This window comes from Ruegeria sp. S263 (assembly GCF_056780525.1).
Genome location: NZ_CM165558.1, coordinates 1,814,897 through 1,872,567, shown reverse-complemented (window position 1 = coordinate 1,872,567; position 57,671 = coordinate 1,814,897). Strand labels below are relative to the sequence as shown.

Here is a 57,671-nt window from a genome sequence, read left to right as displayed (position 1 = left end):
GATCAACCGCAGCCGTAGCGATGCCGCGGTCGGCGGCTTTCACTAAGCCGCCCGCCTGCGGATCGTTGGCCAGCACCAGACACGGTCGCGCAGGGTGATCACCAGTCATGCTGTCGACCAGCGACACCATGTTGGAACCGCCACCCGAAATTAAGATCGCGACGCGCTTGTAGCTCACAGCAGGTGGCCCGAATAAGATACGCCGGGCACGTCTGTGACGCTGCCGATCCGGGCAACGGTCTCACCTGCCTCGGCCAACAAAGTGGTCAGTTCATCTGCTTGCGCGGCGTCGCAAACGACGATCATGCCGATACCGCAGTTGAAGGTCTTTAGCATTTCAGCCTCGGCGATGCCGCCAACGTCAGCCATCCAGCGGAAAACGGGCGGCAAGTCCCACGCATTCAGATCAATCTGCACACCCAACTCATCAGGCAGTACGCGCGGCAGGTTTTCAGTCAGGCCGCCACCAGTGATGTGCGCCAGCGCGTGAACGCCCCCTGCCCGGATCGCTTGCAACGCCTGTTTGACATACAGACGCGTCGGCGTCAGTAGCGCCTCGCCCAGCGAACCTTCGCTGAACGGCGAGGCGGCATCCCAGCCCAGCCCCGAGAGTTCAACCAGTTTGCGCACCAGCGAATAGCCGTTGGAATGCACCCCGTTCGAGGCCAACCCTAGCAGCACATCACCCTGTTGCACGTCTGCGGGCAGATGCGCGCCACGCTCCATCGCGCCGACCGAGAAACCGGCCAGGTCGAAATCGCCTTCGGGGTACATGCCAGGCATTTCAGCGGTCTCACCCCCGATCAGGGCGCAACCAGACTGTACACAGCCCTCAGCGATGCCTTCGATGATCCGCGCGGCGGTATCTGTGTCCAGCTTGCCGGTGGCGAAATAGTCGAGGAAGAACAGCGGCTCGGCGCCCTGACAGATCAGGTCGTTGACGCACATGGCCACCAGGTCAATGCCCACCCCGTCAACTACGCCGGTATCAATGGCGATGCGCAGCTTGGTACCTACACCATCGGTCGCGCCCACCAGAATCGGGTCGCTATAACCTGCGTCCTTGAGGTCGAACAGCGCGCCAAATCCGCCCAGACCGCTCATCACGCCCGAGCGGTTCGTCCGCTTGGCCGCAGGCTTGATCCGGTCGACCAGAGCGTTCCCCGCATCAATGTCAACGCCTGCATCAGCATAGGTGATTCCGTTCTTGCCCGCTGTCATGGCCAACCCCTTATGAATGGTTCACGCGCGGGTTAGTCGATTGTTGGACATGTTGCAACGGTCAGGCTTGACGCGGCTGTTCACCGTGGTACGCAAGGCGCTTAGGCGGGCCTGTAGCTCAATTGGTTAGAGCAGAGCGCTCATAACGCTTTGGTTGGGGGTTCGAGTCCCTCCGGGCCTACCAAAAACCGCTTCAACGCAAGCCCACATACTGACAGGCTGTGTAGAATTCGTCACAGGGTTCAAACCACCCGAAATAAATCACGCCTGCAATTACGACACCAATAAAAATAAGCAACTTATTCAAAATTTTACCCTCACCATTTACCAAGGCGCGCAAATCAGAAATTTCGACTTTCGGTCAATGTGAATACACCGACGCGAAACACGCGCGACCGGACCTTTGACCTGAATCCCCGACAGACGGCCTACAAAAGCATAAACGCTCTCTACCCTTCCTTCGGGTTCATCCTAGCACATTTTGGCAATTGTCAAAAAACCTGCGTCCAAAGCGGACCAGTTGCCCCGAGTCATCGACCGATGATTATGTCCGCGCACAACCCGCCCAGCCTTTCGCTTTTGCCCAAGCGTAATACCCCGCCATGCGCGCGCGCGATGTCCGAGACGATCGCAAGGCCAAGGCCGACACCGCTACCTTGATTCTGATTCCGAGCGGGATCAAGGCGAGAAAACGGTTTGACGGCCTCGGTGCGCTGATCCTGTGGAATACCTGGACCGTCATCCTCGACCCGAAGACGGATCGTCTTGGGTGTCATCGACAGACTGACTTCAGCCCGGTTTCCGTACCTGACCGCGTTTCCGATCAAGTTCTCAACGGCCCGGCGAATGGCAGTGGGACGCAGCAAGGCCGTACCCTCGCCCTCGACCGAGACCAGGCTGGCCTCGTGACCTGCGCGACGTGCATCCTCGACAATCTGCCTCAGCAAAATCTCGGGCTGAACGGTTTCCGGCGGGCCCTCTGCGGCCCCGCGCGAAAAGTCCAGAAATGCGTCCAACAGCAACTGCATTTCATCCACATCCTGTTGCAGCGGCGCGGCCTCATCCTCGGGCAGCATGGACAGGCCCAGTTTCAGTCGCGTCAACGGGGTTCTGAGATCGTGACTGACCCCCGACAACATCAGTGTGCGCTGTTCCATCTGGCGTTCAATTCGCGCGCGCATGTCCAAAAACGCACTGCCCGCTGCGCGGACTTCAATTGCCCCTCCGGGTGAATAAGGCACAACCCTGCCCCGGCCAAATGCCTGCGCTGCATTCGCCAGTCGAGTGATCGGCCGAAGTTGATTGCGCATGTACAAAAAGGAAATCGAAGTCATGATCACCGCGAAGAAAACCATGGTCACGATCAACTGGTGCGGCGCGGTTGGGGACAAGCGACGGCGATCCAGTGTCAGCTCAAGCAAGCCTAGATGGGTCCGCATATACAGCCGCGCCTGATCGCCCGTTGGCAGAGCGACTGCCACAAGATCCAGCAATTGTTCGTGCAGATCGGCTTCTACCTGTGGCGCGATGAAGTCATACCATCTGCGGTATCCAATATCGGGCCCTTCATTGATCCCTAAAAATCGGGCCTTCATTTCCAATGAGGCAATGTCCTGTCGAATCGCGGCAATGGCCTGATGCTGCGTTTCGGCGTCTGCCATCGTGTCTGTAATCAGGTCGACCTCACGTGCAGCCGCGCTGGTCATTTGCGCGGTCACATCCTCAAGGTGTTTTTGAATGAACGCGACGCCGACCACCAACAGAAGAACGATCACCGGAAGAACCAGGATCAGAACCGCACGCGCATAGAGACTGCGCGGCATATAGGATTTGAGCCACCGACTGGACATGCGCTAAACCTAACGGGCTGATCCGACAAGAGAAAGAGTACAGAATGCAGGCTCCCGACGATTTCAACCCGCGCCCAGGTATGGCTGTCGAGTTACAGACGGGCCTAAGGCGCATTCTGGCCCCCAATCCATCGCCAATGACATATCGGGGCACCAACACATATCTATTGGGTGAAAAGGACTGCGCCGTCATTGATCCCGGCCCACTGAATGAGGATCATCTTCAGGCGATTCTGGATGCTTTGCAGCCCGGCCAGCGGATCAGCCATATTATTGTAACGCACACGCATCTTGATCACTCGCCCCTTGCCGCACCATTGGCCGCCCGCACAGGTGCCCCGATTTTGGCATTTGGCGGCCCCGAATCTGGCCGCAGCGCAGTTATGTCCGAATTGGCGGAACAGGGCCTCGCAGGCGGCGGCGAAGGCATCGACACCGATTTCCGTCCGGATATCGAGGTTTCAGACGGCGAAGTTATCCAAGGCGACGGCTGGCAACTCGACGTCATTCACACCCCCGGTCATCTGGGCAACCATATCGCGCTGGGTTGGTCGGATGTCTGTTTTACCGCAGATCACGTCATGGGTTGGGCCAGCTCTCTTGTGTCACCACCAGATGGTGATCTGACTGATTTCATGAACGCCTGCTACCGCCTGCGCGAACGTGACTGGAGCAGTTTTCATGCCGGTCACGGAGCACCAATTCAGAATCCAACCGAGCGTCTGGACTGGCTGATCAATCACCGGCTTGAACGCGAAGCCCAGATTCTGACCGCACTGGAGGAAAAGCCCGGCACCGCACGCGACCTGGCCGAAAGGATATACACAGAAACCCCTGCGGCCCTTCTACCCGCCGCCGAGCGCAATGTTTTTGCACATCTTGTCGATTTATGCGGAAAATCAAAGGCTTCACCAAAAGGCCAGCTTTCCGTGAATGCGCTTTTTGAAAGGTTGGGCTAACCAAAGAACTTTTTTCAGCTCTTATGACGATCTTGTCTTGTCGGCCAAAAACGAGGTTGCTATACGGCCCTCAGTTCCGGCGTAGCTCAGCGGTAGAGCAGTTGACTGTTAATCAATTGGTCGTAGGTTCGATCCCTACCGCCGGAGCCAAATTCCCCTTCAGATTTCAGAAGAATGGTTCGGCGAATTTCCCTGCGCCGTGGACAGTCAACCTTCGTCAAAAAAACTTCGCGCACCCCTCTGGACGCCGCAGAGTCGTATTGATATACGGCGCGGACCGTTCCGGCGTAGCTCAGCGGTAGAGCAGTTGACTGTTAATCAATTGGTCGTAGGTTCGATCCCTACCGCCGGAGCCATTTTCCCTTATTTTAAATACTTAGCCCGTAAGGGCATCCGAAAAGTCCGCACGAAGGTTGCGCTTAAGCACCTTGCCCGTAGCGTTCAGTGGCAGCGCGTCCACAAAGACAACCTTGTCAGGAATCTGCCATTTGGCAATTTTGCCGTCGAAGTATGACAGCAGTTCGTCCTCCGACGGGTCCTGCCCCTCGGCCTTTACCGCAACCAATAGAGGGCGCTCGTCCCACTTGGGGTGCGGAACACCGATCACAGCGGCCGTCGCAAGCTTGGGATGGGCAACGGCGATATTCTCCAACTCAACTGAACTGATCCATTCGCCACCAGATTTAATGATATCCTTGGATCGGTCACGGATGGTCATGTACCCGTCGGCATCCAAAGTCGCCACATCACCAGTGGCGAACCAGCCATCCTGCAGCAGGTTCTGATCCTGCAGTTCAAAATAGCTGTCCAGCACCCAATACCCGCGAACCAGCAAATCACCCTGAGTTTCACCATCGCGGGGCAGTTCATTGCCGTCATCGTCAACGATTTTCAGTTCGACGCCATAGCACGGCCGGCCCTGACTCTCGCGCAGCTTGTGCTGCTGTTCAATCGGCAGATCAGCGTGTTTCGCCATGGGTTGATTCGCCGTACCCAACGGGCTCATCTCGCTCATGCCCCAGGCGTGAACAGTGTCTACATCATAGGTGTCACGGAATGTTTCGATCATCGAGGGTGGGCAGGCCGCGCCGCCGATAACCGTTCGCTCCAGACTGGTAAGTTTACTGCCCGACTTTCCAGCATGGGCCAGCAAACCCTGCCAGATCGTCGGAACACCCATCGCCAGTGTAACGCCATAGGTGTCAATCAAGTTCACCAACGCCTCACCATGCAGATCAGGCCCAGGCAGAACCATGCGCGAGCCTGACATCGCGCAGGCATAAGGCGACCCCCACGCATTCACATGGAACATCGGCACCACCGGCATCACAACGTCCACGGCGGAGTACCCGATGACATCCCGCGTATTCGAACCGAAGCTATGCAACACGGTCGAACGGTGGGAATACAACACGCCCTTCGGATTTCCCGTTGTGCCGGATGTGTAACACAGGCTGGACGCAGTGTTTTCGTCAAAGCTGGGCCATTGGAACCCTTCATCACCTGTTTCGATCAGCTCATCATAGAACTGAACACCGGGAACCCGCGCGATCGCGTCATCGTTCTTTGGCCCCATCAGCACGAAATGCTGAACTTCGGTCAGATGTTCTTTGATCGCCGCAACCAGCGGAATAAAGGTCGCGTCAAAGAACAGAACCCGGTCTTTCGCGTGGTTGATGATGTAGGTGAGCTGTTCGGGAAACAGTCTGGGGTTGATCGTGTGACACACAAAGCCTGCACCAGAAGTTCCATAATATATTTCCAGGTGCCGCCGATTGTTCCACGCCAGTGTCCCGATACGCGCTTGCGGTTCGAGGTCCAGTTTGGTCAAGGCTGACGCCAGCTTTCGCGCATTCACCGCCACTTGTGACCAAGTGCTTTCGGTCACGGACCCGTCGGTCTCAACCGAGATGATCTCGGTCTGACCATGATAGCGATCCGCGTGTTCAATCAGTGACGAGATCAGCAGCGGCTGCGTCATCATTTGTCCCAGCATGGACATCCTCCCTGTAGTTGCACCATTTCTTTGCGACAGTGCATTTGTTCCGCCCCCTGCAACGACCAGCAGGGCATCTGTTCGGGGACCCACCCTGCCAAGCATTTAATTTGCTGACAATAATAGAATGCAGCATTCCGCTGCGGCAAAAAGAAGTTTTTTCCTCAGTCCCGATGGCGCATCACATACGCCACCAACGCGGCGGTCGAACCATCCTTTTCAGACGCCGATTCCTCACCTTCCACGATCGGGCCAAGCGATGTTGCCAGTTCCTTACCTAGTTCGACACCCCATTGGTCAAACGAGTTAATTCCCAACAGCACACCTTCGACAAATACACGATGTTCATACAGCGCGATTATCTGCCCCAAAACAAACGGCGTAAGTTTTGGGTATATCAATGTGGTTGAAGGTCGGTTTCCGGAAAAGACCCGGTGGCGGGCCTGACGTTCCAGCTCGGCGCCTTCCAACCCCTTCGCGGCCATGCGTTGCCGTGCTTCGGGCAGCGAACGCCCTCGCATCAACGCCTCGGATTGAGCCAAACAATTCGCCAACAATAGACGGTGGTGATGCGAAAGCTCCGGCTCGTGCCCTTCGGCTGCAACCATGAATTCGCAGGGGATCACGTCGGTGCCTTGATGGATCAATTGATAGAAAGCGTGCTGCCCATTGGTTCCAGGCTCGCCCCAAACGACTGGTCCGGAAGGAACCGCCAATGCAGCGCCATCCATCGCCACGGATTTTCCGTTCGACTCCATCTCGAGTTGCTGAAAATACGCGGCCAACCGCAACAACCGCTGATCATAAGGCAGAACCGCACGGCTGGCATGGCCAAGAACCTGCCGGTGCCAGATACCGACGAGAGCCAGCATGACAGGCATGTTTTCACCCCAGTCAGCCGCTCGGAAATGCACATCCATGGCCTGACCGCCCCGCAAGAAGGCATCAAAAGCATTCGATCCGACGGCGATCATCACGGGCAAACCAACCGGCCCCCAGACCGAGTACCTTCCGCCGACCCAATCCGCAAAGCCGAATACCCTGTTTTCGGGAATGCCAAAGGCTTGCGTCTTGTCCAAAGCGGTGGACACCGCCGCGAATTGTGTCGCCGGGTCGCCCCCACCTTCGGTCATCCACGCCCGAGCCGTTCGCGCATTGGTCATGGTCTCAATGGTTGTGAAGGTTTTCGAGGCGACAATGACCAGCGTCCGCGTCGGATCCAGTTGTCTCAACGTATCGGCGATATGCGCGCCGTCCACGTTCGACACATAATGCAACCTTGGCCCATCGTGATACGGGGACAAAGCATGAGTGGCCATAACCGGACCCAGATCGGACCCACCGATTCCGATATTCACCACATCCGTAAAGCTGCCCCCTGCCCCGATGACGGCACCGCCGCGCACCTCTTCGGCAAAGACCCGCATACGTTGAAGCGTGTCCAAAACGTCAGGCATGACATCCAGACCATCAACTTCTACCGGGCCACCGTCCAAATTGCGAAGAGCCGTGTGCAGCACCGCGCGGCCTTCGGTTTCGTTGATCTTGGTACCGCTGAACATCGCCTCGCGACGGTCGGCCAAATCTGCCTCATCGCATAACTGAATTAGGGCATCGCGGATCGTCGTATCCAACTGGGTCTTCGAGTAATCAAACAGCAAGTCCCCGGTCGAAGCCGAGAAAATGCGCGCCCTGTCGGCCGAATGTTCGAACAAGTCCAAAATCGCGCGGTCCTGCGCGCCGGCTGCCAGAGTTCTGAGGTTATCCAGTTTCATTGTCGTCACTCCGCCCAGTGAACCGTCATCCCACTTAGCACCGCTGCGATCGGTGCCTCTTCCGGATGCAAGGTAAGTGCTTGTTTCAACGCCTCGCGCTTTGCAGCCCCGAAGATCACCAGATGTTTGGACAAGGCCCCGTCCAGAACCGGTGCCGTCAGGGTTATGCGCGCCTCTGGCTGGACTTCGGTCCGGGCGATGGCCAGCGGCGGCGCGTGCCTATCAAGGGCCTCTTCCAATCCCTGCATTCCAGGAAAAAGTGACGCCGTATGCATGTCCTCTCCCATCCCCAGAACAAGAACCGACAGGGGAAGGACCGGAGTGATCAGGCTTTCGACTTCCGGCAGTACTGTCTCGGGGTCCTTGCCGTCCAGATACAGCGGAACATATTGCGCCGCTGATGCGCGATTTGTCAGCAGACGCTCGCGGATCAGTTTTTCGTTGGATCGGTCGCTACTGCCTGGCACGCAACGCTCATCCGTCGGTAAAATCCGCACTCTGTCCCATTCCAGATCAGCGGCACACAACCCGTCAAAAATCGGCCCCGGAGTAGTGCCGCCGGGAACCGCCAGCGAAATCATGTCGTGATGCAGCAACGCGGCTTCCAGATCTCCGGCCAAGACGTTGGCGACGTCGATGGCCAGCATGTCCCTGTCGGCGTATTCCTGTATTTTCATGGGTTTATCCCTTGCCACCGGCGACCATCCCGTTTCATCAGCAGTTCGGCGTCGCCCGGGCCGGTACTGCCACTTTCATATGGTTTCGGCACGTCCCCACGCGACTGCCAACCCGCAATAATAGGGTCGGTCCACGCCCATGCGGCCTCGACTTCGTCGCCGCGCATGAACAGGGTCTGATTGCCGCGGATCACATCCATCACCAGCCGTTCATATGCGTCCGGCGGCTCTTGGTTTTCAGGCCCCAGCGCCTCGGCAAAGCTCATGTCCAAGGGCACGTCGACCAGACGCATGCCCCCCTGCCCAGGCTCCTTGATCGTCACCTTCAGGGTGATCCCTTCGTTCGGCTGCAGTCGAATCGACAGGACATTCGCGTGACGGCCAGCCTGTTCACCAAAGATCGAGTGCGGCGCATCCTTAAACATAACATTGATGACCGACGAGCGCGCCACCAACCGTTTGCCCGTTCGCAAATAAAACGGTGTACCAGCCCATCGCCAGTTGCTGACATGCGCCCGCAGCGCCACGTAACTTTCAGTGGTCGATCGTGGATTGCCCGCGATCTGACGATAGCTTGGCCCGCCCCCTTCAAACTGACCGCGCACGATATGGTGCGGTTCAACCGGGTCCAAGGCGCGGATAACCTTGAGTTTTTCATCTCGCACGGCGTCTGGGTCGAATTTCGCCGGCGGTTCCATCGCGATCAGGCACAAAAGCTGCATCAGGTGGTTCTGCATCATGTCGCGCATCGCACCGGCGCGCTCATAATACTCTTCCCGCCCATCTATACCTACGGATTCGGCCACGGTGATCTGAATGTGATCTACGTACTGGCTGTTCCAGAGAGGCTCAAACAACATGTTTCCGAACCGTACTGCCATCAAGTTCTGAACCGTTTCTTTGCCCAGATAATGGTCGATCCGGTAGATTTGCTTTTCCCTGAAATGCGCAGCCAAGGTCGCGTTCAACACCTTCGCGCTGTCCAAATCGTGACCAAACGGTTTTTCAACGACAATTCGGGTCTGTTCGGTCGCAAGATCATGTGACTGAATTCGCTCGGCCAACGAACCGAACAGCCTTGGCCCAACGGAAAAATAGAAGGCGCGCACCATGTCGGGCTGAAGCTTGGCCGCCAATGTCGACCACCCTTCGTCGGAACCACCATCTAGTGCAACGTAATCGACGCAATGAAGAAATGCCGCCAGCGCCGCCGCATCCTTGCACTGGACCGAGGCATGCGTTTTCAGCGATTCGGCCACAACTTGCCGAAAGGTTGCGCCGTCGTGCTTTGTTCTGGCGGCGCCAATAATCTGCACCCCATCGGCCCATTGACCAGCACAAAACCGACGGAACAGCGCCGGAAGGATCTTGCGCTGCGCCAGATCACCGGTTCCGCCAAAAATGACCAGATCAAAGGGGTCGACGGGTATGACACGAGAAACCATGTGTTTTCCTTACCTTGCCCCTAAGGCCATGTCCAATGTTAGCGCAACCATATTTGCGGCAATCTGCGTCTTCACAACTCTGTCAGTTCGGTTCTGCCCACTTAACGAACACAGGCCAAGGCGCTAAGTCTTTCACACGAGCTCAAAGAACCGGAAACCGGAATGAAAGACAACGCCCCTCAAAGCGCCAATATTGGCAAATTTCAGAACAAATTGGTGACAGCAGACGGGCAAACCCGTGCATCCGTGGCGTTGAAGGATCCTCAGACGCTTTGGTTCAATACTGGCACGCTGTGCAATATCGAATGCACCAACTGCTATATCGCAAGCAGCCCGACCAACAACGCGCTGGTTTACATAACCGCAGATGAGGTTTGCGCATATCTGGACCAGATCGAAGAACGCGCGTGGCCGGTACGTGAAATAGGCTTCACCGGCGGTGAACCTTTCATGAATCCCCAAATGATCGGGATGACGCGCGCCGCGCTTGAACGTGGGTTCGAGGTGCTGATCCTCACCAACGCAATGCAGCCCATGATGCGTCCCAAGGTCCGCGAAGGCTTGTTGGACCTGCAACGTGACTTCGGCGACAAGCTGACTTTGCGGATTTCTGTCGATCACTTCCGCCCTGACCTTCACGACGAAGAGCGTGGGCAAGGCAGCTTTGACAAGACCGTCGAAGGTATGAAATGGCTACGCGACAACGGGTTTCAAATGGCAGTGGCCGGGCGTTCGGTTTGGGGGGATACCGACGCAGAAAGCCGTGCAGGATATGCCGCATTATATGAGGCCCATGGTTTTGACATCGACGCGCAGGACCCCGCGCGGACCGTTCTGTTCCCCGAGATGGACGAAACCATCGAAGTGCCTGAGATCACAACCGCTTGCTGGGGCATTCTGGATAAATCACCCGAGGCGGTCATGTGCTCAAACGCAAGGATGGTCGTGAAACGCAAGGGCTCTGACAAACCCGCCGTGCTTGCCTGCACCCTGCTGGCCTACGAACCAGAGTTCGAGATGGGAGAAACATTGGCCGAGGCCGAAGCTGATGTGCACCTGAACCACCCGCACTGCGCCAAGTTCTGCGTATTGGGCGGCGCAAGCTGTTCGGGCTGATCAGTTCAACTCGGGCGATTTCCAGTATTTGGTTCCCGACGCCCCTGCCGAAACGCGCCACCCCTTCTTGCTAAGGACAAAGAAGGAACGGCCATCGGTAAACCTGAGTGTCTCGTCAGTGCGTTCTTCACCGTACATGGCGTCCGATTGGGCCGTAGCGTCGTATCCATAGTCAATGAACTTGTCCAAATCCGCCTGCGTTTCAAACAGGATAACGAACTTGGTTTCAAACCCACCGATTCCAATCGCGGCACCGACCCCTCCGGTTCCCATGTTCATATAGGTGTGCTGTCCGGTCTCTTTCGACACGGCCACACCACGCCCGTATCCGGCGGACACCGGGAATACCGTCACCTTTCTGGAATCAAAAACCGCGTATCCGGCGCTGACATCGTAAAGCGCCTGAGCCTCGGGGTTCTCTGCCATAAGCTGGGTAAGAACCTCGTTTGCCATGACGTCAAGTTTCGCGCGTGTCTCTTCCGGGGTGGCTTCGTTCGACATCAGATCGGCAGTGGAGTCGATGGTGTCATCCACGGCGCTCACGCCCTTTTCGACTGTGTTCCCAACCGACTCGGCCCCACGCCCAATGGCGTTTGCAGTGTCTTCAGCACCCTTCTTGATTTTATCCAGGACGCCTTCGGCAGCGACGGGACCGCCAAGCATTGTGACGGCAAAAGCGAGATACAGAATTCGAGACATTGTGACTTTCCATATGGCAAACGGTTTGCATGCCACTCTACTCAATAAAACCGCGTTGAGAATGCCTGTTCAGTTTATCCTGAATTCACCGACCATGTTGCGCCATTCTCCGGGGGCAATCATTTTCCGGTGCGTGTACCTCACCGAATGCAGCGGTCCTTCAATCTCGCGCTGCCAGAATTCGATGAAATCAAACAGTTTCGGGTGGTCCGGGGCAAGATCGTAATCCTGCCAGATGAACGTATTCAGAACGTGGATATAGTCGGGCATGTGATAGAAGAATTCCGCCGTCGTCAGCCCATATCCCTTGAGCATTAATTCAGTTTCGCTTTGCTCCATGCAGACCTCCAATTTCTTGCAAGGTCTCGTTAGGGTAACATGGAAACCCTCAAACTATTGAATAACAATATGTTACTCCGGTGTTACTGTGGTTTTTTGCCGGAAATGCTCAGCTGGCTTGCACCTTATGTGCCGGGTCTGATAAGATGCACACACAAGATATAGACCCAAGCCAAAGATCGGGCAGTTTACGTGAGCGATACGCCAGAAACCCCAGAAAACATGGATGAAACCCCGCCTGAGCGTCCCGTTTATGACGGTCCGACGGTGTCCATCGAATCCGAGATGCGCACGTCCTATCTGGACTATGCCATGTCGGTCATCGTGTCCCGTGCGATCCCTGATCTGCGCGATGGCTTGAAACCGGTGCATCGGCGGATTCTGTACGCCATGCACGAAACCGGGAACACGCATGACAAAGCGTATCGTAAATCGGCGCGTCCCGTTGGTGATGTGATGGGTAAGTACCACCCGCACGGCGACAGCGCGATCTATGACGCGCTGGTGCGGATGGCACAGGATTTCTCGATGTCGCTGCCGCTGCTGGACGGTCAGGGCAACTTTGGTTCGATGGACGGCGATAACCCGGCGGCCATGCGTTATACCGAAGTGCGGATGGACAAGCCTGCCGCATCCCTGCTGGCCGATATCGAAAAAGAAACGGTCGATTTTCAGGACAACTATGACGGCAAGGACAAAGAGCCGACTGTCCTGCCCGCGCGGTTCCCGAACATGCTGGTCAATGGGGCCGGTGGTATCGCCGTGGGCATGGCCACGAACATCCCGCCACACAATCTGGGCGAAGTGGTCGATGCTACGCTTGCACTGATCGACGATCCGGACCTGACCTCTGAACAGTTGATCGAATACGTCCCCGGCCCTGATTTCCCGACCGGCGGTGTGATGCTAGGCCGGTCAGGTGCGCGCAAAGCCTATCTGGAAGGTCGCGGTAGTGTCATCATCCGCGCCAAAACGCGGACCGAGGAAATTCGAAAAGACCGCTATGCCATCATCGTGGACGAGATCCCCTATCAGGTGAACAAGGCGTCGATGATCGAAAAGATCGCCGAGGCCGTGCGGGAAAAACGCATCGAAGGCGTGGCGCACGTACAGGACGAATCTGACCGCAACGGCGTACGGGTTGTTGTGGAACTGAAACGCGATGCAACGCCCGAAGTGGTTCTGAACCAGCTCTACCGTTTCTCGCCGATGCAAACGTCCTTCGGCTGCAACATGCTGGCGTTGAATGGTGGTCGGCCTGAACAGTTGACTCTGCGCCGGTTCCTGACCTCGTTCATCGACTTCCGCGAAGATGTTGTCGCTCGCCGCACGGCCTATGATCTGCGCAAGGCGCGCGAACGCAGCCACATCCTGTGTGGCCTGGCTGTGGCCGTTTCAAACGTGGACGAAGTGGTTGCCACCATCCGGTCGTCAGCAGATGCCGCCGAGGCGCGCGAAAAGCTGATGACCCGCCGTTGGCCTGCGGCCGAGATCGAAGGCTATCTACGCCTGATCGACGATCCACTGTCCAAGATGAACGACGATGGCACCTATAACCTGACTGAGGTACAGGCCCGTGCGATTCTGGAGCTGCGCCTGCAACGCCTGACCCAATTGGGCGTCAAAGAAGTCACGGATGAGTTGGAGCAACTGGCTGCCAAGATCAAGGAATACCTTGATATTCTGTCCTCGCGCGAACGCATCATGTCGATCATCGGCGATGAGTTGCGCGAAGTGCGTGATCAGTTCGCCGTTCCGCGCCGCACCGAGATCGTCGACTGGTCCGGCGACATGGAAGACGAGGACCTGATTGAGCGCGAAGACATGGTCGTGACCGTAACCTCGGGCGGCTATATCAAGCGAACGCCGCTGGCTGATTTCCGCGCACAAAAGCGTGGCGGCAAGGGCCTGTCAGGGATGCAGACCAAGGAAGAGGACGTCGTTACCAACCTCTTCGTTGCGAACACACATACGCAACTACTGTTCTTCACCACCGAGGGGATGGTCTACAAGCTCAAGACCTGGCGCTTGCCGCAGTCCAGCCGCACCGGAAAGGGCAAGGCGATCGTCAACATCCTGCCGATCCCCACGGGCGTGTCTATTGCCGCAATCATGCCAGTGGATGTGCCGGACGACGAATGGGAAAACCTGCAAATCGTCTTCGCCACCAGCGCAGGCGACGTGCGACGAAACCGCCTGTCAGATTTCACCAATGTGCGCCGCAACGGCAAGATTGCGATGAAACTCCCCGAAGATGTTGAACTGGTGAATGCACGCATCTGTTCCGAAGATGAAGATGTGATGCTGGTCACCAATTCTGGCCGTGCGATCCGCTTCCGCACCACTGACGTGCGCGTCTTCAACTCGCGCGAGTCGACCGGGGTGCGCGGTATCAAGCTGACCAATGGCGACCGCGTTGTGTCGATGTCTGTCATCCGCCATTTCGAGGCCGGACCGGACGAGCGCGCGGCCTACCTCAAGATGCGCCGTGCCGTTGCGGGCATCGCCGATGACGGCGAAACGGACGAGGATGAAGCCGCACCCGGCACGATCACGCAGGAACGCTATGCCGAGATGTCGGCAGCCGAGAACCTAATCCTAACGATCACCTCGGGGGGCGCGGGTAAGCTGAGTTCCAGCCACGATTACCCCGTGCGCGGGCGCGGCGGCATGGGCGTCGCGGCAATGGACAAGGCCATGCGCGGCGGTGAACTGGTGGCGTCGTTCCCGGTTGAAATCGACGACCAGATCATGCTGGCCACTTCCAAAGGCCAATCGATCCGTGTGCCGGTTGAGGGCATTTCCTTCCGCTCGCGTAGCGCGGGCGGTGTACGTGTGTTCAACACCGGCAAGGGCGAAGAAGTCGTCAGCGTCGCCTGGATCGCCGATCAGGGCGACGAGGACGAAGACGAATAAACCAGCCCCAAAAGAATTTGTAAGACCCCGTAGGCCAGCCTGCGGGGTTTTTTATCAAACGTCGCGCTCTGCTTGACCGGTTTCAAAGGACCACAGTCACTACACAGGTTTCAGCGCATTCCGGATAGACGAACACCCCTCTCCATCCGTACCTGGGACACTCTATTGACCGGGGGATGGAATTCACGTGCCTACGCGTTCAAGCGGGCATGTTACAGGCAGTAAATCTCGCCAAATTTGTCTTCCAGATACGCCATCAAAGGCTCTGGCCCCGGCTCAACCCCGCTTGCACGGGTAATGATGTCCCGCGGGGCATAAAGCCCGCCATATTGCTGTAGATTTTCGCGCAGCCACCCCGTTGCGCCCGAGGTATCGCCCTGCGCCAGTTGCGTATCCAGATCAGGCAGCGCCGCGCGCAGGGTCTGGTAAAGGCAACCGGCATAGACATTACCCAGTGCATAAGTCGGGAAATAGCCAAACAGCCCCACCGACCAGTGCACATCCTGCAGACAACCATTAGACGGCTTGTCGACCGCATAGCCGAAATCGGCCTTGAACCGGTCATTCCACGCAGCTTCCAGATCGCTGACCTGCAAGTCCCCGGCCATCAGGGCGCGCTCCAGATCAAAGCGCAACATGATGTGCAGGTTATATTGCACCTCATCCGCCTCGGTCCGGATGTACCCGTTATGGACACCGTTGACGGTGGCGTAGAAGGCGTCGGCGTCGCTGATCCCGAAATCGCCAAAGGCTGCTGTCATCTGAGCGAACAACCAACCGGTAAAGGCGCGGGATCGGCCCAATTGGTTTTCGTAAATCCGGCTTTGGCTTTCATGCACACCCATCGACACCCCACTGCCCAGCGGGGTCAACACATAGGCTTGGTCGATGCCTTGTTCATAGGCGGCGTGGCCGACCTCGTGAATGGTCGAGTAGAAACAGTTGAACGGGTCGGTTTCACTGGTACGGGTGGTGATACGCACATCCAGTCCACTACCCGAGCTGAATGGGTGCACAGCCTTGTCCACACGACCTGTGTTCAGGTCATAGCCAAAGGTGGTCGCCAGCTTCTGCGACAGGCGCATCTGGGTCAGTTCGTCAAATGTGCCAGTCAGGCTCTGCGGCACAGGGCGGTCCAGTACAGCGGCGCGTAAGGCCACCAGACGTGGACGCATCTGGTCGAATATATCGGCAATCTGGGTGCCGGTTGTGTAGGGCTCGTAATCCTCGACCATGGCGTCATAGACGTCACCGCCTTGGGCCAGCGCCGCACCCTCTTCACGTTTCAGGGCGACGACCTCTTGCAGCACAGGCAGAAACGCCGCTACGTCCTCATCCGCTCGTGCCTGCGCCCATGTGCCCTGGGCCGACGAAGTCACGCGGGCGATGGCCTTGGCCAGATCGGCGGGCACTTTGACCGTGCGCTTAAAAGACCGGCGAATTTCGCGGATCTGTGCCTTGCCGACCTCATCCTGCGGGTCGGCCTGATCCAGCCACTCGGCCACGCGTGGGTCGGATCGGCGGGCGTGCAGAACGGATTCGATCGCAGCCATTTCCTCGGCCCGTTGCGGGGCCGCCCCGCGCGGCATCACCGTTTCCTGATCCCAGCCCAGCCGCCCGGCAATCTGCCCCAGCGCCGAGGTTTCGCGTTGAAAGGCCATCAGGTCATCAAAGGCGGTCATGTCAAACTCCTCGGATCGAGGCTGCGATTGGGTAGGCGGTCAGGAAGCGCGCGCGCAGGATCAGTGTCCAGACGACAACGGCCATGAACTGATGGAAGATCGCGATCTGCCACGGCGCGGCATAGACCACGGTAACGATGCCGATCACCACTTGCAGCGCCAGCGCCGCAAAGGCGGCATTAAAGGCGAAACGCGTCTGCGGATGCGCACTGGTGCCACCCCGTCGCCAGATGATGACGCTGAAGATCAGTAGCAGATAGCCCGCGCAACGGTGAATAAACTGCACCAATCCGGGGCTTTCGAAGAAGTTACGCCACATCGGCTCCAGCATCGTGGCATCGGGCGGCAAAAACTGCCCACCGATCAGAGGCCAGTCGGTATAGGACCGCCCCGCGTCGATCCCCGCGACCAAAGCGCCAATCAGGATTTGCAGGAACGCAAAGTGCATTAGGCCAGTCGATAACGAGAACAATTTCGCCTCTTTCGCGCGGCGGGCCTGCATCAGGTCACGTTCTTCGCGGCCTAGCTCAAAGATGTACCACGCAAGAAACCCGAGGATCACAAAAGCCAGCCCCAGATGCACAGCCAGACGATAGCTGGCGACGGCGGTCATACCCTCGCCCTGCGTTACGCCCGAGGCGACCATCCACCAGCCCACGGCGCCCTGAACCCCGCCCAAAGCACCGGGTATAAGCAGCTTACCCGTCCAACCAGTTGGAATTTTCCGCGCCATAAGGAAGCCAAAGAACCCGATTGCCCAGACCAGACCAATCACGCGGCCCAGTTGGCGATGGCCCCATTCCCACCAGTAGATCGTTTTGAAATCGTCCAATTCCATCCACTGGTTCTGGATGCGCCACTGGTCGATTTCCTTGTATTTGTCGAACTCGGACTGCCAGTCGGCTTCGGACATCGGCGGGATTGCCCCGGTGAAGGGCCGCCACTCGGTGATCGACAAGCCGCTGTCGGTCAGGCGCGTCAGACCGCCCACGGCGATCATGATCACAACCAGCGCAAACAGCATCATCAGCCAAGCCCGGATCGCCTTGCGTGCACCGCCACGCCCACGGTCGATCATACCGGGCTGAATTGCCTCTTGTTTCTGGTCGCCCGAGACCTCTTCGAAGATGCTGCGCTTGCCGCTCATGCTGTCCTCATGTCCTTGTTTCGTCGCACGCTAGGGTGAAGCGGAAGATAGGTCCAGCCTCAGCCCTTGTCCTTCCAGCGGACCATCTGCCGCATGATCCCGTGCAGCATCTGCACATCCGCCCGCGTCAGCCGCATCCGAGACCAAAGGTTGCGCAGGTTGGTCTTCATGCCTTCGGCCTTTTCGGGGGGATAGAAAAAGCCCGCCTCGTCCAGCCGGTCCTCATAATGTTCGACCAGCTTTTCGACCTCGATCCCCGTGGCCCAGTCACCCTTGCCCAGATCGGTGGCCTCATGCACCACATCGGCACTTTGGCGCATCCACTCATATGCAGTCAGCAACACACATTGCCCAAGGTTGAGCGAGGCATATTCGGGGTTCACCGAGACCGAGATGATGGCGTTGGCCTTGGCAATATCCTCATTCTCAAGCCCGGCGCGTTCGGGGCCGAACAGCACGGCAACCTTTTCGCCCGCCGCGACCTTTTCAGCGGCGATCTGCATCGCGCGCTCGGGGCTGTAGACCGGCTTGGTCAGCCCCCGTTGGCGCGCCGTGGTGGCGAAGACAAACGTGCTGTCCGCCAACGACCCAGCCAGATCGTCAAACAACAGCGCCTCATCCAGCAACCGCCCAGCCCCGCTGGACATGGCAACGGCCTTGGGGTTCGGCCAGCCATCGCGCGGCGCCACAATCCGCATTCGGTCCAGCCCGAAATTCCACATCGCGCGCGCGGCGGCGCCGATGTTTTCCCCCATCTGAGGGCGCACAAGCACAAAAGAAGGCTGAGGTTGATCGCTGGGCATACCTTACTCCGAAAGTTCCGCCTGCTCTAATCGCCCCGCCTGATTAGGGCAAGCCGCCGCTGCTTCTTCTGTTCCCAAATACCCGCTCGGCAGGCTAAAAAGTTTGCTTCCCCCGCTCAATCCGCTAAACCGCGCCGAGAACTGAAAACTGAAGGACGCGCCATGGATACCCCCGAGCAGCCGCAGATTTACCTGATTACGCCTCCGACCATTGCGCTTAGTACCTTCCCCGACCAATTGGGCCGCGTGCTGGACAGCACAGAAATCGCCTGCATCCGGTTGGCCTTGGCGGGCAGCGACGAAGACACCATCGCCCGCGCGGCTGATGCCTGCCGCGAGGTTGCCCACGCGCGTGATGTCGCCATCGTCATCTCAAACCATGTCCTGCTGGCGCAACGGCTGGGTTTGGACGGGGTACATCTGGATGATGGTGCCCGATCAGTTCGGGCTACGCGCAAAGAACTGGGCGCGGATGCCATCGTCGGCAGCTTTTGCGCGGCCTCCAGCCATGACGGCATGACCGCAGGCGAAAACGGAGCGGATTACGTGGCTTTTGGCCCAGTCGGCTCGTCAGCTTTGGGTGATGGCAGCATCGCTGAAAAGGACCTGTTCCAATGGTGGTCCGAGATGATCGAGGTTCCGGTCGTGGCCGAAGGCGGCCTGACCCCAGACCTGATCCGCGACCTTGCTCCCCATACCGATTTCTTTGGCATAGGCGACGAAATTTGGTCGCAAGACGATCCGGTTGCTGCGCTAAAAACGCTCACCGACGCGATGTGAGCGTTAACCCTTGCACCTGCTGTGACGCTGCGGCATGACACGGGCATGACCCAGACTAGTGACATCCTGTGTATCGGCTCGGTCCTGTGGGACGTGATCGGACGCTCGGCCAGCGCCATGCGGCAGGGATCAGACGTACCGGGGCGGATTACACGCCTGCCTGGCGGCGTGGCGATGAATATCGCCATGACGCTGGTGCGGTTCGGCATGACGCCCACCTTGCTGACTGCCATTGGCCGTGACCCCGAAGGGGATGAGCTGGTTAATGCCTGCGCCCGGCTGGGCATGGTCACGGATCACATCTATCGCTCACTGGACTTGCCGACCGATCGTTACATGGCTGTCGAAGGGGCAAACGGGCTGATCGCAGCCATCGCCGACGCGCACTCGCTCGAGGCTGCGGGGGCCAAAATTCTGCGCCCCCTGATGCACGGGCCATTGGGCTACGAGAACACTCCGTTCGAAGGCCCGATCGCGCTGGACGGCAACCTGACACTGACCCTGCTGGAAGAAATCGCCCAAAGCCCAGCCTTCGCCAAAGCCGACCTGCGCGTAGCTCCCGCCTCACCCGGCAAGGCCGAGCGCCTGCTGCCCTTCCTCAAACACGCTCGCGCCACGTTATACGTGAACCTTGAGGAAGCTGGCATTCTGTGCCAACGCGAGTTCGCCGATTCCGAAAGCGCCGCCAAAGGTCTGCTAGACCGGGGCGCGTTGCGGGTGTTGGTCACAGATGGCGGTAACTCTGCCACTGTCGGCACCTCGGATGAAATCCTGACCCAGACACCCCCGTCCGTTCTGGTCACCCGTGTGACCGGCGCAGGCGATACTTTCATGGCGGCGCATATCGCGTCCGAGGCCGCCGGGGCCGCCCCCGACGCTGCCCTGACCCGCGCCCTGCACGCCGCCGCCACTTACGTTTCCGGAGAAACCCCACTGTGATCGACATCCAATACTCGGCCGAAGTGCGCGCCGCCAAAGACGCGGGCCACCCCATTGTTGCGCTGGAAAGCACCATCATCACCCACGGCATGCCCTACCCGCAGAATATCGAGGTCGCAGCGCAGGTCGAACAAGATATCCGTGACGCAGGCGCAGTACCCGCCACCATGGCGGTGATCAAAGGCAAGCTGCATGTGGGGCTCGAGGCCGACCAGCTAAAGGCACTGGGACAGGCGCAGGGCGTCGCCAAAATCTCACGCGCCGACATGGCCGCTTGCATCGCCACCGGTGGAACCGGCGCCACCACCGTTGCCGCCACGATGATCGCCGCGCAATATGCCGGGATCGAGGTCTTTGCCACCGGCGGCATTGGCGGCGTGCATCAAGGGGCGGAGACTTCGTTTGACATCTCGGCAGACCTGCATGAGTTGGCGCAAACCCGCGTGACCGTGGTGGCAGCAGGGGCCAAAGCGATCCTTGATCTGGCCAAAACGCTCGAGGTGTTGGAAACGCTGGGCGTGCCCGTGATCGCCTATGGCCAGGACGAATTCCCCGCCTTCTGGTCGGCGCAATCTCCCTACGCAGCGCCATTGCGCATGGACAGCGCAGCAGAAATCGCCAAGGCCCACGCCACCCGTCGCGCCCTTGGCCTGCCCGGCGGCCAGTTGGTCGCCAACCCGATCCCCGCCGCTGATCAAATCCCGGCGCTGGAACTGGCCCCGATCATCGCTTCGGCTCAGGCTGATGCCGACGCACACAGGATCACCGGCAAAGACGTTACTCCCTACCTACTGCAGCGCATTTATGAACAGACCGAGGGGCGGTCGCTGACCGCGAACATCGCATTGGTCAGAAATAACGCAAAATTGGCCGCCGGCATCGCCCGTGCCCTGTCCGAGTGAGCAAAGCTATTGTACCAAAGCCCCGGACTGCTTAACTAAATTGGCAAACACGCAGGACCGTAATGAACACGCCCTTTGACGAAGAACCTCACCGCCGACCGGGTCTGTTTTCCCGGCTGCGCGCGTCATTTCTGACGGGCATCGTTGTCATCGCTCCGGTCTGGCTGACCATCTGGCTGATCTGGTCCGTGGTGGGCTGGATCGACAGCGCGGTCCTGCCGCTGATCCCGCAGAAATTCCAACCCTCGGAATATGTGGGGGTGAACCTGCGCGGCGTGGGCGTGGTGATCTTCCTGATCTTCACCGTGCTTGTCGGCTGGATTGCCAAAGGAATTCTTGGCCGCTCGCTGATCCACTTTGCCGAAAGCCTCGTAAACCGGATGCCGGTGGTGCGCTCGGTTTATTCGGGGATCAAGCAAATATCGGAAACGGTGTTTGCCCAGACGGAACGGTCCTTTGAAAAAGCCTGCCTGATCCAATATCCCCGCCGGGGTATCTGGGCGATCGGATTTGTCTCGACCACTGCGCGGGGTGAGGTCAGCGACCGCGCTGAAACCGGTGGCAACCTGTTGAGTGTTTTTGTGCCAACCACACCCAACCCGACCTCTGGATTTCTGCTGTTCTTCCCGGAAGAGGACGTGATCCTGCTGGACATGTCGATCGAGGACGCGGCCAAACTGGTGATTTCGGCAGGTCTTGTTTATCCAAACGAAAAAGACCCGTCGCAGCCGCCCGAGTGATCAGCCGAACATTTCGGGTAGATTGACCGTGCTGCGCGTGCCAAGGTCGGATTTGTGCTCCGCCAGAAACCGATCCATGGCTCTGCGCCCTGCATCCTTGAGCTTGTGCAACACGACCGGGTTTGGCACGGTCTTGGTGGCCACCGACAAATCATTCATAAGATCATCATCTGCGATCATGTGAACCAGAACGCGGCTCATCTCTCCGGCCTTTAGTTTTCCATCCGCCAATAAGCGCTGAACAAAGCTGATCGCGCGCAGTTCTCGAAACAGGGAGGAATTGAAACTGATCTCATTGATACGGTTCTGAATCTGCTGCGGCGTCCGCGGTATCTCGTCCCGTTCCAGCGGGTTTATATTCACGATCACCACGTCGTCAGGCAGATCGCCATTGAACAACGGATAAAGCGCCGGATTGCCGGTATATCCACCGTCCCAATAAGCTTCGGTTCTGCCGGACTTGGGATCAAAAATCTCGACCGCCTGAAACAGGTTCGGCAAACAGGCCGAGGCCAAAATGGCACCGGTCGAAACCTCTTGCCCGGTAAAAACCCGTATCTTTCCGCTGCGCACACAGGTTGCACAGACAAAAAGCTGCGGCCCGTCATCTGCGCAAATCTCGTCAAAATTGAACCGATCCACCACGGGCTCAAGCGGATTGCGATAAAAGGGACCATACGCATAAGGCGAGATCAATCTCGACCATGCATCGCCCACGGAAAACGGTAGCGAATATTCCATGGCCTGTGCGATCTGCGCGGGCTCCAACGACTGCATCCAGTTGGCAAGGCGCATGTCACCAACCGCACCCATCCGGGACCAAAGACCATTCAGATTTTCCCGCGCCCCCGCGCGGCCATCGTGCACCATGCCCGATTTGAACGCCGCCCCATTCAACGCCCCGGCCGAGGTTCCAGTGATCGCCGCGACCTCGATATCCTCTTCATCAAGAATTCGATCCAACACACCCCAGGTAAACGCCCCATGTGCGCCACCGCCTTGCAAAGCCAGATTGATCCTCTTCACGACCCACCCCTTCTTCTGTTTAGAAATACTTCGGGGGTGTGGGGGCAGCGCCCCCACGTAATCTCACAAAGCGGTCCAACCGCCATCCACGGAAATCGTCGTCCCCGTGATCTGCGCCGCCGCGTCCGAGCACAAAAACACCGTCGTGCCCCCCAGTTGCTCAACCGTTGCAAATTCTTTCGACGGTTGCCGCTCCAGCAGGACGTTCTTCACGACGTCCTCACGGCTCATGTTGTATTCCTTCATCGTGTTCGGAATCTGAGCGTCCACCAAAGGCGTCAGCACATAGCCCGGACAAATCGCGTTGCAGGTGATTGGTTCCTGCGCGGTCTCAAGCGCAATTGTCTTCGTCATCCCCACGACCCCGTGTTTGGCAGCGACATACGCCGCCTTATAAGGAGAGGCGGTCAGCCCATGCGCCGACGCGATATTAACCACACGACCCCATCCTGCCTTTCGCATCATCGGCAAAGCGGCGGCAGTCGTGTGAAAGGCCGAGCTCATGTTGATCGCAATGATTGCATCCCACTTGTCGACCGGAAACAGGTCGATCGGCGAGACATGCTGAATACCCGCGTTATTAACAAGGATATCGCAAGCCCCGGCCTGTTCGATCAGGGCGCGGCATTCGTCCCCCTTGGACATATCTGCCTTGATATAGCGCGCGTTGGTGCCAGTCTCCTGAGAGACTTCCGCAGCAAGGGCGTGGTCTTCGTCAAGGTCGGTAAAGGAATTCAGAACCACATCTGCGCCGGCCTTGGCCAATTCACGGGCAACCCCCAATCCGATCCCTGAGTTCGACCCCGTTACGATTGCAGTTTTTCCCTTAAGGCTCATGGCCGCTCTCCCTTAGAATCCGTATCGGCGACACAGTGCCATGCTGCACGTGCAAAGAAAACGAAGAATGACCTCGCGGAACGGATTGACAAAAACTCGGCCAAAAAAAACGCCCGCACGAAGCGGGCGTTAAGTTATTGAGGCAGGTTTCATACAGGCAAGAAACCTATCGAGCAGTGCACCCTTTATAAGCAATTCCACGCCTTCGTCCAAGCTAAAAGTTTGAAAAGAAGAAAAATCATCGGTACGATGAATCCCAACAAAATAAGGCCAGAGCAGGATTGTTTCCAAAATGAGCCCCGATTTTCTACGACCCGCACGCCCAGTGATCACGGGAATCACTTTCCTTTTGGGGGCCGCAATCGCCAGCGCAGAATCGGCGCATGGCATAGCTATGTACGGAGAGCCCGCCCTACCACCGGATTTTGTGTCTCTGCCCTACGCAAACCCCGACGCGCCCAAAGGCGGAAAAGTCGTTTTCGGAAATACGGGCGGCTATAACAGTTTGAACCCGTTTGTGCAAAAAGGGACCTCCCCATGGCAGTTGCGGTTTTGGACGCATGAAAGCCTGATGGGGCGATCTTGGGACGAACCTTTCACACTTTACGGCCTGTTAGCCGAATCAGTTGAGACGGCGCCGGACCGGTCTTGGGTCGAATTTACACTACGCGAAGGGGCACAATTTTCGGACGGCACACCCGTCACCGTTGATGATGTCATCTGGTCGTATGAGATTTTGGGAACCGAAGGGCATCTGCGGTATCGCGGTCTTTGGAGCAAGATCGACAGCATCGAAGCAACCGGCCCGCGCACCGTGCGGATCACATTCAACGAGCCCGACCGCGAACTGGCCTTGATCGCCGGTCTGCGCCCGATCCTGCAAAAGGCACAGTGGGACGGTAAGGATTTTGCCAATGCCACGCTGCACGATATTCCCGTCGGCACCGGCCCGTATGTGATCGACAGCTATGAGCCGGGACGATACGTCAACCTGCGGCGTAACCCCAATTACTGGGGAAGCGATGTTCCCTTCCGTCGGGGTACGATAAATCTTGATGAGATGCGGATCGAATTCTACGGGGACGGCACCGTTCTGTTTGAGGCTTTCAAAGCTGGTGAACTGACCGCCGTGCGCGAGTTCAACGCAGACAAGTGGGAAACACAGTACAACTTCCCAGCCGTTCAGCGCGGCGATGTAGTAAAAACCGAAATCCCTCATGGTAAGCCATCGGGCATGACCGGATATGTCATGAACACCCGCAAAGCGCCGTTCGAAGACTGGCGCGTTCGCGAAGCCCTGACGCTGGCCTTCAATTTCGAGTTCATCAACGACACGATCACCGGCGGGGCGCAGCCCAGGATCACGTCCTATTTCTCGGGCTCCGTTCTCGCCATGCAACCTGCCGCAGCAACAGGCCGCGTGGAAGAGCTGCTTCAACCCTACGCGGCAGACCTGCCGCCCGGAACGCTTGAGGGATACGTCCTGCCGGAAGGTGACGGCTCGGCCCGCAACCGGTCAAACATCCGTAAAGCGACCAAGCTGCTGTCTGAAGCAGGCTGGACCATTCAGGACGGCGTCCTTCGCAACGCAAACGGTGATGCGTTCACGCTGAACGTGTTGCTGCAACAGGGCGACAGCGAAGGCGAGACCGCCATCGAGATCTATAGCCGTGCGCTGGAACGTCTGGGAATTCAAGTATCAACAGAACAGGTAGACAGCGCGCAATTCACCGGGCGTACCTCAGATCTGGATTTTGACATGACGTTTTTCCGACGCGCCCTCTCGTTATCGCCGGGCAACGAACAACGGCTGTATTGGGGGAGTGAAAATGCCGATACGCCCGGCACCCGCAACCTGATGGGCGTGGCCTCACCTGCTGTGGACGGATTAATTGATGCCATGCTTGCGTCAGAAAGCCATGAGGACTTCGTTGCCGCCACCCGCGCCTTGGACCGCGTGTTGACAGCCGGACGATACGTCATTCCGATCTGGAATTTCGACGTCGGGCGGATCGCGCACGCCAAAGAACTGAAGCAACCGGAAACCCTGCCAATTTACGGCGACGGGCCCGAGTATATGCCGCAGGTCTGGTGGTTCGAAGAGTAACGCAAACGCACGGACCAGACCCGATTTCAGGCGGAATTCAATTGCGTTCGGCTTTTCGGCGAAAAACGGCACACGCGCCAATAGGCCCAACATCTTGCGTCACAAATTGGGACGGCTGCTACAGATTGGTACGGATACTAATTTGAGTTAATAAACAAAAACTTCGCACAAAAAGCTTTACGCAATGCATCCATGCGTTGTAGCCTTGCAGCATTATAGCGCTTTGCGCGACCTGATTATTGCTTTGAATTTCGGAACATAGCCTTTTCTCAGCCTCGCAGCGTGCGCCTTTTACGGACCAGCCCCCACTCACTCCAAACTTGGGTCCGTATGCCCGTTGCGGATTGCCTGCAACGGGCATTTTGATCCTTGCAGCAGATCGGAAATGGGTGCGACATTTTGTCATGCGCTGACGACCCATGCCCCTTCGTACCCTGTTTATGGCCGAGCAGCTTTGAAACCTGGAAACCGGAAAGCTTGCAGATGTTGAACTGGAATGACCTGACGCAAGACTGGGACGCAATGTATTCGCGCGCCAAACGGCGCTTTCCAAACCTGCGCGACAAGGACAAGCCGCTGTTCAGCAAGGATCGCAAAGGATTTGAGGCTTACCTTGCAGAACGTCACCACCTGACAGTGAACGAAGCCCACGAAGAGCTTGAGGACTTTCTGTTCACGGAAGGCCTGAACCGAGAATTCAGCCGGTCGTTAACTAAGTGACGTCACCCAAAGGATCGTCGCGTCTTCGTCGCTGACAGACACCACGTTGTGCCCCATGCTGCCGTCGTAATAGGCGCTGTCGCCGCGGCGCATTTCCACAGGTTCATAAAACTCGGTGTAAAGACGTACAACGCCTGTAAGCACGTAAAGAAATTCTTCCCCGTCGTGGCGAACCCAACCCTCGAACTCGTCCATCGACCGCGCCCGCACACGCGCCCGATAGGGCAGCATCTGCTTTTTCGTCAGCGTTTCGGCCAGCAACTCGTGCTCGTATGTCGTCGTGGGATGGGCTGTGCCCTCTCCCATCCGGGTGACGGCCATACGGCCAATCACCTGTTCCCGCTGTGGCGGGGTGAAGAGCTGGGGCACTGAAATCTCAAGCCCGGTCGCCAGCTTTTTCAGCGCATCATAGGTCGGAGACATCTGGCCATTTTCGATTTTGCTGAGTGTCGAACGCGCCAACCCTGCCTGAGTTGCCGCTTGTTCCAACGTCCATTTGCGCGCCTTGCGCAGCTCGCGCACGCGGGCGCCAAGGTCCAGCGGCTCAACCTCCGCGGGCTCGCCCGAGTCTCGGGCCAATCGGATCAGGGATGTCTGTTCGTGCGTACTCATGTGCAATTCTATAGGGCTAGGTTGACCTGCTTGCAACGGAACAGACGTCGCGTTAGCCAGTCGCTATGCTTTCTGTCTTCGATCAAGGCCCTGCTTTGGCCTGTCCATCCCCGTTCAATCTGGCGGCGCATGTATTGCGTCAGGCCAATCGGCTGGCCGACAAAACCGCCCTGTCAGTTGTCGGGTCGACCAAGGCGGAACACTGGTCATACGCACAGTTGAAACGCGCCATTCTTGGCACCGGAACTGGTTTGCTGCAGTCCGGCTTAAACCCCGGAGACATCGCTTTGATGAGGCTGGGCAACACGGTCGACTTCCCCATCGCCTATCTGGGTGCGATATCGGTGGGGATCGTACCTGTGCCGACCTCGTCCCAATTGACCGAACCCGAAACCGCAAAGATCATCCAAGACCTAAAGCCAGCAGCCGTTCTGCGTGACCTGACCGTGGCCTGCGCCAACCATCCTGTGCAGATCACTTTGCCCGATCTGACCGCCATGCGGGACCTGTCCCCAGCCACATTCCAGATGGGCGATCCCGAGAGGATGGCTTACGTCGTCTATACCTCGGGCACCTCTGGGAAACCTCGGGCTGTCGCACACGCCCATCGCGCAATCTGGGCCCGGCAGATGATGGTGGATGGGTGGTACGGTCTACGCGAAAATGACCGCCTGTGCCACGCCGGAGCGTTCAACTGGACCTACACATTAGGCACGGGTTTGATGGACCCGTGGACGATCGGCGCGACAGCGTTGATCCCCGAGCCCGGAACCGATCTGTCCACCCTTCCTGCGCTTCTGCGTGACCACCAAGCCACTATTTTCGCGGCCGCACCGGGTGTCTTTCGAAAAATCGTCGGAACGACCGATCAGCTAACCTTGCCGCACCTACGGCATGGGCTCTGCGCAGGTGAGAAGCTGTCGCCCACGCTTCATACACAATGGAAACGCGCCACAGGGACCGAACTGTTTGAGGCCTATGGCATGTCCGAATGCTCGACCTTCATCTCGTCCAGCCCCGAACACCCCGCGCGGGGTGAGGCCTTGGGCCAACCGCAGCCCGGCCGGCGCGTGGCCATCCTTGGGCCAGATGGTCCAGTCCCGCAAGGAACCGAGGGCACCATCGCCATCCACCGCTCGGATCCTGGCCTGATGCTAACCTATCTGAATGCCCCGGACGAAGCGCAGGCGCGGATGCAGGGCGATTGGTTTCTGACCGGCGATCAGGGCGCGATGGCTGTGGATGGGCAGATAACTTATCTGGGCCGCGACGACGATATGATGAACGCGGGCGGGTACCGCGTGTCCCCTGTCGAGGTTGAGGCCGTGCTGTCACAATACCCCGGCATCACGCAGGCAGGTGCCGCCGCCGTCGAGGTGAAACAGGACACATTCCTGATAGCAGCCTTCTATACAGGCCCGGAAAAGCTGGACGAAGATGCCCTGCGCACCTATGTGGAAGCAAATCTGGCGCGCTACAAGCAACCGCGCGCCTTTATCCACCTGCCCGAGCTGCCGACTGGCGGCAATGGCAAACTCCTGCGCCGGGCGCTTCCGGCCTATTTCAAGGCGACCACCGAATGACCCAGACCGTCAAGCTTGACATCATGTCCGACCCGATCTGCCCGTGGTGCTATATCGGCAAGACCCATCTGGACAAGGCGCTGGCCGCGATCCCAGATCACCCCTTTGTCATCGAATGGCACCCTTTCCAACTGAATCCAGACATGCCGGACGAGGGCATGGGCCGCCGCGAATATCTGGAACGCAAGTTTGGCGGCAAAGAAGGTGCTGTCCGTGCCTACGCCCCGGTTGTTGAGCACGCTGAAAACGCTGGCCTGAAAATCGACTTTGAAGGGATGAAGCGCACTCCCAACACGCTGGACGCCCACCGCCTGATCCACTGGGCCGGGATCGAAGGGAAACAAAACGCGGCGGTCGACGCACTGTTCGACGCCTATTTCGTTCAGACACGCGACATCGGAGATCACGAGGTTCTGGCGGACATCGCCGACGGTATCGGTATGGACGCTGCGATCGTGCTGAAACTGCTGAAATCAGATGCTGATCGTCAGGACATCAGTGACCGCGACACGCATTCGCGCCAGATGGGAGTGAACTCGGTCCCGACCTTCATCGTCGCCAACCAGCACGCGGTTCCCGGCGCCCAACCTCCTGAAATGTGGGAGCGCGTGATCGGTGAAATCATGTCTCAACTTGAGGCTTCCCCTGCAAATTAGCACAGCCCTCTGTGCACATTTAGTCTCTGGTGCCACCTGACCTACCGTGATAGCGCGATCAGGTCAGGAGGGCACAATGGCCGGTCGTATGTCACGAGGAGAGTTCGTCGCACTTGTCGCGATGATGTTCGCAACAATAGCGTTCTCGATCGATTCCATGCTGCCCGCCCTGCCCGAAATCGGCGCGCAGCTCAGCCCGGATGACATCAACCAAGCGCAGTTGATCCTGACCTCATTCGTTCTGGGGATGGGGATCGGGACATTCTTTACCGGTCCGTTGTCTGATGCATTCGGGCGTAAACCAGTCATCTACGTCGGCTCTGCACTGTATATCCTGTCGGCGGCGGTGGCATGGTCCAGTTCCTCGCTTGAGATGCTGCTGATCGCGCGGATTTTTCAGGGTATCGGCTGTTCTGCCCCGCGCGTTGTCGCGATGGCAATTATCCGGGATTTGTATTCCGGCCGCGAAATGGCCCGTATTGTCTCGATCGCGATGATGATCTTTACGCTGGTTCCAGCCATCGCGCCAATGATGGGCGCCGGAATTATCGCACTGACCGGATGGCGCGGAATTTTCGCGTCTTTCGTGCTGTTTTCACTGATCACAATCGTCTGGATGGGGCTGCGCCTGCCGGAATCTCTGGCTGCTGAAAACCGACGTCCTTTGCGTCTGCCGCTGATGCTGGACGCGGCGCGCCAGATGTTTGCACATCCAACGGTAAGGGTTTCGATTATGGTGCAGACCCTGTGCCTTGGGATGCTATTCACCATGCTGACCATGGTGCAGCCGATCTATGACGTTATCCACGACAGCGCCGAAAGCTTTCCCTTCTGGTTCGGTTTCGTGGCGCTTATGTCCGGCTCTGCGAGCCTGCTGAACGCAGCCCTTGTCATCCGTCTGGGAATGCGCCGGATCGTGACGTGGGTTCTGGGTGCGCAGATCGTTTTCACGACTTCGGTCATCGTTCTGAACAGCATGGACCTGTCACCGACCCTGTCATTCGCCGTATTCGTTAGCTGGCAAACCGCCGTATTCTTTATGGCGGGCATGACCATGGGCAACCTCAACGCCATCGCGATGGAACCTATGGGCCATATCGCTGGCATGGCGGCCTCGGTCATCGGAGCGATCTCAACGGTTCTTGCCGCGGCGATCGCTGCACCCATTGGCCTGCTGTTCGACGGATCAATCGCACCTTTGGCAACCGGGATACTGACGATGAGCACACTGGGTTTTGGCCTAATGCTGCACATGGGTCGGATCGAAAACAGATTGCCAGCCTGATCTGTGCACCCCCGGTGAATCAGGTTAACCTCCGCTCAACCCGAGTGGAGATTTTCAATGAGCGACTATTACGATCTGGGAACCCATACCTGCACGGTCACCACCGCCTCGGCCAAAGCGCAGCTATGGTTCGACCGCGGGTTGGTCTGGACCTACGGTTATAACCACGATGAGGCCGTAGCCTGTTTCCAGCGAGCGGTCGAAGCCGATCCGAATTGCGCAATGGCACATTGGGGCGTCGCCTATGCCGCCGGTCCCAACTATAATGTGCCGTGGAATCTGTTGGATGACCGCGGCAAGAAGAAGGCGCTGACATTGGCATTTGACGCGACGCAACGGGCGCTTGCTTTGGTCGATGGCTGTACCCCAGTCGAGCAGGCACTGATCCACGCCCTGCCCACGCGTTATCCGCAGGACGACCCAACAGATGATATGCACCAATGGGACTATGACTTTGCAGACGCTATGCGCGCGGCGTTTGCTGAACGACCCGACCATCTGGACCTGCGTACCATCTATGTTGAATCGCTCCTGAACCTCACGCCTTGGCAGATGTGGGACCTGAAGTCGGGGAAACCAGCTGAGGGTGCTGCGACGCTTGAAGCCCAAAAAGCGCTGGAAGATGCGATGGCGAACGATCCAGCAGCCATCTCTCATCCCGGTCTTCTCCATCTATATGTGCACCTGATGGAGATGTCGCCAACCCCCGAAAAAGCGTTGAAAGCAGGGGATGTTCTGCGAACATTGGTGCCTGATGCGGGCCATTTGGTGCATATGCCCACCCATATCGACGTATTGTGCGGTCACTATCAAAACGTCGTTCATTGGAACGAAAAGGCGATCGAGGCAGACCTTAAGTATTACGAGCGCGAGGGCGCTTTCAACGTGTACACAGGCTATCGCCAGCACGATTATCACTTTGTCATCTACGGCGCGTTGTTCCAGGGTCAGATCGAGCCGGCCCTGCGCGCCAATCAGGGCATGTGGGACACTACACCCGAAGAGATGCTGCGCATCGAAAGCCCGCCAATGGCGGACTACTTCGAAAGCTATATGTCCATGGGCCCTCACATCCTGATCCGTTTTGGCCGCTGGGAAGAAGCCAAGGCGCTTGAGCCACCAGAAGACACCGACCTGTTCCTGACCCTGACCGCGACGACCTACTATGCCCGCGCTATCGCTTTTGCGGCGACGGGACATGTGGCCGAAGCCGAGGCCGAGGAACAGCTTTTTCTTGCTGCCAAGGCCCGCGTCCCCGACACCCGGCTGATGCACAACAACCGTGTTACTGACCTGCTGGAGATCGCGCAGGAGATGCTGAGGGGCGAGATTGAGTACCGCAAGAGTAATTACGATGTGGCCTATGCCCATCTGCGACGCTCGGTCGAGTTGGACGACAACCTGCCTTATGATGAGCCGTGGGGCTGGATGCAGCCGACCCGTCACGCATTGGGCGCGTTGTTGTTCGAACAGGGCCAAACTGCCGAAGCTGAAGCTGTTTATCGCGAAGATTTGGGACTGGGCGGCACTCTTAGCCGCGCCTCGATCCATCCAGACAATGTCTGGAGCCTTAAGGGGTTGCACGATTGCCTGAAAGCGCGTGGCGAGGTCGACGAGATCAAGCAAATCAGCCAAAGACTGGATCTGGCACTTGCCCGCGCCGACCGTGCCGTCGGCGCATCCTGCTTTTGCGCGCAGGCGGCGATGAAGGCCGCTGAATGAAGCCCCTTCTGCTTGTTGCCGCCTTTACCTGCGGCCCGGCGCTGGCGGATCGCCAGACCTTTCCCCCTGTGGATGAGGCTGACCAAGACCCAAGCCTTTTGGCGTTTCGGGCCGAGTTGTTGACCAAGGTCAAAGCGCGTGACGCTGACGCGGTCATAGCGGCGGCCTGTCCTGACATTTACCTTAGCCACGGCGGGAATGGCGGCCCCGAAGAGTTCCGAGAGCTTTTGGCCCCCGATCCGGCCACCTTGCCTGAACAAGGAGGCGAGACCTATTGGTCCGATCTTGAAAACACCTTGTTACAGCCCGGCTATTTCGACGAAGACGGTGAGTTCTGGATGCCGCATCAGTGGCAGATCACCCTGCCCGCCACGTTAGACCCTTATATGGCTTACTTCGTCAATGCTGCGGACGTGACTCTGCGCCAGTCTCCAAACCGGGGCGCGCCGATTCTGGATCTGATCAGCCATGAGGTCGTCATAGTCCGGGACTATTCCGAGATTGACGAATACCAGCAGGTTTTGCTGACCGATGGCGGCCAGGGCTACATGCACAGCATGTTCCTGTGGCCGATGGTCGGGTATCGGGCCGCATTCGCCAAGTCAGAGGGCGGTCAATGGCAGTTATGCACCTTCGTCGCCGGTGACTAAGGTGTCACCGGACCGAGCAATGTGATTTAGGTTTTGGCCTTTTTTCTCGGCCATAACCTTTTCGGCCAGGTCCCGCGCAATAGAGAAGGCACCTTTGATCTTATCGTTGTCCTTCTTCCAGTCACGCCGCACGACGATCTTGTTGTCTTTAACCTTAGCCAACCCGCGCTGGTTCTGGATGAATTCGACCAATCCCTGAGGTGACGCGAATTTGTCATTGTGGAACTGGATCGTCGCGCCCTTTGGCCCGCCATCCAGTTTCGCAATACCCGCGCGTTTGCACATGGTTTTGATGCGGACGACCAGCATCAATGTGTTCACCTCTTTCGGCAATTTTCCAAATCGGTCAATCAGTTCCGCCGCGAATCCTTCCAGTTCAACCTTTGTCGACAGCGATGACAGGCGACGATAGAGGCCCAGACGAACATCCAGATCGGGCACGTAGTCCTCGGGGATCAGAACCGGCACGCCTAGATTGATCTGCGGGGCCCATTGGTCATCGCTGTCTGACAGCCCCTCCATCTCACCGGCTTTGATCTTGGCAATCGCTTCTTCCAGCATCGACTGGTAGAGTTCATAGCCCACATCGCGCATTTGCCCCGATTGTTCTTCGCCCAGTAGGTTACCCGCGCCACGAATGTCCAAGTCTTGGCTAGCCAGCGTGAACCCCGCCCCCAGTGTATCCAACGAGCCCAGAACGCGCAGACGTTTCTCGGCCGTGGCAGTCAGCTTCTGGCGCGGCTTGGTGGTTAGATAGGCATAGGCGCGGGTTTTTGAGCGCCCCACCCGACCACGGATTTGGTACAATTGGGCCAGACCGAACATATCCGCCCGATGCACAACCATCGTGTTCGCGGTTGGGATATCCAGCCCACTTTCTACAATCGTTGTGGCCAGCAGAACGTCGTATTTGCCGTCGTAAAAGGCGTTCATGCGATCGTCGAGTTCACCCGCCGCCATCTGACCGTGGGCCACCACATAGGTCAGTTCGGGCAGTTGTTCCTTCAGGAACTCCTCGATCTCGGGCAGGTCCGAAATGCGCGGGACCACGTAAAAGCTCTGGCCACCGCGATAATGTTCACGCAGCAGGGCCTCGCGGATCGTGACCGCGTCAAACTCGCTGACATAGGTGCGGATCGCCAGACGGTCGATGGGCGGCGTGCCGATGATCGACAGGTCGCGCACGCCAGTTAGCGAAAGTTGCAGGGTGCGCGGGATCGGCGTGGCGGTCAGGGTCAGGACGTGGATGTCGCTGCGCAGCTGTTTCAGGCGTTCTTTGTGGCCGACGCCGAAATGCTGTTCCTCGTCGATGATCAGCAGGCCCAGATTGTTGAACCGGATGCCCTTGGCCAACAGCGCGTGGGTGCCGATCACGATATCGACCGTGCCGCGCGCCAAGCCGTCTCGTGTTTGCTGCGCCTCTTTCGCTGAGACAAAGCGCGATAACTGTCGCACCTCCAGCGGGAATCCCCGAAACCGCTCCTTGAAGCTGGCCGCATGCTGGCGGGCCAGCAGGGTGGTTGGCGCGATCACCGCCACCTGCACGCCCGACATGGCGGCGACAAAGGCCGCGCGCATGGCAACCTCGGTCTTACCAAAGCCCACATCGCCGCAGATCAGGCGATCCATCGGCGCGCCCGAATGCATATCCTCCATCACCTCAGAAATCGCGCGCAACTGATCGTCGGTTTCCTGATAAGGGAAACGGGCGCTGAATTCCTCCCACGCATGGGGCGGAGGGTCCATGATGGGGGCTTTGCGCAAGGCCCGTTCGGCTGCGATGCGGATCAGCTTGTCCGCCATTTCGCGGATACGCTCTTTTAGCTTGGCCTTTTTCGCCTGCCACGCGCCGCCGCCCAGACGGTCTAGCAGACCTTCGTCATGGCCGTATTTGGACAGCAACTCTATATTTTCGACCGGCAGGTACAGTTTTGATTGCTCGGCATATTCCAGCAGCAGGCATTCATGAGCGGCACCGGCGGCAGTGACGACCTCCATCCCCATATAACGACCGATGCCGTGATCCACATGCACCACAAGATCGCCGGGCGTCAGGGATTGGGTCTCAGTCAGGAAGTTCTCGGCCTTGCGGCGTTTCTTGGGCTGACGGATCAGGCGATCACCCAGCACGTCCTGTTCGGCAATCACCGTCAGGTCGGGGGTCTCGAACCCATGCTCCAGCGCCCAGACGGCCAGATGCAGGCCGCGTTTGCCAACGCGGGTGCCATCGGTGACGGGGATCACCTCGGCCAGCCCTTCATCCTCGATCAGCCCGGTCAGACGTTCGCGCGCGCCTTCGGAATAAGACGCGATCAGCACCGGGCCTTTGGCCATTTTGTCGGTGATATGCGCAGCTAGGGCACCAAACAGGCTGATGCTTTCCTGCTGCCGTTCGGGTGCAAAGTTTCGACCGATCCGTCCGCCTGCGTCGATCACGCCCGGTCCGCTGGCTTGTGGCAGGGGGCCGAACTGCAGAACCCGCCGGTCGCCAATCGCCTGTTCCCACGAAGCATCGTCCAGATACAACAATCCGGGTGGCGTCGGCTTATACACCGTATCCATGCGCGTTCGGTTTTCCAAAGCCAAGCGCCGGGTTTCATACTGATCGGCAATCGTATCCCACCGCGCAAGACGCGCGGGCGTCACCTGATCATCCAGCGAGATCGTTGCCCCCGGCAGGTAATCGAAAAGTGTCTCCAGCCTTTCGTGAAAGAACGGAAGCCAATGTTCGACACCTTGATGTTTGCGCCCCGCACTGACGGCCTCGTACAAAGGATCATCGGTCCCCGCCGCGCCAAATTCGATGCGGTAGTTTTGGCGAAACCGAGTAATGGCGGCCTCGTCCAGAATAACCTCGCACACCGGGGCCAATTCCACGACCTCAAGCTTTTCGGTCGTTCGTTGTGAGACAGGATCAAACCGGCGCGCACCGTCCAGAACATCGCCGAACAGGTCCAGCCGCACGGGACCGGACTCACCGGGCGGGAAAATGTCTATGATGCCGCCGCGAACCGCATAATCTCCGGGCTCCATCACGGTGGGACTTTGGGCAAATCCCATGCGGACCAGAAACGCGCGCAGGGCCTGTTCATCGACACGATGATTCACGCGTGCGGTAAAGGCAGCTTGTCTTAGCACGTCCCGCGCTGGAACGCGCTGTGTTGCCGCGTTCAGGGTTGTCAGCAAAACGAAACGTTCTGGCATCTGATGGACCAGAGCTGCCAATGTCGCGACCCGCGCCGCCGCAATATCCGCATTCGGCGACACCCGATCGTATGGCAGGCAATCCCAGCCGGGAAACACAAAGACGGGAACGTCCGGTGCGAAGAAAGCCAGCGCCGCGCGCATCGCTTCCATCCGCTTGTCATCACGCGCGACATGACAGACCGGACCGCCGCTCCGGGTCATTTCGTTCAGAACAAGCTGTGCGTCAAACCCTTCGGGGGCGCCGCCAACCGTCACATGGTTCGGAGCCGTCATCGCCTTGCCTTTCCGAATTCTCTATCCCAGAACGCCGATGGAAAAGTTCTGATACATACCCCAAAGCGATGTGATCAAGATCGAAATTATTCCAACGATCTGCGTATAGATTCTGCATCGCGTGAGAATTTTTGACACGACATCCATGCCCGGTTCGGTCCGTTGTAACTTGCGCGCAGCGGAAATGTTGATCAGCATCACCACACAAAGCGGAAACAAAAGCAGAAAGACCGCCTGAGCGAACTCAACTCCGTAGAAAAACCCAAGTATCGCCAGCCCGGTAAAGAAAAAGCAACTTAACGCCAAAATGACCAGCCCGGACACATCCACGATGTATAAAAGCCGGTTCTTGTTGATCCTGACGACGTCCAACAGGTCTTCTTCAGCCTGCCCACCGATGCGGCGTGCGCGAACGACCAGGTCATAAGGAACCCCCATGGCCCAGTGGCTGGCCGACGACCATAGAACGGCCAAACCGATCCAATACCAAAGGTTGGAAAAGCTGCGCATGTCGATGAGTTCAAAAATCGAAGAGTATAAGTCCACGCGTCAGCCCTTTGTTCACTGTCCTTAGGGACCCTCTTCGCATAGGCGCGTCCATCGTTACCCTTGAGACTACGCGGAATTCATGCCACCCAATGCGAGAATATTCAAGGAGAGCGCGACATGAAACCGACCATCGCCCCTTTTCCATTGGCTCGTTTCCGTAGAGCGCGGCAATCTCAGGCCATTCGGGGTCTTGTGCGCGAAAACACACTGACCACAGATGACCTGATCTGGCCGGTATTTGTGCGCGACGGCGAAGGGATAGAAGAACCGGTTCCTTCTATGCCTGGTGTTGTACGGCGGTCCGTCGATCTGATTGCGAAGGCTGCAGTCGAAGCACAAGCACTTGGAATACCTGTGATCTGCATCTTTCCTTACACTGACCCCAGTCTGAAAACCGAAGACTGTGCCGAGGCGTGGAATCCCGACAACCTGTCGAACCGCGCCATTCGCGCCATCAAGTCCGCAGCTCCGGATATTGCAGTGATGACGGATGTGGCATTGGACCCCTACAACATCAACGGTCATGACGGATATGTCGTCGATGGCGAGATTGTGAACGATCAGACGGTTGAGGCGCTGGTGAAGATGACGCTGGCCCAGGCCGACGCGGGTGCTGACATCATCGGGCCATCTGACATGATGGACGGCCGGATCGGGGAAATGCGCCGCGCGCTGGAATCCGCAGGCCACCAGAATGTGATGATTCTGAGCTACGCCGCCAAATACGCCAGCGCCTTCTATGGTCCGTTCCGAGATGCAGTTGGCGCGTCTGGTGCGCTGACGGGTGACAAGAAGACCTACCAGATGGACCCGGCCAATTCGAACGAGGCCATGCGCCTGATCGAACGTGATCTGACGGAAGGAGCCGACATGGTCATGATCAAGCCGGGCATGCCCTATCTGGACATCTGCCGACGCGTCAAAGACACGTTCGGCGCCCCCACTTATGCCTATCAGGTGTCCGGTGAATACGCGATGATTCAGGCCGCTACGCAGAACGGCTGGATCGATGGGGAAAAGGTCATGCTGGAAAGCCTTCTCGCGTTCAAGCGCGCGGGATGTGACGGCATCCTGACCTACTTTGCCCCAGAGGTCGCCCGGCACCTTCAGGGCTAAGACCTCAAACTGTCGCGATAATTCGCCTATTGTGATCGGGGGTGATGCAGCTTTCCCGTGACACGTGGACTCAATAGGCGTATCCTCGCCCATAAGATCGGGAACACCCGACAACTCAGGCAGTCATACAGAGAAAAAACATGAGCAGTTCCAATCCCATTCGACTAAGTCGTCGTGGCTTTGCCTTTGGCATGGCCGGGCTGACCCTAACCGCAGCTTGCGGCAACGGTGTCGGCAACTCGAACGCGGCAACGATCGACGCGCGCGTCGATGCCACGCTGACCGAAATGTATTCACGCTATCCGAACACGGTGGAAATCGCAGAAAAAGCCAACGGCATGCTGGTCATGCCCTTGATAACCGAAGCCGGGTTCGTTTTTGGCGGCGGTTATGGCCGTGGCGCATTGCGGATCAATGGCGCAACCGTGGACTACTATTCTGCCGTAAAAGGCACCGCTGGATTGCAGGTCGGGGCACAGCAATACGCCCACGTCCTGTTCTTCATGACACAGGACGCGCTGAATGACTTCCGTCGTTCCAGCGGATGGACGGCTGGCGCGGATATCGGCTACGTGGTCAGCGATCAGGGCGACTCTCTTTCGACCAACACAACAACGTTGCGCTCCCCGGTACTGGCCGCCGTTTTCGGTCAGGCGGGTCTGCAGATCGGCGCAACCGTCGATGGCACGAAATACACTCGGATCATCCCGTAACACAGCACTAACCCTCTCAGTGCTTAACCCCTACCATGGACGTATCTCTGTGGCAGGGGTTTTTCTTTGCGACGTTGCGCAAAGATACACAATCTTCCGGCGTTCCTCTTTCGGTTGGGATGGGCTTCTACTAATCTGACGCCAAACGGAGATAGATAAGAAAATGGGCCTCAGATGGGATTAGTATTTCGTTGGCTGGTGCGCCTCGCCACGGGCCTCGTTCTTCTTAGTCTGGCCGCCGTCATTCTGGTCTACTTTCTGGCCAGCCAATCCCTGCCCGAATACGATCAAACCGTTGAGGTACGCGGGCTGACTGCGCCCGTGGAAATCGTGCGCGATACCGCCAATGTGCCGCATATTCTGGGCGAGACTGACCCGGATGTCTTCTTCGGGCTTGGGTACGCACATGCGCAGGACCGTCTGTGGCAAATGACCGTCCTGCGACGCACCGCCCAAGGGCGCTTGTCCGAAGTGTTCGGCGCGCGCACGGTTTCAATCGACAAGTTGCTGCGACGGCTTGACCTTTACGGCCTTGCCCATCGCTCGGTCGATGTGCAGGACGACTATACCAAGGCTGCGCTGCGCGCTTACGCGACCGGTGTCAACGCGCGGCTGGACGAAATCAACGAGATGGCGCTTGGGCGTGGCGCGCCCGAAATGTTCCTGTTCAATGCGCCTGTTTCCCCTTGGCAACCCGGTGACAGCCTCGCTGTGATCAAATTGATGAGCCTTCAGTTGTCCGGCCATCTTGAGGACGAAGTGCTGAGGGCGCGCACCTCGCTCATGCTGAACACCCCGGCGCGGCTGGCCGATATCCTGCCCGATGTACCGGGTGCCGGAATTGCGGCCCTGCCCGAATATGCCGCCTTGTTCCCGGGTTTGCCCCGATATGCAGCCGGATCGCCGATGCCAGACAGTCCGCTTTCGCCATTCCCGAAACGTGGATTAGCCGGGGCATCAAACGCCTGGACTGCCGCACCATCACGATCGGCCATTGGTGGGACGCTGCTAGCGAACGACCCGCATCTGGGTTTCACTGCACCCGGAGTTTGGTATCTGGCCCGGCTGGAACTTGAAAAAGGTGGCGTCATCGGCGCAACAATTCCGGGCATTCCTTCGGTCATGGCGGGGCGCAGTGATCGGCTGGGATGGGGGCTGACCTCATCTTATCTGGATGATCAGGACGTTCATATTGAACAGCTCAACCCCGACAATCCCGAAGAATATCTGACCCCGGACGGGTACAAGTCATTCCGAACCCGCCCGTCAATCATCGAGATCAAGGATGAGGCGCCCATCACACTGACCCTCCGATGGACGGAGAATGGACCCCTTCTGCCCGGCAGCCACTACGATCTGGGAACCATAACACCGCAGGGCCACGTTGCATCGCTGTCCTGGACGGCCCTAAGTGCGCAAGACACGTCAATGACCGCGTCGATGGCCTTGATGAATTCTGATACCGTGCCGCAGGCGATTGACGCAGCCGAACTGTTCATCTCCCCATCTCAGAACCTGTCGCTGGTGGATAAGGACACGATCGGCATGAAGCTGATCGGGGCCATGCCCAAGCGCGACCTGCGCAATCAAAGCCGTGGACGCATCCCCACCCCCGGATGGCTGACCGAGAACCGCTGGCAGGGCCGCCTGCCCTATGCGGACAACCCCGAGTTTGTGGCCCCTGCCGGTGGCATACTGGGCAACACAAACAACAAGGTCATAGACCGCCCCTTCCCCGAGCATGTTTCATATGAATGGGGTGACACGCAGCGCATTCACCGCTGGGAACGCCTAATGCAATCGCGCGAGGTTCACACGCGTGACAGCTTTATCGAGGCGCAACTGGACACCGTCAGCTTTACCGCCCGCTCGCTGCTGCCCTTGATTGGCGCGGACCTGTGGTTCACCGGAGCATCGGCCCCAGAAGGCACGCCCGAGCGTCAGCGCCAGATCGCGCTGGGATTGCTGGCCGAGTGGAATGGCGAGATGAACGAACATCTGCCCGAACCTCTGATCTATGCCGCTTGGCTGCATGCGCTGCAAATCCGCCTGATCTCGGACGAGCTTGGCCCGTTGGCTGCCAAATACAAACATGTTGAGCCGCTGTTCATAGAACGTGTTTACCGCGATATCGACGGCGCGGCAGTATGGTGTGACGTACGTCAAAGTGCGCCCACGGAAACCTGCACCGACATGGCGCGGCTGGCGCTGGACGACGCGCTGATCTGGATTTCCGAGAAATATGGCGGGTCGCTGGAATCCCTGCGCTGGGGCGATGCTCATCAGGCGACCCATGATCACCCGGTGCTGGGCTCGGTCCCGGTTCTGCGGTTCTTCGTCAATATCCGCCAATCCACCAGCGGCGGCGACAATACATTGCTGCGTGGGCGCACTTCGGGCGAAGGGCCGGACCCGTTTCAGAACGTGCACGGCGCGGGTTATCGGGGCGTCTATGATTTCGCGGACCCTGACAGTTCGGTCTTCATTACGGCCACCGGTCAATCGGGCCATTTCCTGTCGCGCTACTATGACGATCAGGCGCAACTTTGGCGGCGTGGGGAGTATATTCCGATGTCGCTGGATCTTGATCTGGCCCGTGCAGCGGCCGTTGGCGTGACGAATTTGATCCCGCGCTGATTTCGTCTGTTCGGCAAGACCTTGCCCCTTTTTCACGGTTGCGTGGACGCAGCCCCTTGTTTTGGCTTACGATCCCAGTGGTCATTGATTGGAACCGGGGGGTATTCATGGCCAGTATTCGGGACACGTTGAACAACCTCGCGCGGGATTACGCAATCGCGTGGAGCTCTGGCGATCCCGAAGCGGTCGCCGGTTTTTTTGCACCGGATGGAACAATCACAGTCAATCGTGGTGATCCGTTTGTCGGACGCTCGGCAATCGCGGATATGGCGCGCGGGTTCTTTGACGAGTTTGTCGACCTAGAAGTTCGATGCGATATGCTGAGATGGGCCGGAACCCACGCAATCTTTGTCTGGACACTGGAAGGGCACCACGCCGAAACCCGCAATCACGTCATCACCCGGGGTTGGGAAGAATGGGACATGACGGCTGACAACAAGGTTCAGTCTTCGCTGTGGTGGTACGACGCCGAAGACTATCAGCGGCAGATCGACGGGGTCTGACCCAGCCTACCCCTTGGTAATCTGGTACGAACGTGGGATGCCCTGCGTGATCCCGAACCAGTCCGAGTTTTGCGTGCGTTCCTGATGCGCATCAAACGACGTTTGATCCCGAAACACCTCGTTGACATTAAACCGACCCGGGGTTTCCGCGTCTTCGGTGACTTCGAAGGACAAGCACCCCGGTTTCGCCCGTGTCAGCGCAATATGCTTGGGCAATGCGGCGCGTACTTGCTCAAGACGATCTATCGGTACGTCGATATGACCAGTCAAAAAGACCTTGCTTTCGGACACTGTGCCCCCCGTCAACTCAAAGCGCCGAAAACTGAGCGGCCTGCTTGTCGGTCCAGAGAACCGTGATCTGGAACCCGTCCTCTGTCTGCTTTTCGGATCGGACGACGTCCTGACGGAATAGCCACGCGCGCTTGTCGCCTTCGGCAAATCCAAGGGTCAACGTGCTTTCGTGCCGTACGCCCTGCAGTTTGACCGCGATATCGGCCAGTAGCGGCTCTATCCCCTCACCCGTCACTGCGGAAATCGCAAAGATCGCAGGATCGCGATCCGAACGCGCTACGGCGGCTTCGCGATCCTCGTCGCTCAATAGGTCGATCTTGTTCCAAACCTCAAGCCGCGGACGTTCATCATCAACCCCAAGCGAGCTCAGGATCGTTTCGACATCCCGCGCCTGTTCGTCGGTTTCGTCATGGCTGATATCGCGCACATGAACAATGATATCGGCGCCCAGAACCTCTTCCAGCGTGGCGCGGAAGGCCGCGACCAGCTCGGTCGGCAGGTTCGAGATAAACCCAACTGTATCCGACAGGATCACCTCGGGGCCATCAGGCAGTTCAACCCGGCGCATAGTCGGGTCCAACGTGGCGAACAACATGTCCTTGGCCATCACCTCTGCCCCAGTTAGCCGGTTGAACAGCGTCGACTTGCCTGCGTTCGTGTAGCCCACTAGCGCAACGATGGGATATGGCACCTTAGCGCGCGCCGCACGGTGCAGGGTGCGGGTCTTGACCACCTTCTGCAATTGGCGACGCAAACGAACAAGCTGTTCGTCAATGGCGCGTCGGTCGGCTTCGATCTGTGTTTCACCCGGACCGCCGACAAATCCCAGCCCGCCCCGCTGCCGTTCAAGGTGGGTCCACGCCCGAACAAGGCGCGTCCGCTGATAGCTAAGCGCAGCCATTTCGACTTGCAGAACACCCTCGCGGGTCCGCGCACGATCGCTGAAAATCTCAAGGATCAGCCCCGTCCGATCAAGGATTTTGACCTTCCAGGCTTTTTCAAGGTTGCGCTGCTGAACAGGGGTAACCGGCCCGTCAATCAGAACCAGTTCGATTTTGTTATCGTGCAGCCGTTCTGCCAGTTCTTCAATCTTGCCGCTGCCGAACAGCAACCCGGGCTGGGCGCGTTGCAGGCGCACGATTTCCGAGCCGACCACGTCAAGGTCGGGCAAAGCGGCAGCCAGTGCCACCGCCTCTTCCAGCGCCGGTTCAGGAACACGGCGCTGTTCATCTGACTTGATTTCCGGATGCAGCACCCAAGCGCGGGTGCGCGTCCTATCGTGTTCCATCAAGAGGCGTCTTCGCCCTCATACAGGCTGATCGGCTGCGACGGCATGATGGTCGAAATCGCGTGCTTGTAGACCAACTGCGACTGTCCGTCGCGGCGCAACAACACGCAGAAGTTATCGAACCAGGTAATCACACCCTGCAATTTCACACCGTTGATCAGGAAAATTGTGACCGGGACCTTTGCTTTCCGTACATTATTCAGGAACGCGTCCTGCAGATTCTGTCTGTCCGAAGCCATATTTTTATAATCTCGCCATTGTTCTTGCTACGCGCTGCGGACCAACGCGCTCCCTCCGGCAGAGTATGGAGTGTCGTTAACCGAGTTTCCAGATGAAAAATAAGACATTCTGCGGGTGTGGATTCTTAGCCCCGCCAAAGTGTTGGCGTTATCAGCGCTACAATCGCCAGTGTTTCAAGCCGACCAATGACCATTGCGGCGCACATTGTCAGCTTGGCGCCTTCCGACAAGTCCACCAGCCGCAGCGGAACATCCGTGGCCAGTTCGATCAACGGCCCGGTCGTACTAAGCGCGGCAACCGTCAGAACCATCGCCTGTTCAAACCCAGCCCCGGTCGCGGCCAGCAGCAAGTTGAAGGCCGCAGCGGTCAGCGCAAACATCATCAAAAAGATCCAAGCGATGAAGGCACCATCGCTTTGGATGCGTCTGTTGCCGCCACCCACCCCACTTACCGAGGACGGATAGATCAGTCGATCAATTTCGCGCGCACCGTTGAGGTACAGGGCAAACACGCGCAACAGTTTGACGCCACCTGCCGTTGTCGCAACGCCCCCGCCAATCAAGGCCAACCCCATCAGGATCAGGCCGGGTGTTCCCAATCCGGACAATTGCTGCGCGTCGTTCCAGTTGGCACTTTCGAATCCTGCAGTCGTGAGAAAGGACAAGGCCGTGAATGTCATGCCCCAGATAACGTTCAACGCCTGCAGCGGTTCCATCGTGTTGCCAATTTCATTCACACCCGCCCACACACGAATGAACAGCAGTATCGCGACCGAAAGGACAATCATCAGCCCGATCCGGAACTCCGGGTCTTTGTCCAGCCGAGAATACCCTGTCATGGCTGTATCGGTCGAAAACGTCAGACGGGAAAGCGCGAAGAAGAGAAACAGAAACAAAATCGCCTCGCCGGTAATTCCCGCCTGCGCGCCCTCAAGCCCCCCCACAGGCGAAATGCCGGACGTTGCCATGGTAGACATGGCATGGCAGATCGCGGTCAAACCCTGCTCACCCGCGATCAGCAGAAGCAACCAGATCACTGCCGTCAGACCTGCGTAGACGGGCGTCAGAGTACGCGCGACACGTATCAAACGACCACGCGGATCGACCTTTTCACTCTGCGCCACGCCCGAGACCGGGCGTCCCGGCTGCCCTCGGGCCGTTACTTCGAACCCACCCAGTGACAAGGGTGCCAGAATAGCTGCGGCAGAAATCCACATCAGCAAGCCACCCATCCATCCCACTTGCGCCCGCCATAGATGTAGCGGCGCGGTCAATCGGTCAGGGTCGGGAAAAATGTCCGCTCCGGTCGTCGTCAATGCGCTGACCATGTCGAAATACGCATTCAGGAACGTGGTGTTCCCCAAAGCATCATGCAGCGGGATCGCCAGAAAGATCGGCAGGATTGTAAAACAGGCCAGCAACACAGCCAACTGCCCCAATGTGCCGCGCCGTGGAACCCGGTTGGATGATGCAAGCGCAACGGTTGCAACGACAAACAACCCCAACAACCCCGAATAGAAGAAAGACCGGGACGTGTCGTGGTCATCCAGCGCGAGCGCATAGATCGCGGGGACCCACATCGACAAAGCAGCGATGCCCCAGATGAGCAGGAACAACGGCAATCGCCGCACCAGCCCGATCCTGTGTGCCTGCGCCCGCTCCATCAGAAGAAATCAATCGAGACCTGTAGCAACCGTTCGACCTCGGGCACGTCCTTGGCCATGGCAAAGATGGCGACCACGTCTTTTTCCTCGATCCGCAAGCTGCCGGTTGGCCGAAACAATTCTTCCCCTTTGCGAACCGCGCCAACAAGGACACCTTCGGGAAAGTCGATATCGCGCAACCGCTGCCCCGCCATAGGTGAGGTGGACAGAACCTCAGCCTCGATCACTTCGGCCTCGGCATCGCCGATGGAATAAACCTGCCGAACACGTCCATGGCGAATGTGACGCAGGATCGAGCTGACCGTGGTCGCGCGTGGGTTGATATAGGCATCAATTCCCAAAGGTCCCATCAAAGCGACCATGCTGGGGTCATTGATCAGCGCAATCGCCAGTGCACAGCCTTCGGCCTTGGCGCGCACGGCAGCCAGCATGTTGGCACGGTCGTCGTCAGTGACGGCCAGCATCGCGTCTGCACGTTCAATCCCGGCCTCGCGCAGCAAAGCGGCATCAAGCCCGTCGCCATTCAGAACAATCGTACGCTCCAGCGCCTCGGCCGCGAGTTCGGCGCAATTGCGGTCCCGTTCGATGATTTTGGCACGTACGCGGCTTTCGCGTTCTTCCAGCGTGCGGGCAACTTCGAGCCCGACATTCCCGCCGCCGACGATGACGACGCGATCCTGTTTCTTTTGCGCCTTTCCGAACACTTCCATCGTGCGGTCCACGTCTTTGACATTGGCAAAGACATAGCATTCGTCGTCGACGAAAAGTTGGTCCTCGGATTCGGGGGCAAAAAGGGTGCCTTCGCGCCGCACCCCGACGACAACAGAGCTGAGCGTGGAGAATAGATCGGTCAATTGCCGCAAAGGGGTGTTCACAATTGGGCAATCCTCGTCGATGCGAATCCCCAAAAGCTGCGCCTGGCCGTCCATGAACATTTCGGTATCAAAGGCTGAAGGCGCCGAAAGGCGGCGCATGGCGGCGGCTGCGACCTCTCGCTCTGGGCTGATCACCACGTCGATGGGAAGGTGATCCCGGCGATAAAGATCCGAGTGGATCGCCTCAAGATAAGATTTTGACCGCAGTCGCGCGATTTTCCGCTGAATCGAGAATACCGAATGCGCCATTTGGCAGGTGACCATATTCACCTCGTCCGAATGGGTGGCGGCAATGATCATCTCGGCGTCGCGCGCACCTGCGCGTTCCAACACGTCGGGGTAGCTGGCGAACCCGGCGATGCCCTGAACGTCCAGTGTTTCCGTCGCCCGCCGCACGAGGTCCGGGTTATTGTCCACAACCGTTACATCATTCAATTCGCCCGACAGGTGCCGTGCAATCTGCCAGCCAACCTGACCAGCACCGCATATGATGACCTTCATGTTTTTGGCCCTCTTGCCTGAAATCTTTGAATGACAGATGCCCTTATAGCGGTCAATTGAATTGTCATACCCGTGCAATCAAGGCAAGATAACCCTATGAAAACAGTGCTTCGATTGCTTATTCCTGTTCTGACGCTCACCTCATGCGGCCCACTTTCCATGTATTACCGTGAGGGTGAAAGCGTATCGCGCATGCAAACGGACACGACCGAGTGTCGGGTGCAGGCGGTCAACAACGTGCCAGTCGCCACTCAAGTGCGGCAATCCCCGCCAACATATTGGCCCGGTCGAACCTATTGTCACGGTAACGGAAGATGCTACCGATCGGCTGGATGGTGGCAGCCGGGGCAAGTCTACACCGTGGATGTGAACCAAGGCCTGCGCAACAATGTCGAAGCGCAGTGCATGGCCAAAAAGGGATATCGACCCGTCAGCTTGCCGTCGTGCAGGCAAAATGTGAAATCACGGGTTCCTGCGCAGCGAACAACACAACTCCCGCCGCTGAGCACCGAGTCGTGTTTCGTAAAATTTAACGACGGCGCGTTTCAGATCATAACCCCCGGGGTACCGGGCTAAAGTCACCGGCAGCTTATTCTGCCGGCTCCGGTTCATCCAATTGCGCGACACGTGCACCCGACTTGTTCGACGTCACAACGCCCAGCGATTTCAGCTTGCGGTGCAGCGCACTGCGCTCCATCCCGACGAAGCTGGCGGTGCGGCTGATATTGCCACCGAAACGGTTGATCTGCGTCAGCAGATATTCACGTTCGAACGCCTCGCGCGCCTCACGCAAGGGCAACGTGGCCAATGCACCTGACAGTACGACACGGCCGGAATCGTCCGCTTTCTCATCCTCGGCGGGCAGCTCCTTGGCCTCGATTGGGCCCGTGCCGTCACCCAGGATCAACACCCGTTCGATCAGGTTCTTCAACTGGCGTACATTGCCCGGCCAGGTCATCGTCTGCAGCAGAGCGACGGCTTCCTCAGATATCTCACGCATGGGTAGACCTTGGGATTCATTGCACATTTCGATGAAATGCTGCGCCAGAACCGGGATGTCCTCGCGCCGGTCTTCAAGCGAAGGCACATCAATCGGCACGACGTTCAAACGGTGATACAACTCTTCCCGGAACCGTTCTGCCGCGATCTCTGCGTCAAGATCCTTGTTCGTCGAAGAGATCACCCGCAAATCCACCCGCACCTTGTCAGATCCGCCGACGCGCTGAAACTGCTGATCGACCAATACGCGCAATATCTTGGATTGCGTGCCAAGCGGCATATCCGCAACCTCGTCAAAGTAGACCACGCCCCCATGCGCTTCTTCCAGAAGCCCGGATTCAACACCGCGCTCCGACGACTCTCGTCCGAACAGAACCTCTTCGACCCGCTCAGGCTCGATACCTGCGCAGTTTACAGTCACGAAAGGTGCATTCGCCCGATTAGAATGGGCGTGAATATAACGCGCCGCGATTTCCTTGCCGGACCCGGCAGGGCCGCTCAACATTACACGGCCATTCGATTTGGTAACTTTGTCCAACTGACTTTGCATCGAACGGAAGGCGGCGGACTTGCCGATCATGTCCGAATTCGTGACTTCTTTGCGCTTGAGCGATGCATTCTCGCGGCGCAGGCGCGAGGTTTCCATTGCGCGCCGGATCACCACCATCAACTGATCAATGTTAAAAGGCTTTTCGATAAAGTCGTAAGCCCCCTGTTTGATTGCAGCCACGGCAATTTCAATATTCCCGTGCCCCGAGATGATCACCACTGGCACATCGGGATTGTCACGTTTCACAGCCTTGAGGATGTCGATTCCGTCCATGCGGCTGTCCTTTAGCCAAATGTCCAAAATCAAAAGCCCCGGCGGTTCCGAATTGATTGCCGCCATGCACTCGTCCGAGTTGCCAGCCAGCCGGGTTGAATAGCCTTCGTCCTCCAGAATGTCGGACACCAGCTCGCGAATATCGCGTTCGTCATCTACGATCAGAATGTCACTCATCTTTGGCCTGCTTTCAGTTTGTTTATATGATTTGCCTGCTTTTGTGGCGCAGCCGTCTGGGTAAATTTGCCCCCCGGCAAACGGATAACGGCCATCGCGCCAAAATGGTCCTGTCCGTCAAATACCGGTGCATCTTCCAACGTCAGCGCACCGCCATGTTCTTCGATAATCTTCTTGACGATAGGCAGTCCCAGACCGGTTCCCTCGTCACGTGTGGTTACGTATGGCTCAAACAGCCGCGCCCGATCTTCGGGCAACCCTATTCCGTTGTCTGCAATGGTGATGATTGTCCCTGCATCATCACAGGTTACATCCACTTTTATCTGTGGTTTGAGATTTTTCGGAGCACCTTTTTTCTTCAAGGTTTCAATCGCTTCTCCGGCATTCTTGATAAGATTGGTCAAAGCCTGATTCAGCATCGTCGCGTCCAGATCCGCCACGACTGGGTGGTTCGGAAGCGTTGCATCAATCTGAACGTCGGGCTGACCGGATTGTTGCAGCAACACCGCCTCGCGTACCAGATCGACGACGTTTTCCTCGTGTCGGTCAGGTTCGGGCATACGCGCAAACTTCGAAAACTCGTCCACGATCCGCCTTAGATCATTGGTCTGCCGCACAATCACGTCCGTCATGGATTCGAGGCTGTTGCAATCTTCCTCATCCAGCTTGCGAGAGAATTTTCGTTTGATCCGCTCGGCACTCAGTTGAATTGGGGTCAGCGGGTTCTTGATCTCATGCGCAATGCGGCGGGCCACATCACCCCAGGCCGCCATGCGCTGCGCGCTGACCAGATCGGTTACGTCATCAAAGGCCACAACGTAACCTTCCAGACCACCATCCTCGCCCCGCCGGATTGCCATGCGCACCAGAAGGTTCTCCAACCTGCCCTTTCGGGTCACTTTGACCTCGCCCTGAACGGCTTCCTGACCGCTGTCCTTGAGGCTTTCAAACAAAGGAAGGAACTCCGGCACGGCAATACCGATGGCCAGATGTTCTTCCTTACTGGACCAGTCCAAAAGGCGTTCCGCCGACCGGTTCACGAATGTCACGCAACCATCGGAATCCACACCCACAACGCCGGACGTTACAGAGCTGAGGACCGAGTCGAACAGCCGCCGACGCCGCTCAATCTGGCGCGTATTTTCAAGCAGAGTGTCGCGTTGGCCTTTCAGTTGCCGAGTCATCTGGTTGAAATAACGGCCCAGCATGGCGATTTCGTCGTCGCTGGCCTCTTCGATCACCTGCACACTCAAGTCACCCGCCCCAACCCGCTGCGCCGCCGTGGTCAATCGTCCGACAGGGCGTGACAGTCGCTCGGCAAACCACATGCCCAAAGACACAGCCGCCAAAATCAGGATCACCGCAAAGCCCAGATAAAGCAGGCCAAACTCGAACAGTACCCTGCCCCGTTCGTTTTCAAGCTGTTGATAGAACTGGACTGTTTCTTTGGTGTCATCCAACAAGGTAAGCAGTTGCCCGTCTACCTCACGACTGACGTAAAGATAGCGATCCAAATAGGCCTGAAGGGGTACCAAGGCCCGAAACTCGCTGTTTTGCCAATCGGCAATTATCAGCAATCCGGTGTCCGTCGCTTCGATCATCTGCTCAGGCGTAGGGGCTTCGTAGTTGAACAGGTACGAACGATCGCCCCGGGATTTGATCTCGCCACTGCCGTCGATGACGTAAGCCTCGCGCAAGCCTCGCTGAATCTGCGACTGACCCTGCGCCAGAACGGTGCGCAATTCGGCGTCCGAAATGTAGTAATCCCGCGCTCGAGCCGTATCCAAGAACCGCGCCAGAACGGTGGCGTCTTGGGTAAGTCCTTCGCGGTGCTCCTGTTCATAAGCCTCAGCAGCGGTCAAGGACGAGCCTACAACTTCGCGGACGCGGTCCGAGAACCAACCTTCAAGCCCGATATTCACCGTCAGCCCTGCGAAAATCGCGACGGTGACTGTTGGCACCAGCGCCAACAGCGTGAAAGCGCCGATCAGACGCAAATGAAGACGAGAACCCGCGGATTTAGCCCTTCGCGCGGCGATCAGGCTTCCAAGTTGGCTTAGGACCAGTGCCGCAACGACCAGAACATATACCAGGTCAGCCAGCAAGATCAGGCGCAGCGTCGGCGCCGTCGTTCCCAGATCGAATGGACCAATGACAAGGTAAGTGGCCAACGCAAGGACGGGGCCCAGCAAAACCAGACCCAAGGTGCTAAAATTGCGCAGCTTTCGTGACTTTCTCCACCGATTGATCGATAGGATCAGCCCGCTCTGTGCCCGGGTTGCCACCGTCTGCCCTCATCCTGATGTGCCGCTTGCGCGGCTTACCGCCATATTTCGTGGTCGTTGCCGGACATAGGCCCGGATGCCACGCTTTGTGTGGCTATATTACATCAGTTTGCGTCGCCGTGTCACCTGAATATCGAGATCAGTAATCTTTTTCCGGAGCGTATTCCGGTTTATGCCCAGCAGATCGGCACATTTCGCCTGATTTCCGCCGGTTGCGTCCAATGCCAGCTCGATCAAAGGGGCCTCAACCTCGCGCAGGATGCGTTGATACAGGCCCGGAGGTGGCAATAAATTGCCGTGCAGATCAAAGTAACGACGCAAATGACGCGCGACAGAGGCGGACAGTTTTTCGCGCTCACCATCCCCCAGAACCGGTTCGGCTTCGGGTTGACTGCCCAAGACCATCTCGACCTCGGCCTTCGAAATCTCGTCGGCGCGGCTGGTCAGGCTTAGACGGCGGATCGCATTTTCAAGCTGCCGCACGTTGCCGGGCCACGAATACCGGCGTACCAGTTCCACTGCCTCGGGGCTGAGCCAGCGTTTTGCGCCATGCTCGCGCTCCTCTCGCGCCAGAAAATGATCGGCCAAAAGCGTGATGTCATCCACCCGTTCGCGCAGGGCCGGAACATGGATTGTTGCGCCACACAGCCGGTAATACAGGTCCTGCCGAACACGACCGCTTTCCATCGCTTCAGTCAGGTCCGACTGGCTGGTGGCCATGAATCGGGGGACATGATCGCCCGGTGTGTCCATCATCCGCACAATCCGGGCCTGCAATTCATCTTCGATATCCGCGATCTCATCAATCAGCAGCGTGCCGCCACGCACACGGGCCATCACGCGGGCCGGACCTTCCAGATCACGCAAGTCCGCAGCCGTGGCTGTGACAAACGGCAACGTCCGGCGATCAGAGAAATCATGAATAGCACGTGCTATCAGAGACTTACCTGTTCCGCTTTCACCCGAAATCATCACTGAAAGATCGGTATTCATCACCCGCGCAACCAGACGATAAAGCGCCTGCATGACCGGTGTCCTACCGACCAGCGGCAGTTCTTCAGGGCGATCATCCGACGGTTCCGTGACCTCGGTTTGAACCCGCTGTTTCTGCTCCAACGCCCGCGCGGTGCGCTTCATCAGGTCTGGAAGGTCGAACGGTTTGGGCAAATAGTCATATGCGTCCGCCTCTGCCGCCTGAATCGCCGTCATGATCGTGTTTTGCGCGGAAATGACGATCACCGGCAGACCGGGCCGATCTTGGGCGATCTTGGGCAACATCTCCAACCCGTTCCCGTCCGGCATGACAACGTCCGAGATCACGACGTCACCCTTACCTTCACCGACCCAGCGCATCAGCGTGGTCAGCGAGGATGTCGCATGTACCTTGCACCCTGCCCGCGTCAGGGCCTGTGTCAGGACCGTGCGGATTGTGCGATCGTCATCTGCGACCAATACTGTTCCATCCATCGGGTGCTCTCCTTATCTTCAGCTCTTGCCGGCTGTGTTCTACGTTGCGTCTTTTGGCGCCCGCCTCAGCGAGATGCGGAACACCGTGCGACCCGGCACCGAGTCGGCGGAAATCCAGCCGTCATGGTCCGAGATGATCTTGCTCACCAGCGCCAGCCCAAGGCCGGTGCCGTTTTCCTTGCCCGACACGAACGGGTCAAAAATATCGCTGCGAATCTTGTCCGGCAAACCCGGCCCGTCATCCATGATTTCGATCTGCAGGGGCAGCGAATGCCCCGATCCATCGCTGCGCCGCAGTCGGAAGGAATGTTCGAAGTACGTGCGAAGCCGGATTGTTCCCCCTTTAGGATCAGCTGCTTCCGACGCGTTCTTCAACAAGTTCAGTACAACTTGCAGAAACTGATCCGGGTCTCCATAGGCCAACGGCAACGAGGGGTCGTAATCTTCGATGATCGTCATATGGGCACCAAACCCCAGCAGCGCAGAGCGCCTTGCACGGTCCAGAACATCGTGAATATTGACCGGCTTGAAATCGGGCTGCGAGAGGTTGCCGAACTGCTCCACCTGCTCCAACAGCTTTACGATCCGGCGGCTTTCAGCGACGATAAGATCCGTTAATTCAAGGTCTTGCTGCGAGATATTCATGCTCAATAACTGCGCTGCCCCAGTTATTCCGGCCAACGGATTCTTGATCTCGTGCGCCAGCATTTCGGCCATGCCGATGGCGGACTGCGCCGCAGATTTGACCGTATTGCCGCGTGTCATCCGCCCTGCCAATTCGCGCGGCGAGATGATCATGATCATCGACCCCGTATGCCCAACTAAAGGTGCAATCTGCAACGCGCATTGCAGCGGTGCGCGGCTGCCGGACCCCACGTCGACGTCGTTCACGAACAATGGTGTGCTTTGCTGACGGGCGCGCAGAAACGCCTCTTCCAGCGGGGCATCGACAGCGATCTGGTCCCAGACTGGGTTGCCGATTACGGACTTGCGGGACGCATTCAAAAACCCTTCACCCGCCGAATTTACATCGGTGATCCGGTCCTCGGCGTCAATAATGAAGGCTGGAACCGGCAATGAGGCCCAAATGCTCTGATCCGAAGTCATGCCGCAGCCTCCGCATCGCCTATAAGCGCATCGCCCAGCAGACGCAGAACCTCAGCCGTGTCGCGGGACGTCAGCACAGCGCGACGCAAACTCGGGGGGGTATCTGCCTCATCCATGTACCAGCCAAGGTGTTTTCGTGCGACCCGCAGCCCCAGGTCTGCACCGTAGAATTCGAGCATTGACTGATAGTGCCCCTGCACCATTTCAACCAGATCATCCCCTGTCGGAACGACCGGAGCTTGGGCGCCATACAAGTCGTGGCAAATCTGCGCCAGCAACCACGGCTTACCCTGGGCACCCCGCCCGATCATGACCCCATCTGCGCCCGACTTTTCCAGTGCAGTCCGCGCCGCGCTTGCGTCCACGATATCGCCATTGGCAATGACAGGGATCGATACAGCCTCTTTCACGGCCAGAATTGCGGCCCAATCCGCGCGCCCCTTATAGAACTGACACCGCGTGCGGCCATGGATCGTGACCATACGGATACCCGTGTCCTGCGCACGCCGCGCAACGTCCGGGGCATTCAACAGGTTATCGTCCCAGCCAAGGCGCGTCTTCAGCGTGACCGGCACGTCAACGGCATTCACGACTGCCTCGATCAGCGTCAGCGCGTGATCCGGTGTCTTCAACAACGCCGATCCGGAATAGCCGTTCGTCACCTTCTTGGCCGGGCACCCCATGTTAATGTCAATCACCCGTGCACCCCGATCTGCAACCTGCCGTGCAGCTTCGGCCATCCAATATGCCTCGCGCCCTGCTAGTTGAACGGCGGTGTTTTCGACGTCGGCCGAAAGCTCGGCCCGTTCGCGCACGCCGGGCTTAGCTTGAACCATCTCCTGACTGGCGACCATCTCACTGACGACCATCCCGGCGCCAAAGCGCATCACCAGATCACGAAACGGTCGGTCGGTGATTCCGGCCATCGGAGCCAGCATGACTGGCGGGTCTAGGTGTTTGTCAGCGAGTTGCAGGGTCAACGTGCTTAATCCTTGGGCAGTTGCGGCTTTGATATCGAATTGAGCGTATATGAACAACAAAACGGGGGGGGTAAAAGCCCGGAAAATCATCACGTGCCTATTTTTTAGGCACGGTTACGCGGGTGATTGCCTCTGCATTCACCGCACCCTAAACATTGCGCTCAAATCACCGGAGTGACCGCCCCATGACCACCGCCGCAATCATCGTCGCCGCAGGACGCGGAACGCGCGTTGGAGGGGATATTCCAAAACAGTGGCGACCACTTGCGGGGCGTCGCGTCGCGGACTGGACGATTGACCGCTTTCAGGGTCAGGTCGACCACATCGTTCTTGTCCTGTCCGAGGGCGATCAATCCGCCTGGAGCGAGTTTGAAAGAACGAACCTGATCCTCGCCGCAGGTGGGTCGGACAGGGCAGCGTCTGTGCGCAACGGACTGGACGCGCTGGCCGATTTGGAAATCGAACATGTTCTGATTCACGATGTGGCGCGCCCTTGCGTGACCACCGATCTTATTCAGTGTGTTCTGTCGGCCCTGAACGATTCCCCTGCTGCCGCTCCGGGGCTTGCCGTCACGGATGCCTTATGGACCGGAGATGGACATTTCGTTACGGGAACACAGGACCGAACCGGCCTGTTCGCTGCGCAAACGCCACAAGGCTTTCACTATGGTGCGATTGTCTCAGCCCACGCGGCCCATCCCGGAGGCGCAGCAGACGATGTCGAAGCCGCACGCGCGGCGGGTCTGGACGTGGCGATTGTTCCAGGTGATGCGGACAACTTGAAGATTACACGGCCCGAGGATTTTGCCCGGGCTGAACGCATAATGGGAACGAATATGAATGTAAGACTGGGCAACGGGTACGACGTGCATCGGTTTGGCGACGGGGATCATGTGATCCTGTGCGGCGTGAAAGTTCCACATGATCGCGGCCTACAGGGCCACTCAGACGCAGATGTGGGAATGCACGCCGTGACTGATGCGATCTATGGCGCGCTGGCACAGGGTGATATTGGCCAGCACTTCCCGCCCTCGGACCCGCAATGGAAGGGCGCGGCCAGCGAGATTTTCCTGCGTCACGCGGTCGAACTGGCCGAAACGATGGGTTACGCAATTTCGAATGTGGATTGCACGCTGGTCTGCGAATACCCCAAGATCGGCCCCCATGCGAGCGCGATGCGCGCGGAAATGGCCCGGATCATGGGCCTACGGGCCGATCAGGTCTCGGTCAAAGCGACCACATCTGAACGTCTGGGCTTTACCGGCCGAAGCGAGGGGATCGCCTCGCTTGCCACCGCCTGTCTGGTGAAGTCATGACCGCCGCGCGCCTGATCGGAACGGTCTGCGGTGTGGGTTATCTGCGCCCTGCGCCGGGCACATGGGGATCGCTGGTCGCCCTGCCCCTTGCGTGGCTGCTGCATACGCTGGGCGGCTTTCCCCTGCTGGTGATCGCCACGCTGGCAGCGTTCCTGGGTGGCCTTTGGGCGACCCGCGTGATGACTGCAGGGCAAGAGGATCACGATCCGTCCGAGATCGTTATAGATGAGGTCGCGGGCCAGTTCATCGCGCTTTGGGCGGTTTCCTACCCCTCATGGGCGCATGGGATCGACATCACCGCACTCTGGCCCGGTTGGATTGCCGGTTTCCTGCTATTCCGGCTGTTCGACATCACCAAGCCCGGTCCGGTTGGTTGGGCCGACCGCAAGGGGGATGCGATGGGCGTTATGCTGGACGATGTGATCGCCGGGGTATTCGCCGCCATTGGTGTGATACTGCTGGCAGGGCTTGCACATGGAGTTCTTGGGCTATGAACCTGACTGACCTGCTTGACCGCGCCAAGGTGCAAGGGGTGATGATCGCCACCGCCGAAAGTTGCACAGGGGGCATGGTGGCCGCAGCGCTGACCGACATTCCTGGAAGCTCGGCGGTGGTTGACCGCGGTTTCGTCACGTACACCAACACCGCCAAGCAACAGATGCTGGGTGTTAACGCCGGGACGCTGGACGCCCATGGCGCAGTCTCGGAACAGGTCGCCCGCGAGATGGCCGAAGGAGCGTTAGAGCATTCAGAGGCGCAATTGGCCGTGTCCATTACCGGTATCGCAGGCCCCGGCGGGTCCGAGTTCAAACCCGAAGGGCGCGTGTGCTTCGGACTAGCTGCCAGCGGGATGCCAACGCATGTTGAAACCATCGAATTCGGCGCGCTCGGCCGTGACAAGGTTCGCGTTGCCGCGCGCGATCACGCGTTGAACTTGCTTTCAACTGGGCTTTTCACACTCGCCCAAAAATAAGGCATTTTGCCAGAATTGATGCGCATTTAACCATCACTTCACAAAAAGCCCCCAAAATAGGCGGGTTTTTCGATCATTGCCTCTTTTTTCCACGCTCTCCCTCCGCTTCAAGCCCCGCCACACATGCTGATGAGGAGAGCGGCCAATGAATGGAGCCGATACCGCCTGGATCATAGTTGCAACCGCACTGGTCCTTTTCATGACACTTCCGGGCCTGGCCCTGTTCTATGGCGGCCTTGTGCGTGCCCGTAACGTGCTGAGCGTTTTCATGCACTGTTTCTCGATCGCATGCCTGATGAGCATTCTGTGGCTGGTCGCGGGCTACTCGATTGCGTTCGGCGACGGCGGGTCGGGCCTGTGGGGCGGTCTGGGCAAAGCCTTTCTGAACGGCGTCGATGCAGACAGCCTTTCAGGCAATCTGCCCGAGGTTCTTTTCTTCGCGTTCCAGATGACATTTGCCATCATCACGCCCGCGCTGATCGTGGGTGCCTATGTGGAACGCGT

49 protein-coding genes and 3 tRNA genes (2 of these 52 running past the window's edge) are annotated in these 57,671 nt (G+C 58.2%); 25 read left to right on the top strand and 27 right to left on the bottom strand.

The window, feature by feature from the left end:
- Positions 1 to 178 carry the start of a phosphoribosylglycinamide formyltransferase gene (purN, locus tag ACT2B1_RS09350; RefSeq protein ID WP_171240719.1) on the bottom strand. Its footprint begins 419 nt before the window's first position, so 178 of the gene's 597 nt are visible here — the first part of the coding sequence; it begins with the start codon at positions 176 to 178; its stop codon lies beyond the left edge, outside the window.
- Complete coding sequence (purM, locus tag ACT2B1_RS09345; RefSeq protein ID WP_171121563.1) at positions 175 to 1,221, bottom strand: phosphoribosylformylglycinamidine cyclo-ligase; 1,047 nt, start codon at positions 1,219 to 1,221, stop codon at positions 175 to 177. Before purM ends, purN begins: the two co-directional genes overlap by 4 nt.
- 107 nt (positions 1,222 to 1,328) lie before the next feature.
- Here purM and ACT2B1_RS09340 point away from each other — a divergent pair.
- Positions 1,329 to 1,405 (top strand) — tRNA-Ile (locus tag ACT2B1_RS09340).
- A 346-nt stretch (positions 1,406 to 1,751) separates the two neighbouring features.
- Here the strand turns inward: ACT2B1_RS09340 and ACT2B1_RS09335 are convergent.
- Positions 1,752 to 3,071, bottom strand: a complete 1,320-nt coding sequence (locus ACT2B1_RS09335; protein WP_171240718.1) for an ATP-binding protein — start codon at positions 3,069 to 3,071, stop codon at positions 1,752 to 1,754.
- Between the two features lie 44 nt (positions 3,072 to 3,115).
- Here ACT2B1_RS09335 and ACT2B1_RS09330 point away from each other — a divergent pair, with 44 nt between their 5' ends.
- From ACT2B1_RS09330 to ACT2B1_RS09320, 3 genes are all read left to right on the top strand, one after another.
- Positions 3,116 to 4,030, top strand: coding sequence for an MBL fold metallo-hydrolase (locus ACT2B1_RS09330; RefSeq protein ID WP_481668991.1), 915 nt, complete (start codon positions 3,116 to 3,118; stop codon positions 4,028 to 4,030).
- Positions 4,031 to 4,105: 75 nt separating this feature from the next.
- Positions 4,106 to 4,180, top strand: a tRNA-Asn gene (locus ACT2B1_RS09325).
- A gap of 131 nt (positions 4,181 to 4,311) precedes the next feature.
- Positions 4,312 to 4,386, top strand: a tRNA-Asn gene (locus ACT2B1_RS09320).
- A 20-nt stretch (positions 4,387 to 4,406) separates the two neighbouring features.
- Here the strand turns inward: ACT2B1_RS09320 and ACT2B1_RS09315 are convergent.
- The 4 genes from ACT2B1_RS09315 to zwf form a co-directional block, all read right to left on the bottom strand.
- A complete protein-coding gene (locus ACT2B1_RS09315; RefSeq protein WP_481668990.1) occupies positions 4,407 to 6,026 on the bottom strand; it encodes a long-chain-fatty-acid--CoA ligase in 1,620 nt (539 codons plus the stop codon).
- Positions 6,027 to 6,190: 164 nt separating this feature from the next.
- Entirely contained in the window at positions 6,191 to 7,801 is a 1,611-nt protein-coding gene (pgi, locus tag ACT2B1_RS09310; protein ID WP_481668989.1) for a glucose-6-phosphate isomerase, read from the bottom strand.
- 5 nt (positions 7,802 to 7,806) lie between these two features.
- Complete coding sequence (gene pgl, locus ACT2B1_RS09305; protein ID WP_171121568.1) at positions 7,807 to 8,478, bottom strand: 6-phosphogluconolactonase; 672 nt, start codon at positions 8,476 to 8,478, stop codon at positions 7,807 to 7,809.
- Positions 8,475 to 9,923 (bottom strand): glucose-6-phosphate dehydrogenase, encoded by a 1,449-nt coding sequence (gene zwf, locus ACT2B1_RS09300; protein ID WP_481668988.1) that lies wholly within the window; start codon positions 9,921 to 9,923, stop codon positions 8,475 to 8,477. The genes pgl and zwf overlap by 4 nt, the downstream gene beginning before the upstream one ends.
- A 162-nt stretch (positions 9,924 to 10,085) precedes the next feature.
- Between zwf and ACT2B1_RS09295 the strand changes: the two genes are divergently transcribed.
- Positions 10,086 to 11,039, top strand: a complete 954-nt coding sequence (locus ACT2B1_RS09295) for a radical SAM protein (RefSeq protein WP_171240714.1) — start codon at positions 10,086 to 10,088, stop codon at positions 11,037 to 11,039.
- On the opposite strand, the gene ACT2B1_RS09290 is transcribed toward ACT2B1_RS09295, so the two are convergent.
- Together ACT2B1_RS09290 and ACT2B1_RS09285 are read right to left on the bottom strand one after the other, a co-directional pair.
- A complete protein-coding gene (locus tag ACT2B1_RS09290; RefSeq protein ID WP_481668987.1) occupies positions 11,040 to 11,738 on the bottom strand; it encodes a lipid-binding SYLF domain-containing protein in 699 nt (232 codons plus the stop codon). It lies immediately after the preceding gene.
- Positions 11,739 to 11,807: 69 nt separating this feature from the next.
- Entirely contained in the window at positions 11,808 to 12,077 is a 270-nt protein-coding gene (locus ACT2B1_RS09285; protein ID WP_171121572.1) for an usg protein, read from the bottom strand.
- 192 nt (positions 12,078 to 12,269) lie between these two features.
- Between ACT2B1_RS09285 and gyrA the strand changes: the two genes are divergently transcribed.
- Positions 12,270 to 14,993, top strand: a complete 2,724-nt coding sequence (gene gyrA / locus ACT2B1_RS09280; protein ID WP_171121573.1) for a DNA gyrase subunit A — start codon at positions 12,270 to 12,272, stop codon at positions 14,991 to 14,993.
- Between the two features lie 212 nt (positions 14,994 to 15,205).
- Here gyrA and ACT2B1_RS09275 read toward each other — a convergent pair whose 3' ends face one another.
- From ACT2B1_RS09275 to ACT2B1_RS09265, 3 genes are read right to left on the bottom strand one after another with little or no spacing between them, the layout of a single operon-like run.
- Positions 15,206 to 16,675 (bottom strand): carboxypeptidase M32, encoded by a 1,470-nt coding sequence (locus tag ACT2B1_RS09275; RefSeq protein WP_171240712.1) that lies wholly within the window; start codon positions 16,673 to 16,675, stop codon positions 15,206 to 15,208.
- A 1-nt stretch (position 16,676) separates the two neighbouring features.
- On the bottom strand, positions 16,677 to 17,822 hold the full coding sequence (gene ctaA / locus ACT2B1_RS09270; protein WP_481668986.1) for a heme A synthase: 1,146 nt from the start codon (positions 17,820 to 17,822) through the stop codon (positions 16,677 to 16,679).
- A gap of 59 nt (positions 17,823 to 17,881) precedes the next feature.
- Entirely contained in the window at positions 17,882 to 18,625 is a 744-nt protein-coding gene (locus ACT2B1_RS09265; RefSeq protein ID WP_171240710.1) for an RNA methyltransferase, read from the bottom strand.
- Between the two features lie 162 nt (positions 18,626 to 18,787).
- Between ACT2B1_RS09265 and ACT2B1_RS09260 the strand changes: the two genes are divergently transcribed.
- From ACT2B1_RS09260 to ACT2B1_RS09245, 4 genes are all read left to right on the top strand, one after another.
- The gene (locus tag ACT2B1_RS09260) at positions 18,788 to 19,405 is read left to right on the top strand and encodes a thiamine phosphate synthase (RefSeq protein ID WP_171240709.1); all 618 of its coding nucleotides are present in this window, start codon (positions 18,788 to 18,790) and stop codon (positions 19,403 to 19,405) included.
- Between the two features lie 45 nt (positions 19,406 to 19,450).
- Entirely contained in the window at positions 19,451 to 20,344 is an 894-nt protein-coding gene (locus ACT2B1_RS09255) for a PfkB family carbohydrate kinase (RefSeq protein ID WP_481668985.1), read from the top strand.
- Positions 20,341 to 21,246, top strand: a complete 906-nt coding sequence (locus ACT2B1_RS09250; RefSeq protein ID WP_171124827.1) for a pseudouridine-5'-phosphate glycosidase — start codon at positions 20,341 to 20,343, stop codon at positions 21,244 to 21,246. The genes ACT2B1_RS09255 and ACT2B1_RS09250 overlap by 4 nt, the downstream gene beginning before the upstream one ends.
- A gap of 62 nt (positions 21,247 to 21,308) precedes the next feature.
- On the top strand, positions 21,309 to 21,986 hold the full coding sequence (locus ACT2B1_RS09245; protein ID WP_171121580.1) for a DUF502 domain-containing protein: 678 nt from the start codon (positions 21,309 to 21,311) through the stop codon (positions 21,984 to 21,986).
- On the opposite strand, the gene ACT2B1_RS09240 is transcribed toward ACT2B1_RS09245, so the two are convergent.
- Positions 21,987 to 23,012 carry a patatin-like phospholipase family protein gene (locus tag ACT2B1_RS09240; protein WP_481668984.1) on the bottom strand — a complete coding sequence of 342 codons (1,026 nt, stop codon included), beginning with the start codon at positions 23,010 to 23,012 and terminating at the stop codon, positions 21,987 to 21,989. It lies immediately after the preceding gene.
- A 63-nt stretch (positions 23,013 to 23,075) separates the two neighbouring features.
- A complete protein-coding gene (locus tag ACT2B1_RS09235) occupies positions 23,076 to 23,849 on the bottom strand; it encodes a 3-hydroxybutyrate dehydrogenase (RefSeq protein ID WP_481668983.1) in 774 nt (257 codons plus the stop codon).
- 292 nt (positions 23,850 to 24,141) lie between these two features.
- Between ACT2B1_RS09235 and ACT2B1_RS09230 the strand changes: the two genes are divergently transcribed.
- Together ACT2B1_RS09230 and ACT2B1_RS09225 are read left to right on the top strand one after the other, a co-directional pair.
- Positions 24,142 to 25,956 carry an extracellular solute-binding protein gene (locus tag ACT2B1_RS09230; RefSeq protein ID WP_481668982.1) on the top strand — a complete coding sequence of 605 codons (1,815 nt, stop codon included), beginning with the start codon at positions 24,142 to 24,144 and terminating at the stop codon, positions 25,954 to 25,956.
- A gap of 483 nt (positions 25,957 to 26,439) precedes the next feature.
- On the top strand, positions 26,440 to 26,676 hold the full coding sequence (locus ACT2B1_RS09225) for a hypothetical protein (RefSeq protein ID WP_171121584.1): 237 nt from the start codon (positions 26,440 to 26,442) through the stop codon (positions 26,674 to 26,676).
- Here the strand turns inward: ACT2B1_RS09225 and ACT2B1_RS09220 are convergent.
- Positions 26,665 to 27,288 (bottom strand): helix-turn-helix domain-containing protein, encoded by a 624-nt coding sequence (locus ACT2B1_RS09220; protein WP_171121585.1) that lies wholly within the window; start codon positions 27,286 to 27,288, stop codon positions 26,665 to 26,667. The two genes, ACT2B1_RS09225 and ACT2B1_RS09220, sit on opposite strands and share 12 nt — an antisense overlap.
- A 65-nt stretch (positions 27,289 to 27,353) precedes the next feature.
- On the opposite strand from ACT2B1_RS09220, the gene ACT2B1_RS09215 reads away from it, so the two are divergent.
- From ACT2B1_RS09215 to ACT2B1_RS09195, 5 genes are all read left to right on the top strand, one after another.
- On the top strand, positions 27,354 to 28,871 hold the full coding sequence (locus tag ACT2B1_RS09215) for a class I adenylate-forming enzyme family protein (RefSeq protein WP_171240706.1): 1,518 nt from the start codon (positions 27,354 to 27,356) through the stop codon (positions 28,869 to 28,871).
- The gene (locus ACT2B1_RS09210) at positions 28,868 to 29,527 is read left to right on the top strand and encodes a DsbA family oxidoreductase (RefSeq protein ID WP_171121587.1); all 660 of its coding nucleotides are present in this window, start codon (positions 28,868 to 28,870) and stop codon (positions 29,525 to 29,527) included. Before ACT2B1_RS09215 ends, ACT2B1_RS09210 begins: the two co-directional genes overlap by 4 nt.
- Before the next feature lie 76 nt (positions 29,528 to 29,603).
- Positions 29,604 to 30,812: a multidrug effflux MFS transporter gene (locus tag ACT2B1_RS09205; RefSeq protein ID WP_171124817.1), complete on the top strand. Its 1,209-nt coding sequence runs from the start codon at positions 29,604 to 29,606 to the stop codon at positions 30,810 to 30,812.
- A gap of 57 nt (positions 30,813 to 30,869) precedes the next feature.
- Complete coding sequence (locus ACT2B1_RS09200) at positions 30,870 to 32,534, top strand: tetratricopeptide repeat protein (RefSeq protein WP_481668981.1); 1,665 nt, start codon at positions 30,870 to 30,872, stop codon at positions 32,532 to 32,534.
- On the top strand, positions 32,531 to 33,184 hold the full coding sequence (locus tag ACT2B1_RS09195) for an SH3 domain-containing protein (protein WP_481668980.1): 654 nt from the start codon (positions 32,531 to 32,533) through the stop codon (positions 33,182 to 33,184). The genes ACT2B1_RS09200 and ACT2B1_RS09195 overlap by 4 nt, the downstream gene beginning before the upstream one ends.
- On the opposite strand, the gene mfd is transcribed toward ACT2B1_RS09195, so the two are convergent.
- Positions 33,158 to 36,664, bottom strand: a complete 3,507-nt coding sequence (mfd, locus tag ACT2B1_RS09190; protein ID WP_481668979.1) for a transcription-repair coupling factor — start codon at positions 36,662 to 36,664, stop codon at positions 33,158 to 33,160. The two genes, ACT2B1_RS09195 and mfd, sit on opposite strands and share 27 nt — an antisense overlap.
- A gap of 21 nt (positions 36,665 to 36,685) precedes the next feature.
- Positions 36,686 to 37,210, bottom strand: coding sequence for a component of SufBCD complex (locus ACT2B1_RS09185; protein ID WP_171121592.1), 525 nt, complete (start codon positions 37,208 to 37,210; stop codon positions 36,686 to 36,688).
- A gap of 120 nt (positions 37,211 to 37,330) precedes the next feature.
- Between ACT2B1_RS09185 and hemB the strand changes: the two genes are divergently transcribed.
- The 4 genes from hemB to ACT2B1_RS09165 all read left to right on the top strand — a co-directional run bounded on the left by hemB (position 37,331) and on the right by ACT2B1_RS09165 (position 42,182).
- Positions 37,331 to 38,329: a porphobilinogen synthase gene (gene hemB, locus ACT2B1_RS09180; protein ID WP_481668978.1), complete on the top strand. Its 999-nt coding sequence runs from the start codon at positions 37,331 to 37,333 to the stop codon at positions 38,327 to 38,329.
- 140 nt (positions 38,330 to 38,469) lie between these two features.
- Positions 38,470 to 39,042 (top strand): lipid-binding SYLF domain-containing protein, encoded by a 573-nt coding sequence (locus ACT2B1_RS09175; protein WP_171121594.1) that lies wholly within the window; start codon positions 38,470 to 38,472, stop codon positions 39,040 to 39,042.
- Positions 39,043 to 39,216: 174 nt separating this feature from the next.
- Positions 39,217 to 41,679 (top strand): penicillin acylase family protein, encoded by a 2,463-nt coding sequence (locus ACT2B1_RS09170; RefSeq protein ID WP_481668977.1) that lies wholly within the window; start codon positions 39,217 to 39,219, stop codon positions 41,677 to 41,679.
- A 107-nt stretch (positions 41,680 to 41,786) separates the two neighbouring features.
- Positions 41,787 to 42,182 (top strand): nuclear transport factor 2 family protein, encoded by a 396-nt coding sequence (locus ACT2B1_RS09165; RefSeq protein WP_171240699.1) that lies wholly within the window; start codon positions 41,787 to 41,789, stop codon positions 42,180 to 42,182.
- 6 nt (positions 42,183 to 42,188) lie between these two features.
- On the opposite strand, the gene ACT2B1_RS09160 is transcribed toward ACT2B1_RS09165, so the two are convergent.
- The 10 genes from ACT2B1_RS09160 to dusB all read right to left on the bottom strand — a co-directional run bounded on the left by ACT2B1_RS09160 (position 42,189) and on the right by dusB (position 54,878).
- Positions 42,189 to 42,473, bottom strand: coding sequence for a putative quinol monooxygenase (locus tag ACT2B1_RS09160; RefSeq protein WP_481668976.1), 285 nt, complete (start codon positions 42,471 to 42,473; stop codon positions 42,189 to 42,191).
- Between the two features lie 16 nt (positions 42,474 to 42,489).
- Positions 42,490 to 43,761, bottom strand: coding sequence for a GTPase HflX (hflX, locus tag ACT2B1_RS09155; RefSeq protein WP_481668975.1), 1,272 nt, complete (start codon positions 43,759 to 43,761; stop codon positions 42,490 to 42,492).
- Entirely contained in the window at positions 43,761 to 44,000 is a 240-nt protein-coding gene (gene hfq / locus ACT2B1_RS09150; protein ID WP_010440340.1) for an RNA chaperone Hfq, read from the bottom strand. The genes hflX and hfq overlap by 1 nt, the downstream gene beginning before the upstream one ends.
- Positions 44,001 to 44,125: 125 nt before the next feature.
- Positions 44,126 to 45,664, bottom strand: coding sequence for a TrkH family potassium uptake protein (locus ACT2B1_RS09145; protein WP_171121599.1), 1,539 nt, complete (start codon positions 45,662 to 45,664; stop codon positions 44,126 to 44,128).
- The gene (trkA, locus tag ACT2B1_RS09140) at positions 45,664 to 47,040 is read right to left on the bottom strand and encodes a Trk system potassium transporter TrkA (protein ID WP_171211366.1); all 1,377 of its coding nucleotides are present in this window, start codon (positions 47,038 to 47,040) and stop codon (positions 45,664 to 45,666) included. The genes ACT2B1_RS09145 and trkA overlap by 1 nt, the downstream gene beginning before the upstream one ends.
- A gap of 589 nt (positions 47,041 to 47,629) precedes the next feature.
- Positions 47,630 to 49,039: a nitrogen assimilation response regulator NtrX gene (gene ntrX / locus ACT2B1_RS09135; protein ID WP_171124797.1), complete on the bottom strand. Its 1,410-nt coding sequence runs from the start codon at positions 49,037 to 49,039 to the stop codon at positions 47,630 to 47,632.
- Positions 49,036 to 51,324: a sensor histidine kinase NtrY-like gene (locus ACT2B1_RS09130; protein ID WP_171240694.1), complete on the bottom strand. Its 2,289-nt coding sequence runs from the start codon at positions 51,322 to 51,324 to the stop codon at positions 49,036 to 49,038. Before ACT2B1_RS09130 ends, ntrX begins: the two co-directional genes overlap by 4 nt.
- A gap of 99 nt (positions 51,325 to 51,423) precedes the next feature.
- Positions 51,424 to 52,791, bottom strand: coding sequence for a response regulator (locus ACT2B1_RS09125; protein ID WP_171121603.1), 1,368 nt, complete (start codon positions 52,789 to 52,791; stop codon positions 51,424 to 51,426).
- 39 nt (positions 52,792 to 52,830) lie between these two features.
- A complete protein-coding gene (locus tag ACT2B1_RS09120; RefSeq protein ID WP_171121604.1) occupies positions 52,831 to 53,898 on the bottom strand; it encodes a two-component system sensor histidine kinase NtrB in 1,068 nt (355 codons plus the stop codon).
- Positions 53,895 to 54,878 (bottom strand): tRNA dihydrouridine synthase DusB, encoded by a 984-nt coding sequence (gene dusB / locus ACT2B1_RS09115; RefSeq protein WP_481668974.1) that lies wholly within the window; start codon positions 54,876 to 54,878, stop codon positions 53,895 to 53,897. The genes ACT2B1_RS09120 and dusB overlap by 4 nt, the downstream gene beginning before the upstream one ends.
- A 185-nt stretch (positions 54,879 to 55,063) precedes the next feature.
- Between dusB and ACT2B1_RS09110 the strand changes: the two genes are divergently transcribed.
- From ACT2B1_RS09110 to ACT2B1_RS09095, 4 genes are all read left to right on the top strand, one after another.
- Positions 55,064 to 56,194, top strand: coding sequence for a bifunctional 2-C-methyl-D-erythritol 4-phosphate cytidylyltransferase/2-C-methyl-D-erythritol 2,4-cyclodiphosphate synthase (locus tag ACT2B1_RS09110; RefSeq protein ID WP_481668973.1), 1,131 nt, complete (start codon positions 55,064 to 55,066; stop codon positions 56,192 to 56,194).
- Positions 56,191 to 56,688 (top strand): phosphatidylglycerophosphatase A family protein, encoded by a 498-nt coding sequence (locus tag ACT2B1_RS09105; protein ID WP_171124788.1) that lies wholly within the window; start codon positions 56,191 to 56,193, stop codon positions 56,686 to 56,688. Before ACT2B1_RS09110 ends, ACT2B1_RS09105 begins: the two co-directional genes overlap by 4 nt.
- On the top strand, positions 56,685 to 57,167 hold the full coding sequence (locus ACT2B1_RS09100; RefSeq protein WP_171240691.1) for a CinA family protein: 483 nt from the start codon (positions 56,685 to 56,687) through the stop codon (positions 57,165 to 57,167). Before ACT2B1_RS09105 ends, ACT2B1_RS09100 begins: the two co-directional genes overlap by 4 nt.
- A 145-nt stretch (positions 57,168 to 57,312) precedes the next feature.
- Positions 57,313 to 57,671 carry the 5' end (the start) of an ammonium transporter gene (locus ACT2B1_RS09095; RefSeq protein WP_171240690.1) on the top strand. Its footprint extends 823 nt past the window's final position, so the window shows 359 of its 1,182 coding nt (coding positions 1–359); the start codon lies at positions 57,313 to 57,315; its stop codon lies beyond the right edge, outside the window.

Excerpts from the sequence above, each read along its gene's own strand:
- ACT2B1_RS09145 (WP_171121599.1), bottom strand. The coding sequence starts at position 45,664 with ATGGAGCGGGCGCAGGCACACAGGATCGGGCTGGTGCGGCGATTGCCG.
- ACT2B1_RS09170 (WP_481668977.1), top strand. The coding sequence starts at position 39,217 with ATGGGATTAGTATTTCGTTGGCTGGTGCGCCTCGCCACGGGCCTCGTT.
- hflX (WP_481668975.1), bottom strand. The coding sequence starts at position 43,761 with ATGGAACACGATAGGACGCGCACCCGCGCTTGGGTGCTGCATCCGGAA.
- trkA (WP_171211366.1), bottom strand. The coding sequence starts at position 47,040 with ATGAAGGTCATCATATGCGGTGCTGGTCAGGTTGGCTGGCAGATTGCA.
- pgl (WP_171121568.1), bottom strand. The coding sequence starts at position 8,478 with ATGAAAATACAGGAATACGCCGACAGGGACATGCTGGCCATCGACGTC.
- ACT2B1_RS09285 (WP_171121572.1), bottom strand. The coding sequence starts at position 12,077 with ATGGAGCAAAGCGAAACTGAATTAATGCTCAAGGGATATGGGCTGACG.
- ctaA (WP_481668986.1), bottom strand. The coding sequence starts at position 17,822 with ATGAGCGGCAAGCGCAGCATCTTCGAAGAGGTCTCGGGCGACCAGAAA.
- ACT2B1_RS09335 (WP_171240718.1), bottom strand. The coding sequence starts at position 3,071 with ATGTCCAGTCGGTGGCTCAAATCCTATATGCCGCGCAGTCTCTATGCG.
- ACT2B1_RS09110 (WP_481668973.1), top strand. The coding sequence starts at position 55,064 with ATGACCACCGCCGCAATCATCGTCGCCGCAGGACGCGGAACGCGCGTT.
- ACT2B1_RS09195 (WP_481668980.1), top strand. The coding sequence starts at position 32,531 with ATGAAGCCCCTTCTGCTTGTTGCCGCCTTTACCTGCGGCCCGGCGCTG.
- ACT2B1_RS09125 (WP_171121603.1), bottom strand. The coding sequence starts at position 52,791 with ATGGATGGAACAGTATTGGTCGCAGATGACGATCGCACAATCCGCACG.
- purM (WP_171121563.1), bottom strand. The coding sequence starts at position 1,221 with ATGACAGCGGGCAAGAACGGAATCACCTATGCTGATGCAGGCGTTGAC.
- ACT2B1_RS09330 (WP_481668991.1), top strand. The coding sequence starts at position 3,116 with ATGCAGGCTCCCGACGATTTCAACCCGCGCCCAGGTATGGCTGTCGAG.
- ACT2B1_RS09255 (WP_481668985.1), top strand. The coding sequence starts at position 19,451 with ATGACCCAGACTAGTGACATCCTGTGTATCGGCTCGGTCCTGTGGGAC.
- ACT2B1_RS09105 (WP_171124788.1), top strand. The coding sequence starts at position 56,191 with ATGACCGCCGCGCGCCTGATCGGAACGGTCTGCGGTGTGGGTTATCTG.
- ACT2B1_RS09175 (WP_171121594.1), top strand. The coding sequence starts at position 38,470 with ATGAGCAGTTCCAATCCCATTCGACTAAGTCGTCGTGGCTTTGCCTTT.
- pgi (WP_481668989.1), bottom strand. The coding sequence starts at position 7,801 with ATGAAACTGGATAACCTCAGAACTCTGGCAGCCGGCGCGCAGGACCGC.
- ACT2B1_RS09120 (WP_171121604.1), bottom strand. The coding sequence starts at position 53,898 with ATGACTTCGGATCAGAGCATTTGGGCCTCATTGCCGGTTCCAGCCTTC.
- ACT2B1_RS09245 (WP_171121580.1), top strand. The coding sequence starts at position 21,309 with ATGAACACGCCCTTTGACGAAGAACCTCACCGCCGACCGGGTCTGTTT.
- ACT2B1_RS09315 (WP_481668990.1), bottom strand. The coding sequence starts at position 6,026 with ATGCTGGGACAAATGATGACGCAGCCGCTGCTGATCTCGTCACTGATT.
- ACT2B1_RS09235 (WP_481668983.1), bottom strand. The coding sequence starts at position 23,849 with ATGAGCCTTAAGGGAAAAACTGCAATCGTAACGGGGTCGAACTCAGGG.
- hfq (WP_010440340.1), bottom strand. The coding sequence starts at position 44,000 with ATGGCTTCGGACAGACAGAATCTGCAGGACGCGTTCCTGAATAATGTA.
- ntrX (WP_171124797.1), bottom strand. The coding sequence starts at position 49,039 with ATGAGTGACATTCTGATCGTAGATGACGAACGCGATATTCGCGAGCTG.
- ACT2B1_RS09215 (WP_171240706.1), top strand. The coding sequence starts at position 27,354 with ATGCTTTCTGTCTTCGATCAAGGCCCTGCTTTGGCCTGTCCATCCCCG.
- mfd (WP_481668979.1), bottom strand. The coding sequence starts at position 36,664 with ATGACGGCTCCGAACCATGTGACGGTTGGCGGCGCCCCCGAAGGGTTT.
- ACT2B1_RS09165 (WP_171240699.1), top strand. The coding sequence starts at position 41,787 with ATGGCCAGTATTCGGGACACGTTGAACAACCTCGCGCGGGATTACGCA.
- hemB (WP_481668978.1), top strand. The coding sequence starts at position 37,331 with ATGAAACCGACCATCGCCCCTTTTCCATTGGCTCGTTTCCGTAGAGCG.
- ACT2B1_RS09295 (WP_171240714.1), top strand. The coding sequence starts at position 10,086 with ATGAAAGACAACGCCCCTCAAAGCGCCAATATTGGCAAATTTCAGAAC.
- ACT2B1_RS09220 (WP_171121585.1), bottom strand. The coding sequence starts at position 27,288 with ATGAGTACGCACGAACAGACATCCCTGATCCGATTGGCCCGAGACTCG.
- ACT2B1_RS09205 (WP_171124817.1), top strand. The coding sequence starts at position 29,604 with ATGGCCGGTCGTATGTCACGAGGAGAGTTCGTCGCACTTGTCGCGATG.
- ACT2B1_RS09210 (WP_171121587.1), top strand. The coding sequence starts at position 28,868 with ATGACCCAGACCGTCAAGCTTGACATCATGTCCGACCCGATCTGCCCG.
- ACT2B1_RS09265 (WP_171240710.1), bottom strand. The coding sequence starts at position 18,625 with ATGCCCAGCGATCAACCTCAGCCTTCTTTTGTGCTTGTGCGCCCTCAG.
- ACT2B1_RS09275 (WP_171240712.1), bottom strand. The coding sequence starts at position 16,675 with ATGACCGCCTTTGATGACCTGATGGCCTTTCAACGCGAAACCTCGGCG.
- zwf (WP_481668988.1), bottom strand. The coding sequence starts at position 9,923 with ATGGTTTCTCGTGTCATACCCGTCGACCCCTTTGATCTGGTCATTTTT.
- ACT2B1_RS09230 (WP_481668982.1), top strand. The coding sequence starts at position 24,142 with ATGAGCCCCGATTTTCTACGACCCGCACGCCCAGTGATCACGGGAATC.
- ACT2B1_RS09260 (WP_171240709.1), top strand. The coding sequence starts at position 18,788 with ATGGATACCCCCGAGCAGCCGCAGATTTACCTGATTACGCCTCCGACC.
- ACT2B1_RS09200 (WP_481668981.1), top strand. The coding sequence starts at position 30,870 with ATGAGCGACTATTACGATCTGGGAACCCATACCTGCACGGTCACCACC.
- ACT2B1_RS09225 (WP_171121584.1), top strand. The coding sequence starts at position 26,440 with ATGTTGAACTGGAATGACCTGACGCAAGACTGGGACGCAATGTATTCG.
- ACT2B1_RS09100 (WP_171240691.1), top strand. The coding sequence starts at position 56,685 with ATGAACCTGACTGACCTGCTTGACCGCGCCAAGGTGCAAGGGGTGATG.
- ACT2B1_RS09290 (WP_481668987.1), bottom strand. The coding sequence starts at position 11,738 with ATGTCTCGAATTCTGTATCTCGCTTTTGCCGTCACAATGCTTGGCGGT.